This window comes from Pelagibacterium nitratireducens (assembly GCF_037044555.1).
Taxonomy (GTDB): Bacteria; Pseudomonadota; Alphaproteobacteria; order Rhizobiales; family Devosiaceae; genus Pelagibacterium; species Pelagibacterium nitratireducens.
In genome coordinates, this window is the sequence record NZ_CP146275.1 from 2861659 (window position 1) to 2918362 (window position 56704).

Here is a 56704-nt window from a genome sequence, read left to right on the forward strand (position 1 = left end):
AGATCAGGGGCAGATTGCGGGCCTTCCAGATGGCCATGCGGTCCGCATAATCGGCGGGGGTGTCGTCATCGGTATCGAGATCGGTGACGGCGACGGCGGTCGCTTCCTCATCGGAGCCGAAGGTGAGATCGAGGCCTTCGAACAAGACATCATCGACGGCCGGGCCGACCCGGGCGACGGTGCGGCCGCGCCAGTTCTCCAGCAATGTGCGGGTGGCATCGCCAGAAGAGACGAGCGCGTCATAGGCATCGCGCGGGATATTCATGGCGTCGAGCTGGGCGATGATCGAGGCGCCGGGCCGGGGCGCATTGGTGATGAGCACGACGCGGCCACCGCCGGCGCGGAATTGGCTGAGCGCCTCGACGGCACCCCAGTGCGGGGTGACGCCATTGTGCAGCACGCCCCAGACGTCGGACAGCACAGCGCCATAGCGTGTGGCGAGGCTGGAAAGACCGGGAGTGGGGCCGGTGAGAGCGGGCATGGGTTTCCTTGGCTCAAGTCTTTTGTTCGGTCGCGCTTCCGAACCGAATAAGTGGTGCCCACTTATCCTGGAAGCGCTCGGGTGTTCGGTCGCGCTTCCGAACCGGATAAGTGGTGCCCACTTATCCTGGAAGCGCTGTGTTATCGCGCCGCAGCCTGGCGCAGATCGTCATCGCCATCGTCGCGCAGATCGGGCCGCAGGGGTCCGGTTTCGCCCATCACGGGGCCTTGCGCAAGCTTTATGCCATCATCGAGCAGGGCAAGGATCTCGCTCTCGCTCTCAAGGTCGGTGACGACGAGATTGATGCCGAAGCGCTTTATATAGTCATTGATGTCGGATGAATGGAAATCGGTGAGCGCGGCGGGTGTCTTGAGGAAGGTGTGGGCGCTGGTTTCGATGTAGCGCACCCCTTTTTCGGCAAGGCCGCCAAAATCGAGGCGCAGCGTCGTCGCATTGCGCAGGGCGACGAACACCCCCTGCTGCACGAGGGTTGCCAGACCATCCGACTGGGGCCGCGACAGGCCGGTCCATTCCTCGTAATCGAGGGCAAAGACGATATCGGAATTGACGGCGCGGTTGGCGGCAAGAAGGCTCAAGGTCTGATCGAGCGCCGGCTTGTCGCCCAGGCTTGCGGGGGAAACATCGACGAGCAGGCGGACCGGATCGCCGCTCAAACGCGCCCGGCGGACGATGCGGATGGCCTCCTCGGCGCAGAGCCGGTCGATGCGGCGGAGAACCACGGTGCCCTCGCCGGTGGGGACGGGCATGTATTGGGGCGGATCGACAAGCTGGCGGCCATCGATCTGCAGGCGCGGCACCATGTCGAAAGCGTGAATTTTGCGCTGGGGGAGCGTGAGGATGGGGCGGGCGTGGTGGATCAGGCGGCCCTCGTCGAGGGCGCGCTTGACGTCATCGAGGGCAATGGTGGGCACGCGGCGGGGTTCGGGGCCCGAGCCTGTAGCACGGTCGTCTTTGAGGGCCGGTGCGGAGGCGGCCTGAGCGGTTTCGAGATCGGATACCGCTTCGGCCACCTGACGGACCACGGTGCCCAGAACGCTCATGTCGGCTTCGATCACGTCGAGGCGCGAGCCGAGCTCGAGATCGACAAGGGCGTTGACGCGCTGGCTGAGAACCTGGCCGGCCTTGGCGTCGGTGGCGAGAAGGCGCCCCATTTCCTCAACGCCCTGTTCGAGGCGACGGAAGGCGCGGCGGCGGGCATTGCGCTCCTCGAGCATGGCGCCGCCCAGCATGATGACAAGCGCCAGCAGCCCGGCTTCAATGGGGGTGAGGCCGAGGGCAAAATAGGCCGCTGCGCCAATGGCGACGCCGCAAACCCCGATAAAGATCAGCACCAGATTTTGCACCCGGCTCCATGCCCCCTGCGGGAATCAAATTCGGCTTTCATTTAAAGGTTTACCACTCCCTCTGGCGACTAAAAAGCGGGGGTGCCAACCCTTTGTTTACCCTAATGGATTGATAATGGCTCATCGAGTTCAGCCTTCATCTGGCAAGGAGTAGCCGCCTGATGCGTGATGGAACCCCGTCGGACGCAGATGTGAATCTGTTGCTGATCGAACGCTCGCCCGAGAGAGCGCGTGCGACCATGTCCGCCATTTTTGGCCAATGGGGCCACGGGATCACGCTCGTCCACTGTTCGAGCGGCCCGCAGGCGCTGCGCAGCCTCAAGACGGAACGTTTCGATGTCATTTTGGCGGAAACCGAGAGCCTGGACGGGTTTGCGGGCGATGAGGAAGCCGCGTTCGGTGCGCTGGCAAATGCGTCCGATGGGGCGCTCATCATCGCGCTGTCCGATGGCGGATCGGTTTCGCTTGCGGTGGCGGCCATGCGGGCGGGAGCCCATGACTATCTGCCATTGCCGGTCTCGGGGCCGGTTCTGGCCTCCCGGCTGGGCGAGTTGGGCCAGCGCCACGGCAAGGCGCGGGCCATGGTGTGCGACACACTGGCCGAACAGCGCCCCGACTTTGAAGGATTTGTGGGGACAACGCCGCAGATGCAGGCGATTTACGACCAGATCCAACGGATTGCGCCCTCGGCGGCCCCGGTGTTCATCACCGGAGAAAGCGGGACGGGCAAGGAAGTGACGGCCGAAGCGCTGCACAAGCGCAGCCCGCGCGCCAAAAAACGGTTCATTGCCATCAATGCCGGCGCGATTCCGCGCGAATTGATGGAGTCCGAGGTGTTCGGGGCGGTCAAGGGCTCGTATACGGGCGCCCATGAGGACCGCAAGGGCGCCATCGAGATGGCCGATGGCGGCACGCTGTTTCTCGACGAAGTCGGGGAAATGGACCTCGCCCTGCAGTCCAAGCTCCTGCGGTTCTTGCAGACCGGGACAATTACGCGGGTGGGAGAATCGGTGTCCCGGCCGGTCGATGTGCGGGTGATCTGCGCGACCAACCGCAATCCGATGCAACTGGTCAGCGAAAAGAAATTCCGCGAAGATCTGTTCTATCGCCTGCATGTGCTGCCCATCCACCTGCCGCCCCTGCGGCAAAGGCCGGGCGATATCATGCCGCTGGCGCAGAGCTTTCTTGCGACATTCTCCAAGGAAGAAGGCAAGGGTTTTGCCGGATTTGCTCCCGATGTCGCCAATCTGTTCGTGGCGCGCGAATGGCCGGGCAATGTGCGCCAGCTGCAAAATCTGGTGCGCCGGATCGTCGTGATGTTCGATGGCGGCATGGTGACGGCTCAGATGGCGCTGGCGGCCGATATCGAATCGCGTGATGCCTTTGAGGTTGCCGTGCTCTCGAATGGATCGGTGCCCGATATCCTGCCCATGTGGCAGCAGGAGCAAAAGATCATCGAGGACGCGCTTGGCGCATTCGGCGGCAACATCGCCCGCGCCGCCGCGGCGCTGGAGATCAGCCCCTCGACGATCTACCGCAAGCGGCTGGGCTGGGAGCGGGCGGGAGCGGCGTAGCAGCTTACAACGCGAGCGGCGGTCTTTCTTACCGGGGTCTGTACCCCTGAGCGTAATAGAGCTGGATATTGCCCAACTCTATTACACCATTGCGCTCAATGGATATGGTTCCGAGATGTTCGATGCTCTCAAAGCTGTCCGAATGGACGTTGGGCACACGATCGGCGTTGGGGGTCTGGGCAACGATATAGGCGTTCCAGCCGGTGTGGGCCTGCCTGTCGAAATTGAATTCGAGATTGCGGGGATCGCTGCCGAAACAGGCCAATGGCAAGCGGCCCGAGACCTGCGTGTCGATGTAGCCGCAATCGATCCAGTTGGTGCCGGCGACGAACAGTTCGCCCTGCCCGAAGGCGCCAAGTTCATCGAGCGCCTCGCCCAGTTCGGTCCATGGCAGTTGCAGTGCCGTCGGGTCTTCCCAATCGCCCGGGAACACGGCGCGAGCCCATCCGGTTGCGGCGTGGGACACGAGCAGCGAAAGAATGACCAGCGTGGCGATGGCCGAGCCGAACAGCCAGGCGCGGACGGCCTTGCCGTCCCGATCGGCTGCCCAGGCGCCCATGAGCATGAACAGCATCAGATAGCCCGGTGCCTGCCAATGGAAATGGAACTGGGTGTCTGACCACAGCGCAACGATTGTGAAAAAGATGACGACCGGCCAGCCGATATAGGCAAAGAGCGCCGCCGCCCCCGGTTCGGCGCCCGAGGGAAACTGTCCGCGAGCCCCCGCGCCCAGGGCACGAACGCCAACATAAAGCGCGGGCAGCGCCAGCCAGGGAACCATGTAAAGGAGCTGCCCCCAGATCATGCGGATCAATCCGTCCCAGCGCAAACCGGATTCGGCCAGCGCCCTGCCCCCCTGGAAGCCGAAGGATACCCAATCGTTCTGCGCGTTCCAGACCAGGACGGGCGAGAAGATGGCCAGAGCGATCAGCAGAGCCAGCCATGGCGCACGATGGGTGAGCCAGCGGCGCTGGGTGGAATTGGCGAGAATGAACAGGCCGGTGCCGGCCACGAGGAAGACCGCGTGATATTTCGAAAGGAATGTCAGCCCGAGAAATAGCCCGGCAAGGCTCCAATAGAGAAACGGCCGCTGGGCGCCCTTGCCGAAGAATATCTCGATCAGAACGCGGATCGTTGCGAGCCAGAACAAGACCATGGGGGCATCGGGCTGTGTCCATGAGCCGACAGAGAGTGAAAACAGCACGCAGGCATTGACGATCAGTGCTGCAAAAAAGCCGCCGAGCGGGGAATGGATGCGCCGGACAATGTCAAAGACCAGCCAGGTCGAGACAGCGAACATCACGATGAAAGGCAGCCGGATGATCAGCAGGTTGTCCGATCCGGTCAATTGCAGCGTTGCCCAGATGGTCCAGAGCGAGACAGGCGGCTGGTCGAAATAGCTCAGGTGAAACTGGCGGGCCGAGGCAAGATAATAGGCCTCTCCCGTGCCCCAGCCGACCACCGCGCCACCGATCATGCGCAGGACCAGAGTGACGGCGATGAGGATCAGAGTGGCCTGAGCGGGCGAGAAGGGGCCGATGCGATCACGCAAGGTCATGGGTTCACCGCCAGGTAAAAATGCGGGTGACCGCGTAGTTGAAGACCACGCTCATCACCGCCCCGGCCACCCCGGCGACGATGAAGTTGGCCATGTGGGTTTCAAACAGCACGCTGGCCACCGAGACATTGGCGAGCGTGCCGAAGCTGCAGACCAGATAGAAACTGAGCAGCCCGGTCCAGAAGCGAGAGCCCGTCAGTTTCTTGTCGGCGTAGGTCAATTCGTTGTTGAGCAGGTAGTTGGTGGTCATGGCCACCAACGTTGCCGCCAACTGGCTGTTGGCGAAGTTGAAGTCGAGAACTTCGAAGACAAATGTCAGCACCGAAAGATGCACCACAACGCCCGACGCCCCGACCAGCGAAAACAGAAGAAAGCTGGTGGGCAGGATGCCACGGGAAATCTGCGACACGATGAGCCCGAGAAACTGGGCGACGACCAGGGCGCTCATCTTGCTTTCGCCGGCAAAACGCGGGCGGAAGGTGTAGGGCACCTCGGTGATCGTCAGCTTGCGCCCCAGTTGGCGGTTGCCCGTGGCGATGATGTCGAGCAGGATCTTGAAGCCTTCGCGCGACAGGCGCGGGACGATTTCATTGAACAGCGACCGGCGCAGCAGGAAAAAGCCGCTCATCGGATCGGACAGGGCCTTGCCGGTGAGAATGCCCGAAAGCCGGGTTGCCAGTTCGGACCCCTTCTGACGGCTGGCGGAAAAACCATCCTGGGAACTGCCCTCCCCCGTGTAGCGTGAGCCAACGACAATGTCGGCCCCGGCGCGGGCCTGGTCGAGCATCTGGGTCAGAATCGTTTCGTCGTGCTGATGGTCGGCATCGATCACGGCCACAAATTCTGCCGCCGAGGATGCCATGCCTTCGATGCAGGCCGATGACAGGCCGCGCCGACCGATACGGTGAATACATCTGACATGGGGCTTTTGCGCTGCGATCTGCTTGGCCAGATCGGCGGTGCCGTCCGGGCTGTTGTCATCGACGATGATGACTTCAAAGCTGATGCCTGCCAGCGCCGCCTCGAGCTTTTCGATGAGCGGGGCAATGTTGTCGCGTTCATTGAAGGTGGGGACGATGACCGACAGGGTCGGCGGAATCCAATCTCGTGCGGACATATTTTCCAATTCTGTCATCGTCTCGTCTTTTTATGTCCGCATGAACGGCTGGCATGCAAATCGCGCAACGGCATAACAAGCCCCTGTCCGCGATGCAAAATTTTTTGCGTGCGGCATTCTTGACTCCCGCACCCCCCTCTCCTATCTGCACCATATGCTGCTAGCACTCCCGACGTTAGAGTGCTAATAGCGGAGGAAATTGCATCTCAACTTCACGTTCCAAAGGAGCGACTATGAGCTTCCGTCCCCTGCATGACCGCGTTGTGGTCCGCCGCGTCGACAGCGAATCCAAGACCGCTGGCGGCATCATCATTCCAGACACCGCCAAGGAAAAACCCTCCGAGGGCGTTATCGTTTCCGTCGGCGCCGGAGCCCGCGACGACAATGGCAAGGTCGTTCCGCTCGACGTCAAGGAAGGCGACCGCGTCTTGTTTGGCAAGTGGAGCGGCACCGAAGTCAAGGTTGGCGGCGAAGACCTGCTGATCATGAAAGAGTCCGACATCATGGGCGTGATCGAAGGTTAATCCGGACGCGCTTCCGGTTGGAAGCGCCCCCAAAACCTTCGGATGCCCTTTTTCATTTTTTGCAAGGAGCAGAATTAAATGGCTGCCAAAGAAGTCAAATTCTCGACCGAAGCCCGCGACAAGATGCTGCGCGGCGTCAACATTCTGGCCAATGCGGTCAAGGTGACGCTCGGTCCCAAGGGCCGCAACGTGGTCATCGAAAAGTCGTTCGGCGCACCGCGCATCACCAAGGACGGCGTGACCGTTGCCAAGGAAATCGAACTCGAAGACAAGTTCGAAAACATGGGCGCCCAGATGTTGCGCACCGTGGCCTCCAAGACCAATGACATCGCCGGCGACGGCACCACGACTTCGACCGTTCTGGCTCAGTCGATCGTCAACGAAGGCGTCAAGGCCGTCGCTGCCGGCATGAACCCGATGGATCTCAAGCGCGGCATCGACCTGGCCGTGACCGAAGTGATCTCGAACCTGGCCTCGAAAGCCGTCAAGATCTCCAACACCAGCGAAGTCGCCCAGGTCGGCACGATTTCGGCCAATGGCGAAAAGGCCATCGGCGACATGATCGCCAACGCCATGCAGAAGGTCGGCAACGAGGGTGTCATCACCGTCGAGGAAGCCAAGACCGCAGAAACCGAACTCGATGTCGTCGAAGGCATGCAGTTCGACCGCGGTTACCTTTCGCCCTATTTCGTGACCAACACCGAAAAGATGGTCGCTCAGCTCGACGATCCGCTCATCCTGCTGCACGAAAAGAAGCTTTCGAACCTGCAGGCTCTGCTGCCCGTTCTCGAAAGCGTGGTTCAGTCCAACCGTCCGCTGCTCATCATTGCAGAAGACGTTGAAGGCGAAGCGCTTGCCACTCTCGTGGTCAACCGTCTGCGTGGCGGTCTCAAGGTCGCTGCCGTCAAGGCACCGGGCTTCGGCGATCGCCGCAAGGCCATGCTCGAAGACATCGCCATCCTGACCGGTGGCCAGGTGATTTCCGAAGACCTCGGCATCAAGCTCGAGAATGTGACCACCGACATGCTGGGCACCGCCAAGCGCGTCGAGATCACCAAGGAAAACACCACCATCGTCGATGGTTCGGGCTCCAAGGACGACATCGAAGGCCGTGTCAACCAGATCAAGGCGCAGATCGAAGAAACCTCGTCCGATTACGACAAGGAAAAGCTTCAGGAACGTCTGGCCAAGCTGGCCGGTGGCGTTGCCGTGATCAAGGTCGGCGGTTCGACCGAAGTTGAAGTGAAAGAACGCAAGGACCGCGTCGACGACGCGCTCAATGCAACCCGTGCTGCGGTTGAAGAAGGCATCGTTGCCGGTGGTGGCGTTGCGCTGCTGCGGGCCTCGAACGCGCTCACCGTCAAGGGTGCCAATGCCGACCAGCAGGCCGGTATCGCCATCGTCAAGCGCGCGCTGCAGGAACCGATCCGTCAGATCGCCAACAATGCGGGCAGTGAAGGTTCGGTCGTTGTGGGCAAGATCCTCGACAATGCGTCCGACACCTTCGGCTATGACGCCCAGACGGGTGAATATGGCGACATGATCCAGATGGGCATCATCGATCCCGTCAAGGTCGTGCGCACCGCTGTCGAAGACGCTGCCTCGGTTGCCGGCCTTCTGGTCACCACCGAAGCGATGATCGCCGAGCTTCCCAAGGACGACGCACCCGCCATGCCCGGCGGCGGTGGCGGCATGGGCGGCATGGGCGGTATGGATTTCTAAGGAATCCATTTCGCTCACGGGTCGTACCACATTCGGCCCGACGCGCTAAAACCGCGCTGGGCCGAATGCTGGCCCTGCGCGGGCGCGGCCAACGATGGCCGGGCGCTCTTTACGCCTTAAAGAAAAAGAATTGGGACCTCTCCAGGGTCTCGAACGGGAAGGGCAGTGCTTCGGCGCTGCCCTTTTCGTTTGGAACTTCCCGTTCGCTTTTGCCTGGCACGGCTTTGTCGGCGCCTGCAAAGGCAGGCTTGCACGCCGTGCGCGGGAAGGGCAGTGCTCCGGTGCTGCCCTTTTCGTTTGGAACTTCCCGTTCGCTTTTGCCTGGCATGGCTTTGTCGGCGCCTGCAAAGCAGGCTTGCACGCCGTGCGCGGGAAGGGCAGTGCTTGGACGCTGCCCTTTTCGTTTGGGACTCAGGGGAAAAAGAGCAGCTTTATTGCGAGGATGATCGAGACGACGATCACCAGGGGGCGGATGATTTTGGCGCCGTAGCGGATGCCGGTGACGGCGCCGAGGTAGCCGCCGAGGATCTGGCCTGTGGCCATGACGATCGCCACTGGCCAGACGACGTCTCCGGCGATGATGAAAAAGATCAAGGCAGCGAGGTTGGAGACGACGTTGAGAATCTTGGTGTGGGCCGAGGCGCGGGCTGCCGAGAGGCCGAACAGGGCGACGAAGGCCAGCATGAAGAACGAGCCGGTGCCGGGGCCGAAAAGGCCATCGTAAAAGCCGATCACGAAGGCGAAGGCGGGAACGAAGGTTGCAAATTTGAGGCGGGCGGCGCCATCGATGTCCCTGATCGAGGGCGAGAAGGTGAAATAGAGCGCGACGGCGATCACGGCGACCGGGACAAGGATCTCAAGAGCGGAGGTATCGACCTGCTTGACGACGATGGCGCCGAAAAGCGAACCGGCGAAGGCCGCGCCGATGGCGGGGACCAGCGACAGGATCGAGACGTGGCCCTGGCGCCAATAGGTCCAGGCGGCCATCGTGGTGCCGACGATCGATTGGGCCTTGTTGGTGGCGATGGCGCCCAATGGCGGCAGGCCGGCCCAGAGCAGCGCAGGGATGGTGATCAGGCCGCCGCCGCCGGCAACGGCATCGACAAAGCCGGCGATGACGCTGACGCCGCCCAGCGCCACAAGGACCCAGATATCGTACACGGAAAGGACTCGTCGTTGCGTGGTGGCGCTTGCTGGCACGAAGCGGGGCGGTTTGCAACCGGATCGATGCTGGGGGCGCCGCTACTGTATATTGATTGGCGAACAATCTGTCGGTGACAGGTGGATTTTTCAAACGGTGGTCATGCGGCAGTGTCCGGTCATCGCAAATCGGATACTGGACGCAAAGACCATGAACGCGCTTCAAACCTATCTACCGACTGTGGGCCGCATCTTTCTGGCCCTCATCTTCATTCTCGCCGGCCTGAGCAAGATCCCGGCCATCGAGGGCAATGTGGGCTATATGGAAATGTTCGGCGTGCCGGGCCTCCTGATCTGGCCGACCATCCTTGTGGAAGTCGTTGGCGGCATCATGCTGGCGATCGGGTTCAAGGCCCGCTGGGCGGCGGCGGCACTGGGTGCCTTCTCGCTGGTTGCGGCATTGATCTTCCACACCGACTTTTCCAACCAGATGGAAATAACCAATTTTCTCAAGAACGTCGCCATCGTGGGCGGCATGCTTTACGTCATCGCCTTCGGGCCGGGCGCGCTGGCGGTCGATACCCGCAAGTAGGCGCAATTGCCAAAAACGAAAAAGGGCCGCGAAAGCGGCCCTTTTTTTACGGCTGGAAGCGGGTGGCGTCGATGGCGTCGGTCAGCCGGTTGAGGACAGCCAGCCTGCCCTCGTGCCACTCGGCGTTGCTGGCGACGAGCAGCAGGGATTCGCTCTTGAGCATCACGCCATCTTCAAGGATGCGCAGGCCGTTGGCCTTGAGCGTTGCGCCGGTCGAGGTGATGTCGACGATGAGATCGGCGGCGCCGGAGGCCGGGGCGGCTTCGGTGGCGCCGAGGCTTTCGACAATCCGGTATTCGGCAATGCCGTGGGCGGCGAAGTGACGGCGGGTGAGATTGACGAATTTGGTGGCGATCCTGAGCCAGCGGCCGTGGCGGGCGCGGAAATCGGCGGCGACGTCGGAGAGGTCGTCCATTGTGGTGACGTCGATCCAGGAATCGGGAACGGCCACCACCGCATCGGCGCGGCCGAAGCCGAGGCGCTTGACGATTTCGACCTGCTGGGGACCGGTTTCGGCTGTTTCGTGGATCAGGTCCTCGCCGGTGATGCCGATATCGATGGTGCCGCGGATCAACTCGCGGGCGATTTCCGACGCCGAGAGAAAGCGCACGATCACATCGGGCATGGCGGCCATTTCGCCCAGATAGGAGCGTGCGCCACCGGGGCGCTCGATGGTCAGGCCGGCTTTTTCAAAGACCGCTACAGCTTCTTCCTGAATACGACCCTTGGAGGGCAGCGCGAGCATGATCGAGCTCATGGCCGAACCTCCGCTGAACCTTCCTCGTCGCGGAATTGCTGCGAAAAACCGGCATCCACTTTTTCGCATTCCGCTTCCAGTCGATCCACCCAGACGGCGCAACCGACGGCGGGGATATCCTGGGACGCTCCGAGGCGTTTGAGCAGGCGGTCATATTGTCCGCCCGAGACGAGCACCAGCCCCCCTGCCCCGGTCACCTCGAAGGTGATGCCGGTGTAATAATCGAGACGCGGGGAAAAGCCGGCATCGAAAAGGATCGATTTTGCTTTCAGGCCATCGCGCAATTGGTCGACGCGACGGCTTGCGCCTTGCAGTGCGGACGTCAGATAAATCCCTGCGGTCTGGCCAAGAGCACCGATTGCCGCGAGCGATTTGTCGGCGGGGCCGGAGATGGCGAGATAATTGCGCAGCAGGTCGATTGTCGGGCCCGGAACGCGCTGGGCTTCGAGCGCCTGTTTTTCGAGATAGCGGGCGGCGATTTCCTGGGGCGTGCGGCTTTCGGTGAGGCTCAATCCGTTGGTGAGCATGAGTTCACCGACCCAATCGGCGATATCGCCGGCCGGCAGACCGGCCGGGCCGGGCATGGGGGGCCTTGGATCGGCCAGGCGGTCGAGCAGCGCCGTCATGGCCTCGGGGTGACCGAAGCGGGCGCGGACGCGGGGGCGCCAGACATCGGGCATGTCGCAGGCGGCGAGCAGGGTTTCAAAAAGATCGATATCGCCGACGCGGATATGGGGCGCTGTGACGCCATAGATGTCGGTGACGGCGCGGGCAAAGCCGATCACCTGGTCGAGCGCGGCATCGGCGTCGGGGAGCGCCAAAAGCTCGATGCCGCCCTGATCGAACTGGGCGGGGCCATCGGTGCGCTGGCGAAAGACCGGACCGAGATAGCCATAGGCCGCTGGCGTGGCGGCCCCATTGGCGATGTGGTCGATGGCGATGGGCAGGGTGAAATCGGGCCGCAGGCAGAATTCCGAGCCATCCATGCCCTGGGTAAGGATCATGCGCGCGCCCAGTTCTTCGCCAGCCAGATCAAAATAGGCGGCTGGGGAGACGAGGATCGGTGGCGCGGCAAGGGTGACGCCGGGAGCCGAAACCAGCGCTTCGAGGGCGGCGCGGCGGGCGATGGCGGTCATCACCCGTTCGCCTTCATCCATGCGGCGACGGCCGGGATCTGTTTGACGAATTCGACCATTTCAGAAAGCGGGACCGAATACTGGCCGGGGCGTTCGGTTTTCCAGGCGGCGTTATCGGTGATCGAGGCGGCCGCTTCGGCGCCTTCAGCGAGATCCTTGATCTGGACGACGCCCTGCTCGCGCTCATCGGAGCCCTGGATGATGACGGCGGGGGCGTTGCGTTTGTCGGCGTATTTCATCTGCTTGCCCATGTTCTTGGACGAACCCAGGAACAACTCGGCGCGGATGCCGGCGGCGCGCAGATCGGCGACCATTTTCTGGTAGTCGGCGATGCGGTCCTTTTCCATGACGGTGACGACGACGGGGCCGGTGACCGGGGTGGCATCGAGATTGCCGGTGAGTTTGAGGGCCGAAGCGAGGCGCGAGACGCCGATGGAAAAGCCAGTGGCGGGGGTGTGCTCGTTGCGGAAGCGCGAGACGAGGCCATCGTAACGGCCACCGCCGCCGACCGAGCCGAATACAACGTCCTGGCCCTTTTCGTTCTGGACGGTGAAGGTCAGTTCGATCTCGAAGACCGGGCCGGTGTAATATTCGAGGCCGCGGACGACGGAGGGGTCGATCTTGATGCGGTCGGGACCGTAGCCAGCAGAGGCAAATAGCTGAGCCATTTGATACAGCTCATCATAACCTGCATAAGCCGTCGGGTTTGTGTCTAAGTTCTTGCCAAGCATCAAGAACACCGCCTTGATGAAACCAAGCCTCAGAGCCGCCTGTTCACCAACCCGATCAGCAAGTTTCTGGTAGTGGGACGGAATTCCTTCTGAATCAATTTCGTCCCTTGAGCGTTCCTGCAATGAAAAGCTGCTGAGATCGTTGCCCTGTGTGATGACCATCTCGGAATTGTCGTCGGAGCTACCAAACAAGAGCAACAATGCGTTGATTTGGTCGCCTCCAAGTCCCGCGCCCTCTGTGAAATCGCCGCTCTCGTCCTTCCGCCCCTTGCCAAGCAGGAGGCGGACACCTTCGGGACCGAATTTGTCGAGCTTGTCTATGGCGCGCAAGATAGTCAACTTCTGCGCTTCATCGACAACGCCGATGGCCTGCATTACCCCGTCGAGCACTTTGCGGTTGTTGACGCGGACGACGTATTTGCCGGCCAGACCCAGCGCGTCCATGGTGTCGGCCATCATCATGCACATTTCGGCGTCCGATTCCGGGCCACCGGCGCCGACCGTATCGGCGTCGAACTGCATGAACTGGCGGAAGCGGCCGGGGCCGGGCTTTTCGTTGCGGAACACCCAGCCCTGCCGGTAGGAGCGGAAGGGTTTGGGCAGGTCCTGATAGTTCTGGGCGAAATAGCGGGCGAGCGGGGCTGTGAGATCGTAGCGCAGGCTCATCCACTGTTCGTCATCGTCCTGCACGGAAAACACCCCGGCATTGGGGCGGTCGGTGTCGGGCAGGAATTTGCCCAGGGCTTCGGTGTATTCGAAGAACGGGGTCTGGATGGGATCGAAGCCGTAGCGCTCGTACACATGGCGGATTTTGGCGACCATCTGTTCGATGGCGGCGAGGTCCGCGGGTTCGGAGTCGATAAAACCGCGCGGCAGGCGCGGCTCGATGAGCGCTGAATTCTTGGCCATGAGTTTGGTCCCTGAAGTCCCTACAATACGGGGCTTTTAGATGTATGGCCCGTTCCCTAAACGATAAGGCTTTTCGAGACAAGGCAACGGAGCACTGTTGCCGTTTCGCCACAGGCAAATAGCAAGTGCGACAACCCGCCACATCAGGGCTTGGCGATCACGGATTCGTTAGCTATCAATTCGGCGTCTTCAACACAAACCTCTCAAGGGAGGCGTTCCTATGACAGCATTCGCAAACGTCCTCACCCGTGGTGTTGAAGCCTTCGGCTGGGCCCTGTCCCGCCGCCTCAATCGCACCGGCGTCAAAGCCTGACAGCCTTTGCGATAATCAGGTCGCTCTAACCGACCAGATTTTCAAAAACACCCCCAAAAGCCAACCCATCCTGACGACAGCACATTTGCGTCCTGCCGCCCGGATTCCAACCAGACTCAACCCTTGGACACGTTTCCGGGCCGGATGAACCGACTCTCGAAAACGTCTCCAGCAACATGGAGCCAGTGCGCCTTTGCGCGCCTGGGTGACGACGATGTCGCACGTAAACATGCAAGTGGAAGGCGCGATCCTGCGCATTTCGCTCGATACACTGATGGCCGAGCACGGCAAATGGCGCGTGGTCATGGCCGCGATAAAAGCGATGGTGCGCGGCCGGCGCCGGGTGCAGACGATCCGTCCGCAAGATCTGCCCAATTCGATCCGCGCCGACATAGGGCTGCCCACAATCGTGGACCCGCCTAGAATGCCGACGGTGATGATGGTCTTTGCACGGCCATAACCGTCGGCGCATTAACGGGACGCTTGCCCTGGGCCTTTCCGCATGAAACGCGGGGAGGCCCAAGGTCTTTCAGGGCCGCACGAACCGGGCGCGTTGCGCCTCGATGGGCGCGCGGCAATGGCAGCCCTCGACATGGTCGTTGACCAAGCCCATGGCCTGCATGAACGCATAGCAGGTGGTGGGGCCAACGAAGGAAAAGCCGCGCTTTTTGAGGTCTTTCGAGAGCCTTATCGACTCGGGCGATGTGGCCTGCTGACGCAGACTGTCCCACGAATAATCGGTGGGGCGATCCTCGGGGCGGGGTTCGAAACTCCAGAAATAGGTGGCGAGCGAGCCGAACTCGTCGCGCAGCGCCTGAGCGCGGCGGGCATTGTTGATGGTCGAAACGATCTTGCCGCGATGGCGCACGATGCCGGCATCGGCAAGCAGGCGATCGATATCGGGTTCATCGAAGGCGGCGACCGTGTCGATATCGAATCGCGCGAAAGCGGCGCGGAAATTCTCGCGCTTTTTGAGGATGGTCAGCCAGGATAGGCCCGACTGAAAGCCTTCAAGGCAAAGCTTTTCAAACAGGCGCGTATCGCTTTCGACCGGATAGCCCCATTCGGTATCGTGATAGGACTGGTACAGCGGATCGGCGCCTGCCCAGGGGCAGCGCACGGGTTCGGCATCGGTCATGGAATCGTCTCGCCTAGCATTTTGATAACCATAGCGGTGGAGCAAGATTTAACCATCCCATTTGACTCAATCTTTGCCGGATGCGGGCAGGATCGGCTTTCCTTTTGAAGCCCGAGACGAGATGCAGATGATCCGTATCGCCCCTGCCCTTTTGATCCTCCTGATTCTGGCCGCGCCCGCGCAGGCTGCATCCGGCTATCGCGGCTATCTCAATGCCATGTTCGGCCCGCCGCCGGGCATGGTGCTGACACCCGACGAGCCCCAGACCATGCTCGAATATCAGACGGAGTATGTCAGCCACCCCATGTGGCTGCGCCAGGTGGTCAGCTACCGGACCAACGAAGCGCCGGGCACGCTGATTGTCGATACGCGCCGGCACTTCCTGTTTCTCGTGCTGGAAAACGGGCACGCCATGCGCTACGGCATCGGAGTGGCGCGGATGGGGTTCGAGTGGAGCGGAACCCATCGGGTGAGCGCCAAGCGCGAATGGCCGAGCTGGACACCGCCGGCCGAAATGCACGCCCGCCAGCCGGGCCTGCCCAAATTCATGCCCGGAGGGCCGAACAATCCGATGGGGGCGCGGGCGCTCTATCTGGGGTCGACCCTCTATCGCATCCACGGCACGAACGAGCCGTGGAGCATCGGGCGGTCGGTCTCTTCGGGGTGTATCCGGATGACCAATGAAGATGTGATCGATCTTTACGGGCGGGTGCCCGTCGGGGCCAAGGTCATCGTGGTGTAGGCGCCGGCAACCTGTGAGCCGCCGGGCCAAGAGCGTGATGGTTATAAATCCGAAGCGATTGCCACGCTTTCGGTTTTACGCCGCATGGGGAATATTGAACCCCTTATCGGCATAGTCCTTGAGCTTGTTGCGAACCGTACGGATCGAGAGCCCGAGGATCTGGGCGGCGCGGGTGCGATTACCATTGGTCTGTCGCAGGGTGGCGAGAATCAGCGTTCTCTCCACTTCGGCAACCGGCAAACCCACCATAGCCTCCGCCAGTTCGGCGTTTGGAGCAAAGTCGTACACTGCACGTCCTTTCTGAGCCCCCATACGCTTTGTCTAACGCCTCTAAGGGTCATCCCTTATGGTTAACAAAGCCCTAACAGCGGAGCTTACGAGAACGGCTTTTGCCTAACCCATGATAGGCATGGCGCGTTACGGTGCCATCCTGGTGCAAAAAGGGGGTGGTACCGTCGCCCCGAATTGAACGGGGGACCTCTAGATCCACAATCTAGCGCTCTAACCAACTGAGCTACGACGGCATGGTGACGCGGACACTTTGACGCTATGGCAGCGTCGTCCCGAAACGGGGCGGAACATAGGTCGAGATGACGGCAAAGACAAGGGCGGTTTTGGCAAGACCTGCAGGTTTTTTCGTGTCGGGCGCGGCGCGGTGCCTTAACCATTTCCAACCTTTGAAGGGTCAAGAATGGCGCTAGACATGGACCGGGCCGCGGAGTCCCTATATTTAAGGTTTCGTCAACCATCGGCCCGGACCGGGTCGAGGACGGACATACGGACATGACATGACGCTCGACTGGACAAGCGCAGAACAGGCCCAAACCGTAACGCGGCTCGAGGACGATCCGCGCCCGGCATGGCTATGGCCGGTCGACGGGACGCAGCCGGTCTGGACCAACCGGGCGGCCGGGCTGTTTGGCGCCAGGACCAAGGGCGGGGAAATCAAGACCCAGGAGCCGGCCGTACCCATCAAGGGCCAGATCGCACGGATCGTGCGGCTGGGACTGACGGGGCGGCCGACGCTGTCACGGATGCAGTTTCTGGCCGGCCGCAAGCCGCTTTCGGCGACCTGCCATTGCACACCGCTGCGTTTGGGCGACGACGGGCTGTATCTGCTGGTGGTCGGGGTCGATCCGATCAGCGATGACGTGCTGGCGGCGGCCGGGCAGCAGCCGGATGAGATTGCACCCGCCGAGCCCGAAGCCCTGCCGGTGGCCAATGAGCAGACCGAGGATGGGCCGGAGGAAGACGATAGCGAGAGCGAAGGGTTGGCGGTGCTTGTCGACAGACTGGCCGGACACGAGCACCTTTTCGAGCCTCTCGATGCCGACGACGATGCGCCGTTCGCCGGCGCTGTCCCGAGCCGCGATTTTGCCGACATCGCCTTTGACGAAAACGTCGAAGCGGTTTCGGGCGAAGGTCAATCCGATTGGGGCATGGACGATCTGGCCAATGAGGAAGAGGCGTTCACCGCCGACGGCAATGACGACGAAGCTCCGGTGCGCGCGGGATTGTGGCAGGTCACCGGGCGGGGGCTGACCGTTTCGCGCATCAGCTACGATGAAAGCGAGCCCGATTTGCCTGCCGCAGACGCGGCAAACCAGGCTGACGAGGATCACGCGGCCCCCGACGCCGGCGAGCAAACGACGCGGTACAATTTCGAAGAGCTTTCGCGCATTCTGACCGACCGGATCAATCGCGAGGACCCGCCCGAGCCGGCGTCTGCCCCCCTGCCCCGGACGCCGGAGCGAACGGGGGGCGAGCTGGTAGCGCTGAGCGAAGAAGCGCTGGTGCTCAACCGGCTGCCGATCGGCATTCTGATCTTTCGCGACCAGGATATTCTGTTTGCCAACCGTGCACTGGTCGACCTGACGGGCTATGAGAACGCAACGACCCTGCGTGGATTGGGGCTTTCGGCGATTTTCCCAACCGTTGATGGTGGTGAGCCGGCGGGGCCGGTCAGCCATTTGCTGCGCCGGGATGGCGAGAAAATCGCGGTCAATGCCCGGCTTAACGCCATCACCTGGCAGGGTCGGCCCGGCTTCATGCTTTCGGCCAGGGCCAACGACATCGAGCCGCTGCGCGAAGCGGAAGTCGGCCAGTTTGCAGCGCTTTGGGCCAAGGTCGCCAATTTCGATTTCGTCACGGCGGACCGGACCGGGCTCATCGCCAGCTTCACGAATGGCCGGGACGACAGTTCGGCCGCCGAAATCGGAACGCCGATCACCAATCTGATCGCCCAGAGCGATCATTCCGCGTTGCGGCAGTTTCTGAGCCTGCCGGCGCGCTATGCGGGCGGCGTGCGGCCCGCGATTTCGCTCAAGGGAAAGCGGGCCGGACACACGCTGACGCTTTTCGCCGAGGGACGCGCCGGCATCGTTTCGGGCTATTTCGGCCTGCTTGGTCCCGCCGATACCCAGGCCGTCGCGCCGGGTCCGCGGGCGGGGCTGCCGACCGCCACGCTGAGCCGGATCACGCGCGGGCTGCGCCGTCCGCTCAACACCATTGCGGGGTTTTCCGAGTTGATCGTATCGGAATCCTTCGGGCCATTGGCCAATGCGCGCTATCTCGAATACGCACGCGACATCCGCTCGGCGAGCGGCGAGATCGGCGATTTGGCCGATGAACTCGACGATTATGTGCGGCTCGCCGAGGGCGAGTTGGCGCTCTCTCCGGCCGATGTGGATATCGCAACGCTTCTGGCCGAGAGTCTGGTGCGGGTGCGCGCTCAGGCCGGACGGGCCCGGGTGTTGCTGCGCAGCGCGATCAGCGAACGGCTGCCCTATGTCCGGGTCGATGCCGCAACGCTCAAGCAGGCCGTGCTCAACATGCTGGCCAGCGCGATCAGCGAAGGTGGCGAGGGATCCAAGGTCGTGCTCTCGGGACAGGTCGAGGACGATGGCTCGGTTTCCATCCATGTTCGCGACACGGCCAAGGCACCCAATGCCCTGGCCGAGCGTTTCATGGTGTTTCGTGACGGGGTGGCGGCGGATGGCAGCGAGCGCAAACCGAGCCAGTCGAGCATCGGGCTGACGCTGACCCGGTCGCTGGTGGCGGTCAATGCCTGTTCACTGAGCCTTGCGCCGGCCAGCGAGAGCGGCACGCTGATGACGCTGACCATTCCGGCTAGCCTGGTGGTGCGGGGCTGAAAGCGCCGCTTGACAAGCACCGGCATGGTCAGCCTTAACTCGTCCCATGAGCAAGTTCGAGCCGATCCTGCGGATTGAAAACGTGTCGCGCCATTTCGGCAGCGTGGCGGCTCTCGATGGCGTTTCCTTCGAGATCGCGCCGGGTGAGATCGTGTGCCTGGTCGGCCATTCGGGATGTGGGAAATCGACCCTGTTGCGGACAATTTCAGGGGTCGAGCAGATCGACGGCGGGTCTGTGATGCTGGCCGGCACGGTCGTCAGCGGCGCAGAGGGGTTCGTTGAGCCAGAGGACCGCAACATCGGCTTCATGTTTCAGGACTATGCGCTGTTTCCCCATCTGACAGCACGCCAGAATATCGGCTTCGGGCTCCGGGGCATGAGCCGCAAGGACGCAGCGACCCGTGTTGGCGACGTCATTGCACGGCTCGAAATCGAGGCGCTGGCCGAGCGCTATCCCCACATGCTTTCGGGCGGCGAGCAACAGCGCGTCGCACTGGCCCGCGCCCTGGCACCTCAGCCGCGTATCCTATTGATGGACGAGCCTTTTTCCAATCTCGACCGAGGCCTGCGCGACACGATCCGGCGCGAAACCGTGGCGCTGCTGCGCCAGTTGGGAACGACGGCGATCGTGGTGACGCATGATCCGGAAGAAGCTCTGGCGATCGGGGACAAGGTCGTCCTGATGCACAAGGGCAAGGTGATCGAAAGCGGGACCGGCGACGCCATTTACAGCTTTCCCCAGACCGCTTATGCGGCTGCGTTTTTTTCGCAGGTCAACCGCATTCCGGCCCGGCGCTCGGGCGACTGGCTGGACAGTGCGCTTGGCCGGTTTCCGGCGCCGTGCGGGAGTTCCGGGCCGGTACAGCTTTTCATTCGCCCCCAGGCGCTGACCCTGAACGAGGGCGGAACCACGGCAACGGTGAAGGCGCGGGTACTGCTTGGCGAGATCGAGGAGTTGACGCTCGATGTTGCCGGCCTCGACGATCCACTGGTCATGCGCACCAGCGCCCGGCGGGGGGTTGAAGTCGGCCAACGGGTGAGCGTAGGTGTCGCCCCCAACGACGTGCTGGTGTTTGCAGCGGACGAGGCGGCGCGGTCCACCCTGCCGCACGGCCCGGTGGCCGCAGAATAAATTCCGTTACGGATCAACTGTTTAGAATGGCTCTAAACTGGGTTTGAAATTTCTTGACTCATACTATCACCTATGGGGTAGTGCCGTTCTGGGCGCGCTTTGGCCTTCGGCGCCCTTGATGCAACAACACCAAGGGAATACCCAAATGACACGACTTTTGAAGACGTTTTCGGCCGCCAGTCTTCTGGCGCTGGGCGCAGCCGTGCCTGCCCTGGCCCAAGAGGTCAATATCTACACCACCCGCGAGCCGGGCTTGATCCAGCCGATCCTTGATGCGTTTACCGCTGAGACCGGAATTGCCGTCAACACCGTCTTTTTGCAGGACGGGCTGATCGAGCGTGTTTCGGCAGAGGGCGAGAGCTCCCCCGCCGACATCCTGATGACTGTCGATTTCGGGGCACTGATCGATCTGGTCGATACCGGCCTGACCCAGCCGGTGGATTCGGACGTGCTCGAAGCCGCCGTTCCCGAGGCGCTCCGCGACCCCGAGGGCAACTGGTTCGCCTTGTCGGGCCGCGCGCGCGTGCTCTATGCCGCCAAGGATCTCGATCTCGACAGCTTCACCTATGAGCAGCTCGACGATGAAGAATGGCGCGGGCGGCTGTGCATCCGGTCGGGCCAGCATCCCTACAACACGGCAATGTTTGCGGCCTATATGGCCAAATATGGCGAAGAGGAAACCCGGACCTGGCTCGAGGGCATCAAGGCCAATCAGGCTCGCGTTGCCGCTGGTGGTGACCGCGACGGCGCGCGCGACATTGCCGCGGGCATTTGCGACATCGCCATCGGCAACTCCTATTACGTCGGGCTGATGACTTCGGGGGCCGGCGGTGAAGAGCAGCAGGCATGGTCCGAGGAAATCAAGGTCATCCTGCCGACTTTCGAGAATGGCGGTACGCTGGTCAATATATCGGGCGCCGGGCTGGCCGCACATGCGCCCAACCATGACGAGGCCGTGCAATTGCTCGAGTATCTGGTCTCTGACGAGGCGCAGAAGCTCTATGCTGAAGCCAATTTCGAATATCCGGTTTCCGCATCGGCAGAGGTGCATCCGATCATCGCCGCTTTCGGCGAGCTCGAAGCTGACGAGCTCTCGCTGACCGAAGTGCTGCCGTTCCGCACGCGGGCCAGCGAACTTGTCGACGAAGTCAACTTCGACACGTTCGAAAACTAGGAAACGCGCGGCGGGGATGACCCGCCGCGCCATCCTCGATGGCAGATTTGACTCGGAGCCGGCCCGCAGCGCGGCACCACATCAGACTTTCGCTCTGGGCCGCGATGGCATTTGCCGCCGCGGCTCTCGCGCTGTTGCCGGTGGCAACGATCGGCGTGACGGCGATTGCCGATACGGGCACGCTGTGGTCGCATGTCCTCGCCAATATCCTGCCGCAGGCGGCCTGGAACACCGCCATTTTGCTGCTCGGTACCGGGATCATTGCGACCTGTGTGGGAACGGGGGCGGCGTGGCTGGTTTCGGCCTATGATTTCCGCGGGCGGGGCGTGCTCGAGTGGGCGTTGCTGCTGCCGCTGGCCGTGCCGACCTATATCATGGCCTATGCCTATCTCGATGTCTTGAGCCCGCTTGGGCCCATTCAAGGCGCCCTCCGCTGGGTGCTGGGCTATTCGAGCCCGCGCGAATTCCGGCTTCCCGATATTCGCGCCATGTGGGGAGCAATCGGTGTTTTCGGATTTGTGCTCTACCCTTACGTGTATCTGACCACGCGGGCGATGTTTCTGACGCAGGCGGCCAATCTGGTGGAAATTTCCCGGACACTGGGGGTGACCCGCAGCGGCGTATTCTGGCGGGTCGGGCTGCCCCTTGCGCGTCCGGCGATTGCCGTTGGCGTATCGCTGGCGCTCATGGAAGCGCTTAACGATGTGGGGGCGGCACAGTTTCTGGGCATCCGCACGCTGACGGCATCGGTCTATACCACCTGGATCGTGCGCACGGATCTGGCCGGGGCCGCGCAGATCGCCATTGCCATGCTGGTGGTGGTGATCGCGCTGATCGTTTTCGAGCGCTGGGCACGGCGCAACCAGCGTTTCGCCGCCAGCGCGCAAAGGGCACGGCCCATGCCGCCGCGCCGGCTGAACGGGGTCAAGGGATTGGGTGCCTTTGCCCTGGGGTTTCTGCCCATTCTTATCGGATTTGCGGGGCCGGCGATCTATCTGGTTGTAGCGGCGATCAGGCGGATCGAATTTGCCGGCATTTCTCCAGCGCTGGTGCGGGCGACACTCAACACGATTTCGGTTTCGGCCATCGCCACTGCCGTGGTGCTGGTGCTTGGCTTTACCATTGCCTATGCGGCGCGGATCGAGCCGGGGCGGAAAACCTCGATTGCAGCGCGGATTGCGACACTGGGCTATGCCGTGCCCGGAACGGTGCTGGCCATCGGCATCCTGATCCCTGTTGCTGCGTTCGACCGTACGCTGGACGGGCTGATGCGCAACTGGTTCGGGGTTTCGAGTGGCCTGTTGCTGCTCGGCTCGGGGGCGGCGCTCATCTATGCCTATACGGCGCGGTTTCTGGCGATTTCGGCGGGCGGAATCGAGGCCGGGCTGAGCCGCATCCCGGCATCGTATGATCATGCATCACGCACGCTGGGACAGGGCGCCACGGGGACCTTGTTTCGGGTTCACCTGCCACTGTCGCGGACGGCGCTGACCGCGGCGGGCCTTCTGGTTTTCGTCGATTGCATGAAGGAATTGCCGGCAACACTTTTGCTGCGGCCCCTCAATTTCGAGAGCCTTGCGACGCTGCTTTATGGCGAGGCGGCACGCGGAACCTATGAAGACGCGGCGCTGGCGGCGCTGATCATCGTGGTTATCGGGATTTTGCCGGTGGTGCTTCTGGCGCGAATGGGCCGGACCGATCGGTAGGATCGGCCCGGCCCCGGAGCCTTATCGCACTCCAGCAATTTCAACCTAGAGCCGTGGACTTGATTCAATCGAAGCCCCGGCTCTAATCCCTTGTTTTGTCGCGTGTCCGAACCGCAAAACCGTTTCCACTTTTGCTGGACACGCTCTACACCTTCGGTTTGGCCGGGGCCTTGCGGACAGGAGCCTTTTTGGCCGCGGCGGTCTTGACCGCACCAGCCTTGGGGGTGGCTGTCTTTGCTTTTGCGGCGGGCTTGCGCGCCGGCTTGGCGGGCATGGCGACCGCGCCGGCGCCGCCGACAACGCCCTCATCGGGCGTGCCCTGGGTCGTCGGGTTTGCCGGCTTTGCCGATTTGGCGGCGGGAGTGGCTCTGGCCGGTGCGCTGGCACCGGTCGTCATCGGTTTTCCTGCCTTATCGAACAGGTGATAGAGATCGCCCTTTGGGGCAAAGCTGATCTGGGCGCCGGACTTGTAGGGCGTCTTGCCTTCCTGGCGGATGATGATCGCGTCTTCCTCACCAATATCGACATAGATGAAGCTGTCCGAGCCAAGGTCTTCGGAGTAGATGACCTTACCCGACCAAACACCCTTGCCGGCGGGCACGATTTCCATGTGCTCGGGACGCACGCCAACAGTGGTTGCCTTGTAGGACTCGGCATTCTTGCCGGTCAGGAAATTCATCTTCGGCGAGCCGATGAAGCCCGCGACGAAAAGCGATTGGGGATGATCGTAGAGCTCCATGGGGGTGCCCACCTGCATCACCACGCCATCCTTGAGCACCACGATGCGGTCGGCGAGCGTCATGGCCTCGACCTGGTCGTGAGTGACGTAAACCATGGTGGTGCCGGGCAGCGATTCCTTGAGCTTGGCGATTTCCATACGGGTCGCAACGCGCAGGGCGGCGTCGAGGTTGGAAAGCGGTTCGTCGAACAGGAAGACCTGCGGATTGCGAACGATGGCGCGGCCGATGGCGACGCGTTGACGCTGACCACCGGAAAGCGCCTTGGGGAGCCGTTCGAGATAGGGGCCGAGCTGGAGCATTTCGGCAGCGGCCTCGACCTTTTTCCTGATCTCGTCTTTGGGCGTGCGTGTCAGCTTGAGCGAATAGGCCATGTTGTCGAACACTGTCATATGCGGATAAAGCGCATAGGACTGGAAGACCATGGCGATGCCGCGCTTGGAGGGCGCTACGTCGTTGACGACGCGGCCACCGATTTCAAGCTGACCGGCCGAAATCGTCTCGAGCCCCGATATGGTGCGCAGCAGCGTTGACTTGCCGCAGCCCGAGGGGCCGACAAAAACGATGAACTCACCCGACTTGATGTCGAGATTGATATCCTTGAGCACTTCGACATTGCCGTAGCGCTTGTAGAGATTGGTAATCTGCAGGTCAGACATCGTTACTCCCCTGGACTGTTTTGTCCTTAATTCATACGCCCAATATAGGCCCCGAACGGACCGAAACTCAACCGATTGGCTTCCAGCTGGGCATCGGCGCCGGGCGCGCCCGCATCTTCGAGGACCAGGCCGTCCGGCACATCGACGATGATGGGCTCAGGGGCCATGTTGAAGGCGCAGAACAGTTTATCTTCGCCCACCGTGCGCGTGAATGCCAGGACCGTTTCCGGCACACCTTCGACCAGCTCGAGATCACCCTTGATCAGGACCGGATGCTCGCGCCGGAAGCGCAAAATGGCGCGGTAAAGCGAGAGGATCGAATTGGCAACATTGTCCTGCTGATCGACAGCGTAAGGCAGATGCTGGGCCGGTACGGGCAACCATGTGCGATTGGCCGTAGAGAACCCGCCATTGCGGACATGGGACTGCCAGACCATCGGTGTGCGGCAGCCGTCGCGGCCCTTGAACTCGGGCCAGAATTCGATGCCGTAGGGATCGACAAGGTCGTCATAGGCGATCTCGGCCTCGGTCAGACCGAGCTCTTCGCCCTGGTAAAGGCAGACCGAACCGCGCATGGTCATAAGCAGCAGCGCGGTCTGACGGGTCAGACGATCCTCGAACCCGTGCGGCGCCCAGCGGCTGACGTGACGGACGACGTCATGGTTGGAAAAGGCAAGGCATATCCAGCCATCCGGGGCCTTTTCCTGCGTCAGGCGCAGCGCGTCGCGGAAATGAGGGGCGGTGTATTCGCCGCCGAGATAATCGAACGTGTAGCACATGTGCAGCTTGTCATTGCCCGAAGTGTACTGGGCCATGATCTCGAGCTGATGCTGGGCATCGCCGATTTCGCCGACGGCGGTTGTGCCGGGATACTCGTTGAGCAGTGCGCGCATGCGCTGAAGGAAGGCAATGTTTTCAGGACGGCTCTTGTCGTAGAGGTGTTCCTGAAGATTGTAGGGATTGACCGCGGGCGCAGTCGAGGCGTTGAACTCTTCGGGCCTGACCGGGGGATTGTTTTCAAGTCCCTGGGAATGGAAATAGAAATTGACCGTATCGAGCCGGAAGCCATCGACGCCGCGTTCGAGCCAGAAACGCATTTCACCCAGCAGGGCGTCCTGAACTGCGAGGTTGTGGAAGTTCAGATCGGGCTGGGAGACAAGGAAATTGTGCAGGTAGTACTGCATGCGCCGCCCGTCCCAGTGCCAGGCCGAGCCGCCAAAGATCGAGAGCCAGTTGTTGGGCGGGCTGCCATCGGGCTTGGGATCGGCCCAGACGTACCAGTCGGCCCTTTCATTGGTGCGAGACAGGCGGCTTTCGGCAAACCAGGGATGGCGGTCCGAGGAGTGCGAAATCACCTGGTCGATGATGACTTTGAGGCCCAGCGAGTGGGCCTTTTCAAGCAGCCGGTCGAAATCTTCGAGCGATCCGAAGGTGGGGTCGATATCGCGATAGTTCGAGACGTCGTAGCCGAAATCCTTCATGGGCGAGGTGAATACCGGGGAGAGCCAGATCGCATCGACCCCCAGATCGGCGACGTATTCGAGGCGCGAGGTGATGCCCACCAGATCGCCAACGCCGTCGGTGTTGTTGTCCTGGAACGATCGCGGATAGATCTGATAGATCACCGCACCGCGCCACCAGTCGCTGGCGGCAGACGAGGTGTCTTCGGGATGCACGAACTGGCGTGACTCGGTCGCAAAATAACTCATGGCCGAGCGAACTCCCCCTAAGCGTGTACGCGGCAGGGTTGCTCCCTTGCCCGCAAATATAAAACCCTGATTTGTCGGCGCCCTCGGGCACCCGCCAAACGCCTTTATTGCTTGTATCCAAAACGTTTTGGCTTAGAATCCTTACGCTGACGGTCCGACTGGCGTCAACCGGGACTTGCATTGTCTCGCGCAATATTGTGCAAGAGGCAACAAGGCCGATGCCCACCGAGAAACAAAGGGATCGGCAGTGGTGAGGCGTGCGGGTGGAGGAGCCCTGAACAGACGATGACCACAGGCCCGGACCGGTCGCGCAAGCAGACCGGGGCGCAGAACCGAAACGTCACGATCAAGGATCTGGCGGCCGAACTCGACGTTTCGATCACCACCATATCGCGGGCGCTCAACGGCTATGCCGATGTGGGCGAAAAGACCCGCAAGAAGGTGATCGATGCGGCGCGCCGGCTTGGCTATACGCCCAACCGCAATGCGCAACGCCTCGTGACACGGCGCAGCCATTCGATCGCCTGGGTTCAGGCCGATGACGACAACAAGTTCGTCGATCCCCATTTTGTCGAGGTGATGGCCGGGGTTTTGCGCGAGGCGCGGATCGACCACTACGATATCGTGATGACCAGCGAGACGCCCGAGCGGCAATTGGCGACCTATGAGCGCTATGTGCGTGATGGGAGCGTCGACGGATTCATCGTCGACCTGCCCCGCCCCAACGATCCGCGCATCAATTTTCTGCTCGAGGCCGAGGTGCCGTTCGTGGTGCATGGGCGCGAAGAGCGGCAGGACCGGTATGGCTGGGTGGACGTCGATAATTACGGCAATTTCTATAATCTCACCAAGCTGATCCTGGCCAATGGGCACAGGCGCATCGCCTTCATCAACGGTGATGAGCGCTTCCTTTATGCGACGACGCGACGGCAGGCAGTGTATGATGCACTGCGCGATCTCGGCCATGCGCCTGAGACCGTGATGTATCTCGAAGGCACGCACCCGATGGTGGAAGCTGGATTTCAGCTCACCGAACTGGCGCTGACCGACCCCTCGATCACGGCATTTCTCTATTCGTCGATCCTTCTGGCAACCGAGGGGCTGACGGCGGTATCACGGGCCGGGCGCGTGCCGGGGGAGGATGTCATGATCGCCTCGATGAATGACGAGTTGCAATATCTCAATCTCGCGCCGGTCGATGGTCAAATCACCTATGTACGTTCATCCCTGCGGGCCGCGGGCCGGGCGCTGGTGGCCGAAGTGATCCGGCAATGCGAACGCAAGAAGACAAGCGGCATATTGATTCCGTCCCTATTCGATCTGGGGGATGGGGTTTCGGGCGAAGCCATCGCCGGCAGCGTGCATTTTGCATAAAAAAAGGGCCGCCCTTTCGAGCGACCCTTCGTAACGATCGAATGTACCCTCAACCGCCCTTGACCGAACCGGCAAGAAGGCCGCGCACGAAGTAGCGTTGTAGCGAGAAGAACACGATCAACGGAACGATGATCGAGATGAACGCGCCGGCGGTCAGGATTTCCCAATTATCGCCACGCGATCCGAGCAGGGCCCGCAACTGTCCGGTGAGCACCAGTTCGTCCGAACTTTGTCCAAGAAAGACGATGGCGACCAGAAGATCGTTCCAGACCCAGAGGAACTGAAAGATCGCAAACGATGCCAGGGCCGGAAACGAGAGCGGGAGAACCATGGTCGCGAAAATCTGGAAGTGCGAAGCACCATCCATACGCGCGCTTTCCATGATCTCGCGCGGCAGGCCCGCCATATAGTTGCGCAGCAGGTAGATGGCGAGCGGCAGACCGAAGGCGGTGTGGGCGAGCCATATCCCCAGATAGGTTTTCGAGTTGCCGCCGAACGTCGTTGCGATGCCGTTATACATCCGTAACAGCGGAATAAGCGACATCTGCAATGGCACAACGAGCAAACCGACCATCAGCGCAACCAGCAGCGTTCGGCCCGGAAACCGCATCCACGCCAGCGCATAGGCGGCAAAAGCGGCGATGAGGATGGGGATGATGGTGGCTGGCACGGTTACGGTGAACGAGTTGACGAAGGCCCGCCCGATACCCGCCGAGGTCAGCACTTCGGTGTAGTTTTCCAGCGTGAACCGGGGCGGGACCGCCGAGGTGTAGAACAGCCTTACCCGGTCATGCTCGAAGGCGGTCGGCGAGGTCCAGACGTAGGAGCCGTCTTCGGAGACGATGATTTCGCCGCCAACGCGCATTTGGGCCGGTGACCCCACAGAAAACTCGGTCGGGTTGTTGATCGAGGTGCCGAAGCTGACGATGGTTTCGTTGGAGCCTTCGGCCAGAACATTGCCGCGGATGACGTATTGTCCACCCTCCTCGACCTGATCCTCGGCGGTGCCGAGAACGCCGGCACTGCTGCGCTCGACAGTGGTCAGCGAGGTCCACCAGCCGGAAACGGCGAGTTGATCCTTATCCCGGACCGAGGAAATCAACAGACCGAACGTGGGCACAGTCCAGATCACGACAAGGAGCAACAGGGCAAGATGAGCCACTGCGCGTCCCGGTGTAACGCGGACCTTGCTCAGCCAGTTGCTCCTGGCCCCAGCGCTTGTCGTCTGCACGTCTGCAATCGTAGCCATCAGTGCGTCCCCTGCTCAGAACTGGCCTGGCGGATGTTCCAGATCATCACCGGCAGAACCGCAATCATGATGACCAGTGCAACGACCGATCCGTGGCCGAAATGGTTGGCGCGGAACATCTGGTCGTACATGAGGTTGGCCAGAACCTGGGTGTCCCACTGCCCGCCGGTCATGGCGAGCACGATGTCGAAAATCTTGAGCACGACGATGGTGATGGTGGTCCAGACCACGAGGATTGTGGGCAGGATCTGCGGGATCATGATATCGAAAAATATCCTGATATCGCTCGCGCCATCGATGCGTGCAGCCTCGATTGTTTCCTCGGGGATGCCGCGAAGCGCCGCCGAGAGGATGACCATGGCAAAGCCGGTCTGAATCCAGACCAGGATCACCATCAAAAAGAAGTTGTTCCAGAAGGGCAGCGTGATCCAGGCCTGAGGCTCACCGCCGAAGGCCATGACAGCGGCGTTGAGCAAACCGATCTGCTCACCGGTGCCGCGATAGTCGTAGATGAACTTCCAGATCACCGATGCGCCGACGAAGGATATGGCCATCGGCATGAAAACGAGTGATTTGGCGATATTGCCCCACCAGAGCCGGTCGGCAAGGACCGCTACCAGCAGGCCAAACGCGGTTGCTGCGGAAGGCACCACGATCAACCAGAGCGCATTGTTGATGAGCGACTGAACGAAAGCGGGGCTGTTGAGCGCCCAGAACCAGTTGGAAGCGCCGACAAAATTGCGCCCGCCGCCATCATAGAAGGTCAGTCTTATGGTCTCGAAAACCGGATAGACCAGATAGACCGTAAGAAAGAAAAGTGCTGGAAAAAGGAAAAGCCAGGGACGTATGCGCGTGCGCAGGGTGTCACGCCGGATCGAGGCCGCACCATCGACATTGTCCGTCGACAGGGCCTTGTCGAGAAGCCAGTTGCTTCCCCAGAAATAGATGAACGCGAAGCCAACGCCGACAACGATGGTTATGGCCGCATAGAGAACCTGATTGACCATTTGCTCCCCCACACTCTTTTTGTGAGTGTCTTGTTGGAAAACGCCGGAGCGGCAAACGCTCCGGCGTCAGTTTGTCAGATCAGAGATTGTTCCAGGCAGCTTCGATCTCGGAAGCCACCTCTTCAGCCGAGTCGCCTCCGACGAAATCGACCATGCCGGTCCAGAATGCACCGGCGCCGATGGCACCTGGCATAAGGTCCGAACCGTCGAACCGGAAGGTATCGGCGGCGAGCAGGATCTCACCCTGAGCGCGCAGGGTATCGTCGGCATAGGCTGCCAGATCGACACCGGTGTGCGGTGTCAGGAAGCCGGCGGTCGCCATCCAGATTTCGTGCGCTTCGGGATCCTTGAGAAAGTCCATGAAGGCGCGTGCACCCGGGGTGTCGTTGGTGATGGCAGCGAGCGTGCCGGCACCGAGGACCGGGTTGCCAAGATCTTTTTCGGCATAGCCGGGGAAGTAGAAGAAGTCGGCGTCCACACCGAGTTCGGTGCCTTCAGGGAAGAAGGCCGAGATGAAGGAAGCCTGGCGGTGCATGTAGCACTGGGGCGGAACCTGGAAGAGACCGGCAGGGCTATCGCGGAAGTCGGTCGTGCCAACTGCCTGAGCACCACCAGCAGCCCAGCCGTCGGACTTGACGAACGTGCCGAAAGTATCGATCGCCTCGACCACACGCGGGTCGTCGAACGCAATTTCGTGGGCAACCCACTGGTCATAGACGCTGGGCTCCTGGGTGCGGAGCATCAGATCTTCCACCCAGTCGGTGGCCGGCCAGCCGGTTGCTGCGTCCGATCCGATGCCAATGCACCAGGGCGTGCCGCCATCGGCCACGATCTGCTCGGAAAGTGCAAGCAGGTCTTCCATGGTCTCGGGCACTTCATAACCGGCATCGGCGAAGTTGTCAGGGACGTACCAGACCAGCGATTTCAGGTTCACGTTGTAGAAGAAGCCGTAAAGCTCTTCCTCACCGTTTTCGTTGGCGTAGGTGCCCAGATCGACCCAGGACTCGCCGGCAGCATAATTGTCGCGAATCCAGTCACCCGAACCTTCGGGGAGCGGCGTCAGGAAACCCTGGGACGCCATGGTGGCGGCGAGGCCGGGCTGCGGGAAGAAAGTGACCTCCGGCGCGGAACCGGCCTGGGCGTCAATCACGATCTGCTGTTCAAGGCTGTCGGAGCCGACATATTCAGCGTTCGCACCCGTGCGTTCGTTGAAGGCATCGACAACGGCCTCGAAGGACTCGATTTCAACACCACCGACCCAGGGGCCGAAAATGGTAAATTCTTCGCCGTTCAAATCAGGCAGGTCGACGGCCTGCGCGGCGGCAGGAGCCGCAAGGGCAAGGGAAAGCGCCAGAGCTGAAGCTCCAGCCAATAGGGTTTTGTGCATGTAGTCCTCCCATGGCACATGGAGACGCATATTATGGCGTCTGTCTGCCGAATACGACATTCCAAAACGTTTTGGCAACCAAAACGTTTTTGCCGCCCCTTTTAGCATTATGGGCTTTGTCGTGCGGCCCTTGGAGCGTTGCACAAAGCTTAAGGTTTGCCAAGCCGGTAACGCGGTGTTGCAGGGCGTTTGGCTGCCCCCATGCACCGGACCTATCGGCCTTGCGACCCTGCCGATCCGGCATCGTAGCTGGCCCGTGCCGCGTCGATGGTAGAAACGTTTTCCGCCGCCCAATTGCTCAGTACGGTGACCGGTGCCTGCAGCGAGCGTCCCAGATCGGTCAGTTCATATTCGACACGAGGGGGAAGCGTGGCAATGACGGTGCGGCGCACGAGGCCGTCGCGCTCGAGGCCGCGCAGGGTGCGGGTCAGCATGCGCTGGGAAATATCGTCAATGGAGCGCAGCAATTGCCCGAACCGCAGAGATCCCTCCCCCAACCGCGTCACGATCAACAGACTCCATTTGTCGCCGATACGCCCGAGAACCTGACTGACCTTGAGGCACGTTTCAGTGGGATGGGTTTCTTGCATCGTCGTTACAGTCATGTGCCTTACCTTACAGAAAAGTGCCGTCTTGCGGGCTGTTCGACTTACTCTCATATACGACAGGAACAAAAAGTAACAAGAGGAACCGGCAATGCCTGACTATGGCCACGAGCTAATGTTCGGGACATTTACGACACCATCCGCCAAGGATCCCCAGCACGCCGTTGCGATTGCCCAAGTGGCCGAAGCGGCGGGGCTGGATGCCGTGACGATCCAGGACCACCCCTATAATTCGGACTTTCTGGACACCTACACGCTGCTGACCTGGATCGCAGCCAAGACCAGCCGCATCAGGGTAGCCGCCAATGTCACCAATCTGCCGCTTCGCCCGCCAGTGGTGCTGGCCAAGGCGGCCGCAAGCATCGACCTGCTTTCGGGCGGGCGGTTTGAGATGGGGCTGGGGGCCGGCGGGTTTGGCGATGCGATCAAGGCGGCAGGCGGGCGGGATCTGACCGCCGGCCAGCGCGTCGATGCGCTCGAAGAGGCAATCGGGATCATGCGGTCGATCTGGGATACCAGCCGGGCCGGGCTCAAGCATGAGGGCGAGCACTATCAGATCAATGGTCTGCGGCGCGGACCACGTCCCGCGCACGAGATCGGGATCTGGCTGGGCGCCTACAAGCCCCGCATGCTTCGGATCACCGGAGCCAAAGCCGATGGATGGCTGCCAAGCTGGGATTATCTCAAGTCGCCCACGATGGTTGAATCGAACGCGATGATCGACGAGGCGGCGCGTGCAGCCGGACGGCAGCCTTCCGATATCAAACGGCTGCTCAATTTCGGACGTCCGGCCATTCTGTCGGCCAATGGCGGGTTCTTGCAGGGACCGGTACGCCAGTGGGTCGAGCAATTGTCCGAGTTGATCCTCGAACACGGGTTCAGCGGGTTCTTTTTCGGGGGCGACGACCCGGACCTGCTGCGGGCGATTGGCGAAGAGATCGCGCCGGAGGTCCGAAGCGTTGTGAGCAGGGCGCGGGCCGGTTCAGGTGTTGTGGCGCCGCGTCCGAGTGCGGTGCTATCCAAGCGGATGGAGGGGATCGATTATGACGGCTTGCCCCCTGCCCTTGCGGACCGCGCCATCGAACCGGGCGATTTTCGCTATGAGGGCGTGCGGCATTCCTACATCTGGTCAGGGCGGCCTGGGCTGGTGATCAAGCCGGAAACGGCCGAAGAGGTTTCGGCGGCGGTGCTTTATGCGCGCAAGCAAGACGTGCCGCTTTCGGTGCGCAGCGGCGGACATGGGATCAGCGGGCGTTCGACCAACAGAGGCGGGATCATCATCGATCTTGGGTCGATGAACGCCATTGAGGTGCTCGATGCGCAAAGCGGGCTGGTGCGGCTGGGCGCCGGTGCGCGCTGGAGTGAGGTTGCGGCAAAGCTCGGCGAGCATGGGCTGGCAATGAGTTCGGGCGATTATGGCGGCGTCGGGGTTGGCGGGCTCGCAACGGCGGGCGGGCTGGGTTATCTGGCGCGCAAGTTCGGGCTGACCATCGATCATGTGGCGGCCGCGGAGATTGTTTTGGCCGATGGGCGGATCGTGCGGGCGGACAAGGACAATGAGCCCGATTTATTGTGGGCCATTCGCGGTGCTGGCGGCAATTTCGGCATCGTTACGTCATTCGAACTTGAAGCCTATCCCCTGGGCAATGTGATCCAGGCCGTTCAGGTATTCGATGGCAGCGATATGGCGGGCGTTCTCGAGCGCTGGGGCGCGCTGGTCGAGGCATCGCCGCGCGAGTTGACCAGCTTTCTCATGGCGGTGCCCGGACGGGCCGACCAGGGGCCGCTGGCCCAGGCGATCAGCGTTTATGCAGGCGAGGATGCCGATGCGGCGGCCGAGGCGATCAATGCTTTGGGCGAAGCCGGGCCGATTCTCGATCAGCGGGCATATCTCACGCCCTATGCCGGCGTTGTGGCCCATCCGGGCGGTGAGCATCGCGGGGGGAGCGCTGTGATCAGGTCGGGGCTGGTTGACCACATCACGCCCGAAGTCGCGGCGCGGGCGAACGGGCTGCTGGCCGCGGGGGCGGCCAATCTGTTGCAGATCAGATCGGTGGGCGGAGCCGTCAACGATGTTGCGGCTGACGCCATGGCCTATCCGCACCGGACGCAGAATTTTTCGCTGACTGCCGCCGGCAGTCGCGGGCGGGCGGAACTGCTCGATGGGCAATGGGGCGACCTTCGGCCACTGCTCAAGGGCATGTATCTCAATTTCGAGACCGACACACATCCAGACAGGCTGGTCGAGGCGTTTCCCGAGCCCACATTGTCACGATTGCGAGCGCTGAAACGGCGCTACGACCCCGACAATGTGTTCAATCTGAACTTTGCAATTGAACCCCAGGAGAGCATTCGCGCCGCCTCATGAGGGTCAGGCGACGCGCGAGCGATTGGCTCCCGTGAGAAGAGACTGGAAGGCACGGTAGGACGATTTGGGCGTGCGTTTCTGGGTCTTGTAGTCGACGTGAACCAGCCCGAAGCGCTTGTCATAACCTTCGGCCCATTCGTAATTGTCGAGCAGGGACCAGCCGAAATAGCCCCGCACGTCAGCGCCGCGTCTTTGCGCGGCGAGGACGGCGCCCAGATGGCCGTCGTAATAAGCGATGCGACGCGGATCGTCGGTGCCCTCGATCTCGGCCATGCCGTTTTCAGTCACATAAAGCGGGATGTCGGTATAATCGGCAGCGATGCGGGTGAGGATTTCCTCGAGGCCCTCGGGGAAGATTTCCCAGCCGATGGCCGTCTTTTCGAGGGGGCCATCAACCTTGCGCAGCGGAAAGGCGCCGCGTTCGGGAGCGTGCTCGTAAAGGCCGCGGGTGTAGTAATTGACGCCGAACCAATCGAGAGGCGTTGAAACCACCGCCATATCGTCGGCGAAATCATCGGGCATGTGGGGCGCGAAATGAGCGAGGACGTCGGCGGGGTATTTGCCCTTGAACAATCCGTCGAGATACCAGCGGTTGAAGATGCCGTCCCAAAGGCGCGCGGCGCCCATATCCTCGGGCTTGCCGGTGGCGCCCTGGGCGACTTCGAAATTGCAAACGATACCGAGGTTCTTGCCGCCTTCGGCGCGCATGGCGTTGATGGCCATGCCGTGGGCCAGGAGCACATGATGAGAGGCACGGGCCGCGGCGCGGATGTCGCGATAGCCCGGTGCGTGGGCGCCGAGCATGTGGGACAGGAAGGCGACGCACCATGGCTCGTTGATGGTGGCCGTTGTTTCGAGCCGGTCGCCGAAATTTTTCTGGATCAACACGGCGTATTCGGCGAACCAGTTGGCGATATCGCGATTGAGCCAGCCGCCCCTGTCCTGCAGGGCACTGGGCAGATCCCAATGGTAGAGCGTTGCGAAGGGTTTAAGGCCCCGCTCGAGCATGCCGTCAATGAGCCGGTCGTAAAAATCGATACCCTTTTGATTGACCGCGCCTATGCCCTCGGGGATCAGGCGGGGCCAGGCGAAGGAAAAGCGATAAGCGTCGAACCCGCCATTGGCCAGCAGGTCGAGGTCTTCGGGCCAGCGATTGTAATGATCGCAGGCGATCTTGCCGGTTTCGCTGTTGTGAACATTGCCGGGCGTGGCTGAAAACGTATCCCAGATGGAAGACCCGCGGCCATCGGTCTGGCCGCCCTCGATCTGATAGGCGGCCGTGGCCGCGCCAAACAGGAAATTCTCGCCGAAATCGGCGCGTTTATGGCTGAACATTGTCGGCTCTCCGCCCAGAGTGCGATTTTTGTAATCGGTTACATTATGGTTATCAGCGTTTTTCGCCCTTGTCATCATCGAGAACCGAGACAATCGATGTCAGCCTATTTTTGCTCTCGATAAAGTCGCGGCAAGCCGCTCGGCAATGGCGAGGAACGCCTGCGCGTCGGGACCGTCTCCAGAGGACACGGCGGGTTTTCCGGCATCGGCGCCCTCGCGGATCGACATGACCAGGGGGATTTCACCGAGGAACGGGATGCCCATGTCCCCTGCTGCGGCTTTTGCACCGCCATGGCCGAAAATGTCGTAGCGGTTGCCGGTATCGGGCGCGATGAAATAGCTCATGTTTTCGACAATGCCGAGCACGGGGACGTTGGTCCTGGCGAGCATGTCGATGGCCTTTTTCGCATCGATCAGCGCCAGATCCTGTGGCGTTGAAATGATCACCGCGCCGGCCAGTTCGACCTGTTGAACGAGTGAAATCTGGATGTCGCCGGTTCCGGGAGGCAGATCGACGACAAGAACGTCGAGCTGGCCCCAATCGGTCTCACGTAGCAATTGGCGGAGCGCCGACGTTGCCATGGGGCCGCGCCAGACTACCGCTTGCGTACCGGTGAGCATGGGACCGATGGACATGGCTTTGAGGCCATAAACTTCAAACGGCTTGAAAATGCCGTCGTCGCGGACAGCGGGCTTGCCTTCGATACCGAGCAATTTTGGCAGGGACGGACCGTAAAGATCGGCGTCGAGAATACCCACCTTGAGGCCCTGCCGGACAAGGCCCAGAGCGATATTGACCGCACATGTGGACTTACCGACACCGCCCTTGCCCGAGCCAACGGCAACGATGTGTTTGATGCCGGGAACGGCGGATTTGGGGGGCGGGCCGGGGCGCGGTGCAGCGCCTTTTGGCGCGGCCTGGGCCGGAGCCTTGTCGCCGGTTAGCGAGACCATGACCTTGCGGCCCTCGGCAGCCTGGTGGGCGGCCTGTTCGGCTGCCGTGCGAGCCGGGGCAAAGGCCGTTTCCATGCCCGGCGACACGGAGATGGCAAACGCCACTGCGCCCTTGGTAACGATGATGTCGGACAGACCGGGGAATTCGGCAAGCGAAGACCCGCCGGGCACTTCTATGGTGCCCAGCGCGTCCTGGATTTTCTTGCGGACATCATCCTCGGTCAAGTCGGGCTCAAATGATCGACTGGCCCGTGGACTTCCAATCCTTGACGAAAGCGTCGAGGCCCTTGTCGGTCAAGGGATGATCGGCAAGCTTTTTGAGCACGCCCGGCGGAATGGTCGCCACATCGGAACCGGCCAGAGCGGCGTCGGAAACGTGGTTGGGCGAGCGGATCGAGGCGGCCAGGATCTGGGTGTCGAAACCGTAATTGTCGTAGATCACCCGGATATCGGCGATGAGCTGCATGCCATCGAGATTGATGTCATCGAGACGGCCCAGGAACGGCGAGATGTAGGTGGCGCCGACCTTGGCGGCCAGAAGGGCCTGATTGGCCGAAAAGCACAGCGTGACATTGGTCTTGATGCCGCGGTCGGACAGAGTCTTGCAGGCCTTCAGTCCGGCCAGAGTGAGCGGAACCTTGATGACGACGTTGTCGGCGATCTTGCTCAGCACATCGGCCTCGGCCATCATGCCGTCATAGTCCGTGGCGGCAACTTCTGCGGAAACCGGCAGGCCCGGCAACAGATCGCAGATTTCCTTGACCACTTCCTTGAAATCGCGGCCCGACTTGGCCACCAGCGACGGGTTGGTGGTGACGCCGTCGAGCAGGCCTGCATCATGCAGTTCCCGGATTTCGCTTATGTCGGCGGTGTCGACGAAAAACTTCATTTTCTCCCCCTTGGGATAATACTTTGGTCTAATGACCAAGGTGTAGCATGGAATGGCTGTGCCGCAATAATGGCGTCAGGTTTTATCGGGTTGCGCCAACGATGGCATCGGCCAGGCGCTGGATGCGTTCGTCAGCCAGGCCGGCGATGTTTATGCGGCTGTCATCCAACATATAGACAGCATTTTCGGCTTTTAAATGGTCGACGGTCTCAACTTTGAGCCCCAAAAGCGAAAACATGCCACGATGCTCGGCAACGAAATCGAAGTCCGAGCTGTTGGAGCGCGACCGGATCGCATCGGCCAGTGCCTGGCGGTTGGCGATCATGCGGTTGCGCATAGCCTCAAGCTCGGCCTTCCACTCGGCCCGCAATTCCGCATCGTCGAGAATGATACGCACGATCTCCGCGCCGTGATCGGGCGGCTGGGAATAGGCGCCGCGAATGACGTTGAGCATCTGTGAATTGGCAATGTCGGCCTGAGCCGCGTCCTTGCCCACCACGATAGCGCAGCCGACACGCTCGCGATAGATGCCGAAATTTTTCGAGCAGCTCGTTGCGCAGACAAATTCGTCGATTTCGGCCGCCAACGCGCGCAGACCGTACGCGTCTTCGTCCAATCCGTCGCCGAACCCCTGATAGGCCATGTCGACGAGCGGGAAGGCTCCGGTACGCTTGAGAGATGCAATGACCTTGTGCCACTGGTCGTGGTCGAGATTGGCGCCCGTGGGATTGTGGCAGCAGCCATGGAGCAGGACGATATCGTTCTTGCCCAGGCTATCGAGTTTGGAGAGCATATCGGCGAACCGGACCTTGCCGGTTTCCGGGTCGAAATAGGGGTAGGCCTCGACCTTGAAGCCAGCCTGTTCGGCCATGGGCTTGTGGTTGGGCCATGAGGGATCGGAAATCCAAACGGTCGCGTCGGGGTTGGCGCGCTTCAAAAGCGTCAGCAGCACCCAAAGGGCACCGGTGCCGCCCGGCGCCTGTGCGGCGCGAACACGGTCGTCGGGTACCGCGCCATCGAGCGCGAGATTGACCATGGCCCTGGCAAAACCCTTGTTGCCGGCCACCCCGATATAGGACTTGGTTTTCGAGGTGGAAACGATCCGCTGCTCGGCTTTTCTGACGGCGCTCATGATGGGCGTGTTGCCCTCGTCGTCCTTATAGACGCCGATGCCGAGGTCGATCTTGCCGGGCCGGTCGTCGGCGGCAATTTCGGCCATCAGTGCAAAAATCTTGTCCTGGGGTGCCTTGGAAAGGGTCTCGAACATTCTCGCTCTCGAGCTTGGATAGGGAAACGGCGCGCGGCCTTTATAGTTTCCCCCGGCGCTAATGCAATGGCCGGGGGTAACCAAGTGGGGGAATGGTTTTGCGAAATATGACCAGGGCCGGGATTGGCATTCGGTCAGAGCGGGGGAGAGGACGGAACCGTTACAAAGACATCGTAACGCGTGGTCTTGCCCGCTATCTGATGGCTGGGCTTGCGCAGACCCTCTATCGATGCGGCGCGTTGGGGCCATTTGAGGACGACGCGATGTGTTGTGGCAGCAAGCGCTGCTTCCATAAGTTCGCGCGCATCGGGATCGGCGCCGACAACGTCACGAAGATCGCGCATCTGCTTTTTGACCAGCGCTGATTTGGTACGCTCGGGGTGCATGGGATCGACCAACACAACTTCGGGCGCAAGCGTTTGCAGAAGGTCGCGGGAATCGCCGTAGAGCAGCGTCATGCGCGCAATGATGGCGGCGAGGTCTTCGCTGTGGTCGCAGGCGGCGTTCATGGCGCGATCGAGGGCGGCGTGGACCTGGGGGTTGCGCTCAATGAGGGTGACCTGGGCACCAAGCGAAGCGAGGAAAAACGCGTCGCGCCCCATGCCGGCGGTCGCGTCCACGATGGTTGGCAGCGCCCCTTTTGCCATGCCGCAGGCCCGCGGCAGGGGTTGCCCCCTGCCCTCGCCACTGCGCAGACGGAAACCGACGGCGCCGCCGACAAAGTCGATCACTATTGGCGATGAGGCAGGATCAACGTCTGGCATCTCGAGGTCCAATTCTGTAAAGGGGGATAGCCTCCTGCCCCGCCAGAGACAAGAGACGTTGACGCCGCGTGCCGCGGCGCAGACAGTAGACGCTTCACATATCGCCTCCAGGTTTTCCCATGCCCATCATCAATCGTGTTGCCGAGTTCCACGCCGATATTGCCGCGTGGCGCCAGCACATCCATGCCAACCCCGAGCTTCTCTACGATGTCCATGAGACGGCCGCTTTCGTGGTCGAGCAACTCAAGAGCTTCGGCGTGGATGAGGTGGTGACGGGAATCGGGCGGACCGGGGTGGTCGGCGTTATTCGCGGCAAGGGCGATTCGGATCGCGTCGTGGGGTTGCGGGCCGATATGGACGCCCTGCCGATCACCGAGCGGACCGGCAAGCCCTATGCCTCGGGCAACAGCGGCAAGATGCATGCCTGCGGCCATGACGGGCACACGGCCATGTTGCTGGGCGCGGCGCGGTATCTTGCCGAAACGCGCAATTTCGATGGCACCGTCATCGTCATCTTCCAGCCGGCCGAAGAAGGCGGCGGCGGCGGGCGCGTCATGGTGGAAGACGGGCTGATGGAGCGTTTCGGCATTTCCCAGGTCTTCGGCATGCACAATATGCCGGGCATTCCGCTGGGCGAATTTGCCATACGGACCGGCGGGATCATGGCTGGAACCGACCAGTTCGCGATCGATGTCGAAGGCCATGGCGGGCACGCGGCCATGCCGCACCTGGCCGTCGATCCGGTGATCGTTTCCGCTCACATCATTTCGGGACTGCAGACGCTGGTGTCACGCTCGATCGATCCGATCCGCTCAGCGGTTCTTTCGGTGACGACCGTCAACGCCGGCACGGCCTACAACGTCATTCCGCGCACCGCGCGGCTGACCGGCACCGTCCGGACGCTGGACGAGGATGTGCGCACGCAGATGGAAGAAGGCATCAAACGGCTGGCGCCCCAGCTTGCGCAGGCGTTCGGCGCGAACGCAACGGTGACCTGGATGCGGGGGTATCCGGTTACGGTCAATGCGCCCGAGCAGACGGATTTCGCCGCCGAAGTGGCACGGGAAATCGTCGGGGAAGATCGGGTGAACGATGCCGTCGATCCGACCATGGGGGGCGAGGATTTCGCTTATATGCTCAATGCGCGGCCGGGGTCTTATATCTTTCTCGGCAATGGCGACAGCGCGGATTTGCACACCGACACCTATGATTTCAACGATGAAGCCATTGATCTGGGCGTGAGCTATTGGGTGCGGCTGGCGGAGAGGGCGCTGGCGGCGCAGCAGTAGGAGCGCGCCGATGCACTGGGCGCTGCGAACCGGTCTTACCCTCATCATAGCCGCCATCGGCTCTTTTGCGATCAGTACGCTGGGAATTCCGGGCGGAATGCTGATGGGTGGGGCGCTGACGGTTTCCGTTGCCGCCCTGTCGGGCTTTCCGGCAACCATGCCCAACGGCCTGCGCAATGTGCTTTTCGTATGCGTCGGGCTGTCGATGGGGGCCAATGTGGCGCCCGACACGCTGCAACTGATCGGCCAATGGCCGATTACGCTCGGAGCGCTGGCGCTCGAACTGGTGGTTATCGTTCTGGTGTGCGGGATCGTATTGCGCAGGCTGTTCAAGTTCGACACGGGAACCGCCTATCTTTCCTCGTTTCCCGGCCATCTGTCTTTCATCATGGCGCTGGCTTCGACGGGTGTCGGCAACCCAAGGCAGATCGTTATCATCCAGGTGCAAAGGGTGATGTTCTTGACCCTTTTCGCGCCGATCGGAGCGCTGTTCCTGCCGGTTGGCCACTACTCGGGCGCGAGCACCGAGCTGATCGACATGACGACGCTGGCCATGGTTGCAGCGGGGTGCGCGTTCGTGGGCTGGGTATTCACGCGCCTCAAGATGCCTGCGGGCTATGTGCTGGGGTCGATGGCCTGTGCGACGGCCATGAAGCTGACCGGCTTTTTCGACGGCGCACTGCCGCCGATTCTTGTCGATTTGACGTTTGTGGGCATGGGTGCCTTGATCGGGTCGCGCTTTGCGGGGATGACCCGTGCCGAATTCATGCAGGCCGCGTTCGGCGGCACGGTGTCCACGGCGATCACCGTGGCAATAACGACCGCGTTCGCGCTTGGCGTCAGTTTTTTCGTTTCCATGCCCATCGGCCAAATCTGGCTCGGGCTGTCACCGGGAGGGCTGGAATCGATGGGCGCGCTGGGCATCGCGCTCGGGTATGACACGGCATTCATTGCCGCCCATCACGTGGCCCGGCTGCTGATGCTGACCATTGCCATTCCGCTGGTGGTCGTGCTGGTCAAAGGGCGAGAGGCATCGGCCCTTCGACCATAGGCATTCGGGCGTTCAGCCGCCTCCCCTTCAGGCTTTGGACAGAGTCAGCGAGATGGCGGCCGGATCGAAACCGGCCCCGCATTCGATAAAGGCGAAACCATTGCCCTCAAGCTTGAGCGTCTTTCCCTCGAACGTGGCACCGTTCGAGAGGCCGGCCATGGTGGCCAGATTGGGCAGTCCCTTGATCGACAGCGTGTGTGGCAGGGCCGAAAGATTGAAGACGCAGACCAGTGCATCCTGGCCGCTCTGTCGCGAAAAGCCGAGGATGGGGTCCTTGACGTCGTAAAAGGTGATCTCGCCGTCGATGAGCGCGGGGTTGTCCTTACGGTATTTCAGAATGGCGCGGTAATAGTGCAGCAGCGACGCCGGGTCGGCTTCGAGCGCGGCAACGTTGCGCTTGAAATGCGGGGCCTTGACCGGCAGCCAGGGTTTGACTTCGGAAAACCCGGCATTGGGTTCGTCGGTCCACGGCATGGGGGTCCGGCAGCCGTCACGGCCCTTGTTGTCCGGCCAGAAGCGCAGGCCCGGCGGATCGGTCAGCTCGGAATATTCCAGTTCGGCCTCGGGCAGCCCGAGTTCTTCGCCCTGATAGATACAGACCGAGCCCTTGAGCGACAGCAAAAGGGCGGCAGACAACCGCCCGAGTGAACCGGGGGTGACCGCATGGGCTTCCCAGCGGCTGATGTGCCGGTTCACGTCGTGGTTGGAAAAACTCCAGCACGGCCAGCCGTCAGGCGCGCCCTTGAAGAATTTTTCGACCCGTGAGCGGAAATGGCGCGGCGTGAACGTTGGGCCGAGCATGTCGAACGAGTAGCACATGTGCAAAAGGTCGTCGCCGGCGGTATAGGCCGCCATGATCTCGATAGCCCGGTGAGCCTCGCCCACCTCCCCGACCGTCGTCGTGCCGGGGAATTCGTCGAGCAAGGCCCGAACGCGCTTGAGAAAGCCTATATTTTCCGGCCGGTTCTTGGAGAATTTATGGAACTGCATGCCGTAGGGATCGGCTTCGAGCGGGGTTTCCTTTTCCCGGGGCGCAGGCGGGTTGGACCGCAGTTTCCTGTCGTGGAAATAGTAGTTCACCGTGTCGAAGCGGAAGCCGTCGACACCGCGCTCGAGCCAGAAGCGCATGGCGGCGAGCACCGCGTCCTGCACGTCGGGGTTGTGGAAATTGAGGTCGGGCTGGGCGATGAGGAAATTGTGCAGGTAGTACTGCTTGCGCGTGCCGTTCCATTCCCAGGCCGGTCCACCGAACACCGAGGGCCAGTTGTTGGGCGGGGTGCCGTCTTCATCGGGATCGACCCAGACGTACCAGTCCGAGCGCGGATTGGTGCGCGAGGATTTGGATTCGATGAACCATGGATGCTTGTCTGAAGTGTGGCTCATCACCTGATCGATCACCACCTTGAGGCCAAGTTCATGGGCCTTTTCGATCAGCGCGTCGAAATCGGCCAGAGAGCCGAAAAGCGGATCGATGTCGGTGTAGTTGGAAACGTCGTAACCCATATCGGCCATGGGCGATGTGAAGATCGGGGACAGCCAGATCGCATCCACGCCGAGCGAAGCGACATGCTCGAGCCTGTCGAGAATACCGCGAAGGTCGCCGACCCCATCGCCATTGCTGTCCTGAAAGGAGCGCGGGTAAATCTGGTAGATCACCCCGCCGCGCCACCACTCACTCATATGATATTCTCCGTATCAATCATTAAGGCCGTCGGTTTCCGGCAACGGGCGACGTCCTTGAAAAGTTGCACCGCGCGGCGGTGCACAAACAAGGAGAGTTTAAGCATGCCTCATATTCTCAGAGCGGCGGACCGTCCCGAGGGGGCGACCAGAACGATCAAGTTCGAGGGTGGCGATTATGGAACCGACATTTCGTTTTTTGCAGTGGTCGCGGAACCGGGCAAGCGGGTGGGACTGCATATTCACCCCTATTCCGAGACCTGGATGGTGCAGGAAGGCACCGTGCGCTTTGCTGCGGGAAACCAGACCGTTGAGGCCGGACCCGGCGACATCATGGTGGTCGAACCCGAGACACCGCACGGGTTCGAAAATATCGGCGATAGTGTGCTCAAGATGATGTGCATCCACGATGGAGCACGCATCACCCAGACTTTTCTCGATCCGGACGATGCCTGACCGGACCAGTTCAAGCGTGGTCAGGTCTGGTCGTCGAGACCGGCATCGGGGGCATTCTTGCGGATGGATTCAATGGCACTCTGGGCCGAGGCCTTTGCCTTGTATCCCTCGGATGCAAACATGACCTCCCCATTGGACGCACGAAAGCGGAACCTGAATTCCCCACCCTTGTCCTTGTAAACTTCGAACTTGTACATCTTGTGCTCCCTCGATGGCTGGCGGCGCGACATATAAAGACTTCGCCGCGTCTTTTGCCTACCAGCCTACAATTGCCCAAAACAATTAGACAGGCAAGACGTGGGACATCTGCCCCTACCCTCTATTATTGCCGCTTCTCACGGGAGCGCTGGACGACGCAAAATAAATATGCACCAATGGGATATGCGTCGGGAAGGCGCACACTGTCATCGCACAAAGAAGGCGTATGAGCGAAGCAAAGTATTTTGACGAAATGCTCAATGCGGATGGCTCGATCCGCGAACCTTACCGCATATTGGGTGAGTGGCTGGACGGCCAGCCCAAACAAGCGCTCAAGCAATTATCGCAGGATGCGGAGACCATTTTCCGCCGGCTGGGCATTACTTTTGCGGTCTATGGTTCAAACGAGTCGACCGAGCGGCTGATTCCGTTCGATGTGATTCCCAGGGTGATTGCAGCGCAGGAATGGCGCCGGCTGGAAAAGGGAATCGAGCAGCGCGTCAAGGCGCTGAACATGTTCCTGTGGGACCTCTATCACAACCAGGACATCATCCGGGCCGGGCGTGTTCCCGAAAAGCTGATCATCCAGAATGAGGCCTTCTGCCCGCAGATGATGGGCCTCAACCCGCCCAAGGGGATCTATTCCCATATCATCGGCGTCGACATCGTGCGGACCGGACCTGACGATTTTTATGTGCTCGAGGACAATCTGCGCACGCCTTCAGGGGTTTCCTACATGCTGGAAGACCGCGAGGCGATGATGCATCTGGTCCCCGATCTCTTCCATAAGCTCAAGGTCGCGCCGGTCGAGACCTATCCGGAAAACCTTCGCCGCACCATGGAAAGCGTTGCTCCGGACAATTGTTCGGGCAATCCCAACCTCGTGGTCCTGACGCCGGGAATCTACAATTCTGCCTATTTCGAACATTCGTTCCTGGCCGACCAGATGGGCGCCACCCTGTGCGAAGGGCAGGACCTGTTTGTCGACGGAGGCAAGGTCTATATGCGGACCACACTCGGACCGCAGCGGGTCGATGTGATCTACCGGCGTATCGATGACGATTATGTCGACCCCCTGACTTTCAGGGCCGATTCCATGCTCGGCGTGCCGGGGCTGTTCGATGCTTATAGAGCTGGCAATGTGACGCTGATCAATGCTCCGGGCACAGGCATTGCCGACGACAAGGCGGTCTATACCTACGTCCCCGAGATCATCGAATTCTATCTTGGCGAAAAGCCGATCCTCAAGAATGTGCCCACCTACAACTGCACCAATGATGGCGAGCGGGCCTATGTGCTTGAGAATCTCGAGCATCTAGTGGTCAAGGAAGTGCATGGCTCGGGCGGATACGGCATGCTTGTCGGCCCGGCATCGACGAAAAAGCAGCGGGCCGAATTTTCCGAAAAGATCAAGGCACGGCCGGACAATTACATCGTCCAGCCAACCCTGGCGCTTTCGACCTGCCCAACCTTTGTGAGCAAGGGCATTGCGCCCCGTCATGTCGATCTGCGCCCTTACGTGCTAGTGGGCGACAAGATCAGGATTACGCCCGGCGGGCTGACGCGCGTTGCTCTCAAGCAAGGGTCTCTGGTGGTCAACTCCTCGCAGGGGGGTGGCACCAAGGACACCTGGGTGCTCGAAGAATGATGCTGGGCCGTTCTGCTGCAAATCTGTTCTGGATGTCACGCTATGTGGAGCGGGCCGAAAACATGGCCCGGCTGCTTGAAGTCGGCTACCGCATGAGTCTGACCGAACGGAGTGAAGACGGCTCGAGCGAATATCTGCTCTCCATGCTTCAGGCCGCAGAGGCCGAAGAGGCCTTCAAGGAAAAGCACGAGACCGTCGATATAGCCAGCGTCGCCCATTTCATGCTGTTTGATACCGACAATCCCTCGTCGGTGAAATCGTGCCTGTTCAACGCGCGAACCAACGCCAAGTCGGTGCGCACCGAAATCACCACCGACATGTGGGAGAGCCTTAACGGCACCTGGCTGGAATTTTCGCAGGTCCAGCCCCGTTATGTGCTCGGCAACAAGCTTCCCAGTTTCCTGCAATCGGTCAAGCAGGGTTCAAACCAGTTTCGGGGCGCCCTTCTGGGCACCCTGATGCGCACCGACGGCTTTGCCTTTGCGCAGACGGGCGGTTTTATCGAGCGGGCCGACAACACGGCGCGAATTCTGGACGTCAAATATTACGTTCTGTTGCCACGCTCTTCGATGGTGGGTGGCGACGTTGATATCCAGCAATGGACGATGATCCTGCGCGCGGCTTCGGCCCATCGCGCTTATCGCCATATCTATCACGACCGCTACAAGGCCTGGAATATTTCCGATTTCCTAATTTTCCGGAAGGAGATGCCCCGGTCCCTTGCCTTTTGCTGCACCTCGGTGACGGCCATGCTGGGCATGCTCGAGCAGATTTACGGGGAGCCGTCGGGCTGTCACGACGAGGCGATCAAGATGGCGCAGTTCCTGACAGCGGGGGACATGAGCAAGGTTTTCGACCAGGGGTTGCACGAATATCTGACCGGCTTCATGGCGGCCAACAACCAGCTCACCAACGCGATTTCGGAGAGTTATAATTTCTACTGAGACGAGCGGACCCATGCGCATATCGATACGCCACGAATTTCGCTTTGCAACCAGCGAGGCTCTGCCGCACGCCGTTCAACATCTGCTTTTGACGCCCATCGAGACCGCCTCGCAATCGGTTGTCGAGTGGTCCATCAAAATGGACGGGATCGACGCATCCGCAAGCTTTACCGATGCGTTCGGCAACACTGCCCATCTTGTCAGCCAGCATCGCCCCGAAAAAGACCTCTTCATCTCGGTTTCCGGTGTTGTGGAGACCAGCGACACCCATGGGATGATCGGGCGGGTGGCCGGTGGCCCGAATTTGGCGCTGTTCAAGCGCTTCACGGCCCAGACACGACCCAATGGCAATTTGGTCAACCGGATGAAAGCGCATGCCAAGGCCGGCATGAGCCGGGTCGAACTGTTGCACTGGCTGATGAACCGGTTGCATGAAGCCCGCGAGACGGCGCCTGAGGACGATGAGGATGCGCCCGAGATCGTGGCCGAAGACCATGCGCATGTGTTCGTTGCCGCCGCACGCGGCATGGACATTCCCGCGCGGTTCGTGACCGGCTATGTTTTGGGCGAAGATGACGAGCCGGCGCGGCTGCACGCCTGGGCCGAAGCCTGGGATGACGGGCTGGGCTGGATCGGGTTCGACCCTTCGGTCGATTTGTGCCCGACCGCTGGATATGTGAGGATTGCCTGCGGGCTCGATGCGGAAACGACGGCGCCAGTCAGGCTGGCACCGGAGCTGGAGCGGCAGGCCGAGGATACGATCCGGGTGGCCCAGGTCATGATGAACCAGCAGCAGCAACAGCAGTCAGGCGCCCAGGAGCAATAGCCAGCCGGTGATTGTGAAGACCGAAAGGACGGTCGAGAGCAGGATCGTATTGGCGGCAACGTCCATGGCGCGATTGTAATAGGTCGCGAAGATATAGACGTTGATGCCGGCGGGCATGGCGGCGAGCAGAACCCCATAGCGGGCGATGTGCGGGTCAACACCGAGGATCGGCACCATGACGATCCACGCGATGGCCGGGTGAACCACCAGCTGCATCGAGGTGGTCATCAAGGCCTGGGTCCATGTTTCCCCGAGCTTATATTCATTGAGGGCGCCGCCGAGACCGAACAGGGCGACCGGCATGACCGTTCCGGCCAGCAAAAGCGTGACGTCATCGGCGACCCCGGACAATTGGAGCCCGAAAAGATTGGCTAGAAGCCCCAGCGCAATGCCGATCAAAATGGGGTTGGCCAATGACTTCCTGAGGCCCTGGAACAGTGCCGTGGAAACCTTGCCGCCGTCGCGGCGCGCCAGTTCCATGACGAACATGCCAATGGTCATCAGCATCGGCGCATGCAGCCCGATGATGGAATAGACGATCGGCATCGCCTCTTCGCCATAGGCACGCTGCATGATCGGAATGCCGACCAGAACGGTGTTGGTAAACATCGCCGAAAACCCAACGGCAACCGCTTCGCCGGGTCGGCGCCTGAACACTCTGGCCGCGCCGATAGCGCCCAGCGCGAGTACCGATATCGCCCCAATATAGAAGGGCCCGATGATCGCGGGATTGAACGCCGTGGAAAAATCGACGTCGATCATCGCCCTGAACAACAGACAAGGTGTGGCGAAATTGTTGACATAGGCGATGAGCCCGCCAACGCCGGCGCGCGGATAGAATTTAACCCTCACGGCGAGGTATCCGAGCCCGATCAGGATGAAGACCGGGGCGATGACGTTAAGAACGGAAAGCATGCGGAAGGCTTTGGCAAGGCTGGACAAAACTAAAAGACATGGAATGGTCCGGCGCGTCAATCTTTACGCCGTGGGCGGTTTAAGGCACGGTCTGGGCAATCGATGATGGGAGGAGACGCGATGGGGAGTCATATTCTGGCCATCGATCAGGGCACGACGTCCAGCCGGGCGCTGGTTTTCGACGCGGCCATGAACGTTGTCGGTCAGGGCCAAAAAGAGTTCGCACAGCATTTTCCCCAAAGCGGTTGGGTTGAGCATGATCCCGAGGACATCTGGGAATCGGTGGATTATGCCATCCGAACAGCGTTGAAGCGCGCCGGGCTGTCCGCTGACGATGTTGCCGCCATCGGGATTACCAACCAGCGGGAAACCACGCTGGTGTGGGACCGGAAATCCGGCAAGCCAATTTATCGCGCCATCGTCTGGCAGGATCGCCGGACCGCCAGCATCTGCAATCAACTCAAATCGGCGGGCAAGGAAGCGCTGGTCACTGAAAAGACGGGCTTACTGCTCGATCCTTATTTTTCGGCCACCAAGGTCAAGTGGTTGCTCGACAATGTCGAAGGCGCGCGGGCGAAAGCTCAGGCGGGGGATTTGGCGTTTGGCACCGTCGATACCTATTTGATCTGGCGCCTGACCGATGGCGCGGTGCACGCGACCGATGCGACCAATGCCGGGCGCACGCTTTTGTTCGACATCGAAAAGGGCGAATGGGACGATCAATTGCTCGCGCTTTTCGATATCCCCGCTTCCATGCTTCCTGACGTTCGCGATTGCGACGGCGATTTCGGGCAGACCGATGCATCCATTCTGGGCCGGGCGATCCCCATTCGGGGTGTTGCAGGAGACCAGCATGCCGCCGTGATCGGGCAGGCCTGTTTTGCGCCCGGCATGATCAAATCGACCTATGGGACGGGATGTTTTGCCGTACTCAACACCGGCGATACGCTGGTGCGGTCGCAGAACCGGCTGTTGACAACGATCGCCTATCGGATGGGCGGCAAGACAATTTATGCGTTGGAGGGCTCGATCTTTGTGGCCGGGGCCGCCGTGCAGTGGTTACGCGACGGACTTAAGATCATCGGCAAGGCATCGGACTCCGGGCGGCTGGCAATGGCGGCCGATCCGAAGCAGAACATCTATCTGGTGCCGGCCTTTGTCGGGTTGGGGGCCCCCTATTGGGATGCGGAGGCGCGCGGTGCCATGTTCGGGCTGACGCGCAATACCGGGCCTGAGGAATTTGCCCGCGCGGCGCTCGAAGCGGTCTGCTACCAGACCGCAGACCTACTCGATGCCATGCAAAAAGACTGGACCGGCCACGGCGCCGCAACAGTGCTCCGCGTGGATGGCGGTATGGTGCAGTCCGACTATACGATGCAGTTTCTCGCCGACATTCTCGATGCGCCGGTCGACAGGCCCCATATGCTCGAGACAACGGTGCTCGGTGCTGCCTGGCTCGCCGGCCAGGCCATCGGGTTATGGCCGGGACAAGACGAGTTTGCCCGAAGCTGGGCCCGCGAGCATCAGTTCGTGCCCGAAATGGACAGCGCGGTGCGCGAGGAAAAACTGGCCGGTTGGCGCGATGCCGTGAGCCGCACATTGTCCGGGCGATGAAGCCCAACCCACCTGCCTGAAAAAGAATACCGAATTGATTCTGACCGCTTTCCAACCAAGGGTGGCATCGAATAGAGTGCGCCGTGGACCGAGCGGAGGGTGCATTTGTTCGCTAGCCTGATTGAGCCCTATGGCGCGCTGATCGTCAGTGTCGTCATTGTCGGTCTCTTTATCGCGTTTGCCCGGGAGTGGCGCTCGCCGGAGGTGAGTGCGGCCATCGCGGTTTCCGTCCTTATCGTTCTCAACATCGTTTCGGTCGACGATCTGCTCGGGGTACTTTCCAACAGTGCTCCGGCGACAATTGCGGGAATGTTCGTGATCTCGGCGGCGCTCGTGCGCACCGGAGCGCTGGAAAGTTTCGCGACCTGGGCCACCGCCGGAGCCCAAAAGCACCCCTATCGCAGCCTGATTTCCTTCTTGCTGGCCATCGCAGTGATGTCGGCATTCATGAACAATACGCCGCTCGTGATGATGATGATCCCGGTGGCCGTTGCCATGGCCCGGCAGATGGAAACTCCGGCCTCCAAGCTGCTCATCCCGGTTTCGTTTTCCGCCATCCTGGGTGGAACGTGTACCCTGATCGGGACCTCAACCAACATTCTGGTCGACAGCGTCGCGCAAAGAAGCGGCATGGAGCCGTTCCACATCTTCGAAATGGCGCCGGTGGGTATCGCTATTGCCGTGGCCGGTATCGCGACGATGCTGCTTGCCCGCGGCCTGCTGCCCGACCGAACGACGGTCTCCTCGATTTCGCTTTCAGAAACGAGCAAGAAATTCGTGCTCGAAGCCGTGATCGAGGACAACTCCCCCCATGTGGGCAAAAAGGCCCGCGAGGTTGCGGCTTTCAATCGCTCGGACCGTCAACTCATCGACGTTCTGCGCGCCAGTTTTTCGCTGCGCCGGCACATTCATGACGTCGTTCTGCAGCCCGGCGACGTCGTGGTGCTGCGCACCTCGGTGGCCGAATTGCTATCGATGAAAGAAGAAGGCGACCTCAATGTGCCCGAATCCGAGCACATGCAATCGCTCGGCAGCCGGTCCTCTTCGATCGTCGAAGTTCTGATGGGACCGAGTTCGGGCATTCTGGGCAAGACCCTAAAACATCTGCGCCTGCGCCGGCGCTACGGTGTCTATCCGCTGGCGCTGCACCGCCGCGGCGCCAACCTGGCGGAGCGGTTCGAAACCGCGCCCATCGAAGTCGGCGATACTTTGCTGATCGAGGGGGCGCCAGAAGATTTGCGGCGCATGGTCGAAGACTATGATCTGGTCAATGTTTCCGAGCCTGCCGAACGCGGTTTCCGCCGGGCGAGAGCCCCCATTGCCATTGGCGTGCTGATCGCCGTGGTCGTGGGCGCGGCGTTGGGGCTGATGCCGATTGCAGGGCTTGCCGTGATCGGTGCGGCCACTGTCCTTGCCACACGCTGCGTGGAGCCCGACGAGGCCGTACAGGCGGTCGACTGGCGCATCCTGGGCCTCATCATCGCCATGCTGGGCGTCGGGGTCGGCATGGAGAATGTCGGGCTGGTCGAAGGTATGGTGACCTTTATCGCGCCCTATCTGGTGGCGCTTTCGCCACTGTTTGCGCTTGGTGTGGTTTATATCCTTTCCTCGATCCTCACCGAGGTCGTGACCAACAATGCGGTCGCGGTGATCGTTACGCCGGTCGCAATCGGTCTGGCTGCGGGCCTTGGGGTCGACCCACGTCCGTTTGTGGCGGCTGTCATGTTTGCCGCGAGCGCCAGTTTTCTTACCCCGATCGGGTACCAGACCAATACGCTTGTCTATAGTGCCGGGGGGTACAAGTTCTTCGATTTCGTGCGCATCGGCGCGCTCATCAATGTCGTGGTTTTCGTTGTCGCCATGATCATGATCCCCATCGTCTGGCCCTTCTGACATTCGGAACTCCCCGGCTCGCCGCGCGTTCCCATCGGGAATTTGTGGGGACCGAGAAATGGAAGATTTCCTCGCTCTGGGGGGCAATCCAACGCATGAAGCTTTTGGTGTGCTTGCCGTGCGTCTGGCAGTTGCGGCCGTTCTGGGTGCGCTGATCGGGTTTGAACGTGAAATCAAGAAGCACCCCGCCGGTTTGCGAACACATATGCTTGTATCGACGGCCGCGGCGGCATTCACCATCATGACGTTCGAAATCTATCATGAGATGGTTGATCTGGGCGCCGACACGATCGCACGTCTTGATCCGATCCGCGTCATAGAGGCGGTAACGGCCGGTGTTGCCTTTCTTGCTGCGGGCGCCATCATACGCTCTGGCACAGACATCAAGGGACTGACAACCGGCGCCGGTCTGTGGATGGCCGGGGCGATTGGCGTTGCGGCGGGGTCGGGCTTTTTTTCCGTGGCCGTGATGGCGACGGTTCTGGTGCTCATCATCACCATCGTGCTGGGCCAGTTCGAGAAGCGCTTCCTTGGTGACGAGGACGATCTCTAGCCAACACGATAACGTTTGCTGCCGGAACCGGGTATCGACAGCATCGTTTTGCCCTCTCTCGATCTCGATGGAGGATGAACATGCCAGCCAAATCCAAAGCTCAGCAAAAAGCGGCAGGCGCCGCGTTGGCCGCAAAGCGCGGCGAAATCGAAAAGAAAGACCTCAAAGGCGCTTCGCGCGAAATGGTCGATTCGATGACCGAAAAAGAACTCGAAGAGTTCGCTTCAACCGACCGCAAGGGGCTTCCCGACAAGAAGGACTGAGGGCCCCGCCCCTTCTGTTGGTTGCAGGAGACTTCTGTCGGCACGGTGCGCGCTGTCGGGTATGTCTGTCGAGCGGATTGGTTACAATAAATATCGAATTTGCGCCCATCGCTTCAATTGGATTTTACCATGGAGGTTTAGTGTTGTGGGTAGGTTGGGGGTATGCGCTGGTCCGACTCAAATGCACTCCGTATCGGTGTGTGTGTTGAAAGCCACGGAGACGCCCAATGCCGACTGCATATCTTCTGGCAAAGGATCGCATTGAACAGGCGAGAGCCATGCTGGCCAATGAAGTCTGGTACGATGCGGGGATGGATCATCTCCTCGAAGTCGCACTGGCACGGCTTGATGAACTCGATGCAAGACTGACCGAAGATCCTCCCCGGACGCCTCCAAGACAGCCGGAAGGCTCGCCGCGCGTACGGCTCATGCCATGGCTGGAAAAGCGCTAAACTGCTCCCTTTCCCCGGAACCAGACGGCGCGCCCGAAATTTGCTAGAAAGCGTGTGTATCGAACCAACAGTGATTCTTTCCCGGCGCGCGCCCAAACGCTTTCCACAGGGGGTTCCGATCGGCACCGCACCGCACGACACAGTCCTCAACAAGGCCGCCATCCGCTGGAGCCTTTCCAAGATTACCCAGGTGGCCGAGACATCCGTTGCCTGGACCTACAAGGTCCAGCGTGACGATAACAGCCACGCAGCCTTGCGTATCTACAAGCCCGGCACTGTCGACCCCGAAAGGGCAGGAAACCTGCTCGAATGGTATCGCGGGGATGGGGCGATACGCCATTTCGGCACGGCGGAGAACGCCGTTCTGACCGAGTGGGCGGAAGGCAGGATGCTGTCCGAGCCGGCGCTTGACGGCAAGGACGCGCAGGCAACGAGCGCCATCGCCAACCTTGTTGGCATGCTCCATGTCAGCCGTCCGGACGAACCGGACAATCTGGTGCCGTTGCGCGAATATCTGAGCGATTTTTTTGCCGCCGACGTGCGGATATGGCCCGACACCGCGCGCGATCTCTATGCCCGCTCGGTGGGCATTGCCTACGCGACGCTCGACAAACCCGCAGCTGAAATTCCGCTCCACGGCGCCGTTCATCACGATCGGATCGTTCTGGCCGAGCGGGGTTGGATCGCGCGTTCCCCCGTGGGGCTTTGGGGCGACCCCGCCTATGATCTGGCGGCCAGCTTTCTGCACCCCTGGGGAAAGGTCGAATTGGCGGCCGATCCTGTTCGGATCAATGCCATGGCCGATGCCTTTGCCACCAAGCTCGGCCACAAGCGCAAGCGCATCCTGGCCTTCGCGGCAATCTATGCGGCCAATTCAGCCTGTCAGGCGCTTGCCGCCGGCGAATCCATCAACTGGCATTTGGCCGTTCTGCCCAATCTTCTGGCGGTCTACGATCTGGCTTGATTGTGCGAAGCTGGATGCTGGGGCAAGTGGTGCCCAGGGACGGAATTGAACCGCCGACACGCGGATTTTCAATCCGCTGCTCTACCAACTGAGCTACCTGGGCATCGGGTCGGGGCTCTTGCGGGCCTCGTGTTGGTGGCCGGGTTATAGGCAGTCAGGTCCGGGCTGTCCAGCGTCCGGAGAAGAAATTTGTGGGCAGTCCATACTTTTTCCCAAACCGCTGTCCGGACATTCAAAAATCGACGAACCCGCCGGCGGGGCGCTGCGCATTTAGGGATGATCAGTCCTGGTCCTCATCGTCCGGCAAGAACGAGTCTGCATCGTACTCGTCAGCCGAAGAGGTGGCTCCGGGGATCACATAATTGCCCGTGAGCCAACGGTTGAGATCGACGTCGGCGCAGCGGGCCGAGCAGAAGGGATGGAACTGCTGCACCGAAGACTTGCCGCAGATCGGGCACGGTTTGGGTGGCCGTAGTCGCGTTACATTGGTGGGCATGGTTACACCCCTGGAAGGGCCGTCGCGTTGAGCCAGTTGAAATGGACGGGGTAGCCCTCGCCGGTCAACAGGCCGACAGTTTCAAACAGCGGCAGACCCACGACGGCGGAATAAGACCCGCTGAGCTTGACCGCAAAGGCTCCGGCAATGCCTTGAATGGCATAGCCGCCCGCCTTGCCGTTCCATTCGCCACTGGCCAGATAGGCCTCGATTTCCTTGTTGGAAAGGCGCTTGAAGCGGATGCGGGTATCGACCAGCCGTTCGCGGGCCTGCCCGGATGCGGAAATAACGCATACGCCGGTAAAGACCCGATGCGCACGGCCCGACAGCAGCCGCAGGCAGCTTGCCGCCTCGTCCATGGTTTCGGCCTTGGGCAGAATGCGTCGTCCCACGGCGACCACCGTATCGGCGGCAAGGATCACCGATTCGGTCGCCAATCCCGCCTGACGCGCCTTGTTGCGAACCTCGAAAGCCTTGGCGTGCGCGAGGCGCTGGGCCAGGCGGCGCGGCAACTCGCCCTTTTCGGGAGTCTCGTCAACATGGGCGGGAATCAGATGGTCGGGCTCGATGCCGATCTGGTTGAGGAGCGCGAGCCGACGCGGCGAGGCCGAAGCAAGAATGAATTCGGGGCGTCTGCTGGACACTATCGGCTCACTGAGGAGTTTACTTGAAACGGTAGGTGATGCGGCCCTTGGTCAGATCGTAGGGCGTCATCTCCACGAGCACCTTGTCGCCGGCCAGAACGCGGATGCGATTCTTGCGCATGCGCCCGGCTGTATGGGCGATGATCTCGTGTTCGTTCTCGAGCTTGACGCGAAATGTCGCGTTGGGAAGCAATTCGGTGACAACGCCCGGAAATTCGAGCACTTCTTCCTTTGCCATTCTTTCTCCTGATATTGCCCCATGACTGATCGCGAATGCGGACCGAGGCCTTCCTAAGGCCCGCACTCAACTGCGGGGCGCGATTTGGCGCGCAAACTAAACGCAAACGCAAATAATTGAAAGTCCCTGATTCAGGCGCTTTTTCCGGCCCTGGTCAGCATGGGCTCGAGCACACCACGCAGCTTGATATCCATGGTATCACGCAACTCGCGATAGGCGCCCAGGACCAGTTCCCGGCTGCCTTCGATTTCGGAAGGATCGGGCGTCGCCCAATGTTCCATGATGGCCGCTTCGAGCCCGCGTTCAGCAACGGCGATGTTGGCATCATCGGCCAGAGTGACGATGATGTCGAAGTTGGAGGCCACCAGTTCGTCCATGGTATGCGGTGTGTGAACCGACATGTCGATGCCCACCTCTTCCATGACCTGATGGACGAAATGGTCGACCTTGCCCGAGCGCACACCGGCCGAGCGGGCAACGAGGCGTCCGGGGAAATGCTTACGGGCCAGGGCCGCAGCGATGGGAGAGCGCACCGAATTCATCGAACACACGAACAGGATGGTGGGCAACTGGCTTTCCTGCTCGGTCACCCGAGCCGCGTAGGGCTGGACGGCACAAATAAGGGTGAACAGCCGACGCGCGGTTTCGAGATCCATGACCAGTTTATTGTCGAGCCGCTCGATCAAGAGTTCGGCTGCCTGGTTGTGCAGGCCGCGCCGGCCCATATCGACGGCCTCGATCTGAAACGTCGAGGCCGAACGGATCGCCTCGTAATAGCTTTCGCGGATGCGGAAATAGTCCCGAATCAGGCTCCTGAACGGGGTGAGCGAAAGATAATGCGCGGCAATGGGGCTGAACGTTTCGGGATGCCGGACGTCGAGCACGATATGGTTGTGAATGATCGACAGGTGCAGCGCGTAAGGGCCGTTGGCGGTGACCCGTGCGGGGTAAAAGCGGTTGGTGTCGATAAGGTCGTAGATGGCGACGCGCCATTCATGGACCTCGTCGGGATCGACCGAGGTGATCGTTGTGGGATCGAGCGTAACCGTGACGATCCTGTCGGTCTCGGGATCGAAGGGCCGCTTTTCCATCAGCGATTGAGCCTTATCGATACCGACTTTCCATGAGCCTGGAGACCTTCGGTTTCGGCCAGGGTCACGGTGGCATCTGCCAGTTCGGCCAAAGCCTGGGGCGTGCAGCCCAGGATCGATGTGCGCTTGACGAAATCGAGGACACCGAGCCCGGACGCAAACCGGGCCGAGCGGGCCGTGGGCAGCACGTGATTGGAGCCGCCCACATAATCGCCGATCGATT

The 56704-nt window shown here is 61.1% G+C and carries 53 protein-coding genes, 2 tRNA genes and 1 pseudogene (2 of these 56 running past the window's edge); 24 read left to right on the forward strand and 32 right to left on the reverse strand.

Annotated elements, in window-relative coordinates; translation table 11 throughout:
* Positions 1-481 carry the 5' portion of a TIGR01459 family HAD-type hydrolase gene (locus V6617_RS14145; protein ID WP_338607604.1) on the reverse strand. The gene continues 383 nt to the left of window position 1, outside the view, so the window shows 481 of its 864 coding nt (coding positions 1-481); its start codon is at positions 479-481; its stop codon lies beyond the left edge, outside the window.
* 140 nt (positions 482-621) lie between these two features.
* A complete protein-coding gene (locus tag V6617_RS14150; RefSeq protein ID WP_338607605.1) occupies positions 622-1845 on the reverse strand; it encodes an EAL domain-containing protein in 1224 nt (407 codons plus the stop codon).
* 161 nt (positions 1846-2006) lie between these two features.
* On the opposite strand from V6617_RS14150, the gene V6617_RS14155 reads away from it, so the two are divergent.
* Positions 2007-3419 carry a sigma-54 dependent transcriptional regulator gene (locus V6617_RS14155; protein WP_338607606.1) on the forward strand — a complete coding sequence of 471 codons (1413 nt, stop codon included), beginning with the start codon at positions 2007-2009 and terminating at the stop codon, positions 3417-3419.
* Between the two features lie 28 nt (positions 3420-3447).
* Here the strand turns inward: V6617_RS14155 and V6617_RS14160 are convergent, their stop codons facing one another.
* The gene (locus V6617_RS14160; RefSeq protein WP_338607607.1) at positions 3448-4977 is read right to left on the reverse strand and encodes a glycosyltransferase family 39 protein; all 1530 of its coding nucleotides are present in this window, start codon (positions 4975-4977) and stop codon (positions 3448-3450) included.
* 4 nt (positions 4978-4981) lie between these two features.
* On the reverse strand, positions 4982-6094 hold the full coding sequence (locus V6617_RS14165) for a glycosyltransferase family 2 protein (protein WP_338607608.1): 1113 nt from the start codon (positions 6092-6094) through the stop codon (positions 4982-4984).
* A gap of 233 nt (positions 6095-6327) precedes the next feature.
* Here V6617_RS14165 and groES point away from each other — a divergent pair, with 233 nt between their 5' ends.
* Both groES and groL read left to right on the forward strand, forming a co-directional pair.
* Positions 6328-6618, forward strand: coding sequence for a co-chaperone GroES (gene groES / locus V6617_RS14170; RefSeq protein WP_338607609.1), 291 nt, complete (start codon positions 6328-6330; stop codon positions 6616-6618).
* 78 nt (positions 6619-6696) lie between these two features.
* Positions 6697-8340, forward strand: a complete 1644-nt coding sequence (gene groL, locus V6617_RS14175) for a chaperonin GroEL (protein WP_338607610.1) — start codon at positions 6697-6699, stop codon at positions 8338-8340.
* Between the two features lie 109 nt (positions 8341-8449).
* Here groL and V6617_RS14180 read toward each other — a convergent pair whose 3' ends face one another.
* Together V6617_RS14180 and V6617_RS14185 are read right to left on the reverse strand one after the other, a co-directional pair.
* Complete coding sequence (locus V6617_RS14180) at positions 8450-8668, reverse strand: hypothetical protein (RefSeq protein WP_338607611.1); 219 nt, start codon at positions 8666-8668, stop codon at positions 8450-8452.
* 83 nt (positions 8669-8751) lie between these two features.
* Complete coding sequence (locus tag V6617_RS14185) at positions 8752-9501, reverse strand: TSUP family transporter (protein WP_338607612.1); 750 nt, start codon at positions 9499-9501, stop codon at positions 8752-8754.
* 190 nt (positions 9502-9691) lie between these two features.
* Between V6617_RS14185 and V6617_RS14190 the strand changes: the two genes are divergently transcribed.
* Positions 9692-10072 carry a DoxX family protein gene (locus V6617_RS14190; RefSeq protein WP_338607613.1) on the forward strand — a complete coding sequence of 127 codons (381 nt, stop codon included), beginning with the start codon at positions 9692-9694 and terminating at the stop codon, positions 10070-10072.
* Positions 10073-10118: 46 nt separating this feature from the next.
* Here the strand turns inward: V6617_RS14190 and hisG are convergent, their stop codons facing one another.
* From hisG to hisS, 3 genes are read right to left on the reverse strand one after another with little or no spacing between them, the layout of a single operon-like run.
* Positions 10119-10829 carry an ATP phosphoribosyltransferase gene (gene hisG / locus V6617_RS14195; protein ID WP_338607614.1) on the reverse strand — a complete coding sequence of 237 codons (711 nt, stop codon included), beginning with the start codon at positions 10827-10829 and terminating at the stop codon, positions 10119-10121.
* Positions 10826-11965 (reverse strand): ATP phosphoribosyltransferase regulatory subunit, encoded by a 1140-nt coding sequence (locus tag V6617_RS14200; protein ID WP_338607615.1) that lies wholly within the window; start codon positions 11963-11965, stop codon positions 10826-10828. The genes hisG and V6617_RS14200 overlap by 4 nt, the downstream gene beginning before the upstream one ends.
* Positions 11965-13605: a histidine--tRNA ligase gene (hisS, locus tag V6617_RS14205; protein ID WP_338607616.1), complete on the reverse strand. Its 1641-nt coding sequence runs from the start codon at positions 13603-13605 to the stop codon at positions 11965-11967. The genes V6617_RS14200 and hisS overlap by 1 nt, the downstream gene beginning before the upstream one ends.
* Before the next feature lie 527 nt (positions 13606-14132).
* Here hisS and V6617_RS14210 point away from each other — a divergent pair.
* A complete protein-coding gene (locus tag V6617_RS14210) occupies positions 14133-14378 on the forward strand; it encodes a hypothetical protein (protein ID WP_338607617.1) in 246 nt (81 codons plus the stop codon).
* Between the two features lie 69 nt (positions 14379-14447).
* Here V6617_RS14210 and V6617_RS14215 read toward each other — a convergent pair whose 3' ends face one another.
* Positions 14448-15056, reverse strand: a complete 609-nt coding sequence (locus V6617_RS14215; RefSeq protein ID WP_338607618.1) for a DNA-3-methyladenine glycosylase I — start codon at positions 15054-15056, stop codon at positions 14448-14450.
* Between the two features lie 127 nt (positions 15057-15183).
* On the opposite strand from V6617_RS14215, the gene V6617_RS14220 reads away from it, so the two are divergent.
* Positions 15184-15798, forward strand: coding sequence for a L,D-transpeptidase (locus tag V6617_RS14220; protein ID WP_338607619.1), 615 nt, complete (start codon positions 15184-15186; stop codon positions 15796-15798).
* Between the two features lie 75 nt (positions 15799-15873).
* On the opposite strand, the gene V6617_RS14225 is transcribed toward V6617_RS14220, so the two are convergent.
* Entirely contained in the window at positions 15874-16086 is a 213-nt protein-coding gene (locus V6617_RS14225; protein ID WP_338607620.1) for a helix-turn-helix domain-containing protein, read from the reverse strand.
* A gap of 159 nt (positions 16087-16245) precedes the next feature.
* Positions 16246-16322 (reverse strand) — tRNA-His (locus V6617_RS14230).
* Between the two features lie 264 nt (positions 16323-16586).
* Between V6617_RS14230 and V6617_RS14235 the strand changes: the two genes are divergently transcribed.
* The 4 genes from V6617_RS14235 to V6617_RS14250 all read left to right on the forward strand — a co-directional run bounded on the left by V6617_RS14235 (position 16587) and on the right by V6617_RS14250 (position 22962).
* A complete protein-coding gene (locus V6617_RS14235) occupies positions 16587-18950 on the forward strand; it encodes a PAS domain-containing sensor histidine kinase (RefSeq protein WP_338607621.1) in 2364 nt (787 codons plus the stop codon).
* 46 nt (positions 18951-18996) lie between these two features.
* The gene (locus tag V6617_RS14240) at positions 18997-20082 is read left to right on the forward strand and encodes an ABC transporter ATP-binding protein (RefSeq protein ID WP_338607622.1); all 1086 of its coding nucleotides are present in this window, start codon (positions 18997-18999) and stop codon (positions 20080-20082) included.
* A gap of 145 nt (positions 20083-20227) precedes the next feature.
* Complete coding sequence (locus tag V6617_RS14245; RefSeq protein WP_338607623.1) at positions 20228-21256, forward strand: extracellular solute-binding protein; 1029 nt, start codon at positions 20228-20230, stop codon at positions 21254-21256.
* Between the two features lie 38 nt (positions 21257-21294).
* Entirely contained in the window at positions 21295-22962 is a 1668-nt protein-coding gene (locus V6617_RS14250; protein WP_422394787.1) for an ABC transporter permease, read from the forward strand.
* 400 nt (positions 22963-23362) lie between these two features.
* Here the strand turns inward: V6617_RS14250 and V6617_RS14255 are convergent.
* Both V6617_RS14255 and V6617_RS14260 read right to left on the reverse strand, forming a co-directional pair.
* Positions 23363-24358: pseudogene (locus tag V6617_RS14255) on the reverse strand (ABC transporter ATP-binding protein); the annotation flags it as partial.
* Between the two features lie 26 nt (positions 24359-24384).
* Positions 24385-26067, reverse strand: a complete 1683-nt coding sequence (locus V6617_RS14260) for an alpha-glucosidase (protein ID WP_338607624.1) — start codon at positions 26065-26067, stop codon at positions 24385-24387.
* Positions 26068-26352: 285 nt separating this feature from the next.
* Between V6617_RS14260 and V6617_RS14265 the strand changes: the two genes are divergently transcribed.
* Positions 26353-27441, forward strand: coding sequence for a LacI family DNA-binding transcriptional regulator (locus V6617_RS14265; RefSeq protein ID WP_338607625.1), 1089 nt, complete (start codon positions 26353-26355; stop codon positions 27439-27441).
* Between the two features lie 49 nt (positions 27442-27490).
* Here the strand turns inward: V6617_RS14265 and V6617_RS14270 are convergent, their stop codons facing one another.
* From V6617_RS14270 to V6617_RS14285, 4 genes are all read right to left on the reverse strand, one after another.
* Positions 27491-28636, reverse strand: coding sequence for a carbohydrate ABC transporter permease (locus tag V6617_RS14270; RefSeq protein WP_422394836.1), 1146 nt, complete (start codon positions 28634-28636; stop codon positions 27491-27493).
* A 53-nt stretch (positions 28637-28689) separates the two neighbouring features.
* Positions 28690-29697, reverse strand: coding sequence for a sugar ABC transporter permease (locus tag V6617_RS14275; RefSeq protein ID WP_338607627.1), 1008 nt, complete (start codon positions 29695-29697; stop codon positions 28690-28692).
* A gap of 79 nt (positions 29698-29776) precedes the next feature.
* Complete coding sequence (locus V6617_RS14280) at positions 29777-31084, reverse strand: ABC transporter substrate-binding protein (protein WP_338607628.1); 1308 nt, start codon at positions 31082-31084, stop codon at positions 29777-29779.
* Between the two features lie 212 nt (positions 31085-31296).
* Complete coding sequence (locus tag V6617_RS14285) at positions 31297-31689, reverse strand: helix-turn-helix domain-containing protein (RefSeq protein ID WP_338607629.1); 393 nt, start codon at positions 31687-31689, stop codon at positions 31297-31299.
* Between the two features lie 91 nt (positions 31690-31780).
* Between V6617_RS14285 and V6617_RS14290 the strand changes: the two genes are divergently transcribed.
* Positions 31781-34057: an LLM class flavin-dependent oxidoreductase gene (locus V6617_RS14290; RefSeq protein WP_338607630.1), complete on the forward strand. Its 2277-nt coding sequence runs from the start codon at positions 31781-31783 to the stop codon at positions 34055-34057.
* 3 nt (positions 34058-34060) lie between these two features.
* On the opposite strand, the gene V6617_RS14295 is transcribed toward V6617_RS14290, so the two are convergent.
* The 5 genes from V6617_RS14295 to V6617_RS14315 all read right to left on the reverse strand — a co-directional run bounded on the left by V6617_RS14295 (position 34061) and on the right by V6617_RS14315 (position 39266).
* Positions 34061-35392: a GH1 family beta-glucosidase gene (locus tag V6617_RS14295; protein WP_338607631.1), complete on the reverse strand. Its 1332-nt coding sequence runs from the start codon at positions 35390-35392 to the stop codon at positions 34061-34063.
* A gap of 99 nt (positions 35393-35491) precedes the next feature.
* The gene (locus V6617_RS14300; RefSeq protein WP_338607632.1) at positions 35492-36571 is read right to left on the reverse strand and encodes an Mrp/NBP35 family ATP-binding protein; all 1080 of its coding nucleotides are present in this window, start codon (positions 36569-36571) and stop codon (positions 35492-35494) included.
* A gap of 7 nt (positions 36572-36578) precedes the next feature.
* Positions 36579-37235 (reverse strand): fructose-6-phosphate aldolase, encoded by a 657-nt coding sequence (gene fsa, locus V6617_RS14305; protein ID WP_338607633.1) that lies wholly within the window; start codon positions 37233-37235, stop codon positions 36579-36581.
* Positions 37236-37317: 82 nt separating this feature from the next.
* Positions 37318-38502, reverse strand: coding sequence for an amino acid aminotransferase (locus tag V6617_RS14310; RefSeq protein WP_338607634.1), 1185 nt, complete (start codon positions 38500-38502; stop codon positions 37318-37320).
* A gap of 134 nt (positions 38503-38636) precedes the next feature.
* Positions 38637-39266 (reverse strand): class I SAM-dependent methyltransferase, encoded by a 630-nt coding sequence (locus V6617_RS14315; RefSeq protein WP_338607635.1) that lies wholly within the window; start codon positions 39264-39266, stop codon positions 38637-38639.
* A gap of 119 nt (positions 39267-39385) precedes the next feature.
* On the opposite strand from V6617_RS14315, the gene V6617_RS14320 reads away from it, so the two are divergent.
* Positions 39386-40555, forward strand: coding sequence for a M20 aminoacylase family protein (locus V6617_RS14320; RefSeq protein WP_338607636.1), 1170 nt, complete (start codon positions 39386-39388; stop codon positions 40553-40555).
* A gap of 10 nt (positions 40556-40565) precedes the next feature.
* On the forward strand, positions 40566-41606 hold the full coding sequence (locus V6617_RS14325; protein ID WP_338607637.1) for an AbrB family transcriptional regulator: 1041 nt from the start codon (positions 40566-40568) through the stop codon (positions 41604-41606).
* Between the two features lie 27 nt (positions 41607-41633).
* Here V6617_RS14325 and V6617_RS14330 read toward each other — a convergent pair whose 3' ends face one another.
* Positions 41634-43286, reverse strand: coding sequence for an alpha-glucosidase (locus V6617_RS14330; RefSeq protein ID WP_338607638.1), 1653 nt, complete (start codon positions 43284-43286; stop codon positions 41634-41636).
* A 105-nt stretch (positions 43287-43391) separates the two neighbouring features.
* Between V6617_RS14330 and V6617_RS14335 the strand changes: the two genes are divergently transcribed.
* Positions 43392-43742 carry a cupin domain-containing protein gene (locus V6617_RS14335; protein ID WP_338607639.1) on the forward strand — a complete coding sequence of 117 codons (351 nt, stop codon included), beginning with the start codon at positions 43392-43394 and terminating at the stop codon, positions 43740-43742.
* Between the two features lie 20 nt (positions 43743-43762).
* On the opposite strand, the gene V6617_RS14340 is transcribed toward V6617_RS14335, so the two are convergent.
* Complete coding sequence (locus V6617_RS14340; protein WP_338607640.1) at positions 43763-43939, reverse strand: YegP family protein; 177 nt, start codon at positions 43937-43939, stop codon at positions 43763-43765.
* 227 nt (positions 43940-44166) lie between these two features.
* On the opposite strand from V6617_RS14340, the gene V6617_RS14345 reads away from it, so the two are divergent.
* From V6617_RS14345 to V6617_RS14355, 3 genes are read left to right on the forward strand one after another with little or no spacing between them, the layout of a single operon-like run.
* Positions 44167-45588: a circularly permuted type 2 ATP-grasp protein gene (locus V6617_RS14345; protein ID WP_338607641.1), complete on the forward strand. Its 1422-nt coding sequence runs from the start codon at positions 44167-44169 to the stop codon at positions 45586-45588.
* Complete coding sequence (locus V6617_RS14350) at positions 45585-46532, forward strand: alpha-E domain-containing protein (protein WP_338607642.1); 948 nt, start codon at positions 45585-45587, stop codon at positions 46530-46532. Before V6617_RS14345 ends, V6617_RS14350 begins: the two co-directional genes overlap by 4 nt.
* Positions 46533-46545: 13 nt before the next feature.
* Complete coding sequence (locus V6617_RS14355) at positions 46546-47358, forward strand: transglutaminase family protein (protein WP_338607643.1); 813 nt, start codon at positions 46546-46548, stop codon at positions 47356-47358.
* Here V6617_RS14355 and V6617_RS14360 read toward each other — a convergent pair.
* Complete coding sequence (locus V6617_RS14360) at positions 47338-48273, reverse strand: AEC family transporter (protein WP_338607644.1); 936 nt, start codon at positions 48271-48273, stop codon at positions 47338-47340. The genes V6617_RS14355 and V6617_RS14360 overlap by 21 nt on opposite strands.
* 120 nt (positions 48274-48393) lie before the next feature.
* Here V6617_RS14360 and glpK point away from each other — a divergent pair, with 120 nt between their 5' ends.
* The 6 genes from glpK (at position 48394) to V6617_RS14390 (ending at position 54012) form a co-directional block, all read left to right on the forward strand.
* On the forward strand, positions 48394-49887 hold the full coding sequence (glpK, locus tag V6617_RS14365) for a glycerol kinase GlpK (RefSeq protein ID WP_338607645.1): 1494 nt from the start codon (positions 48394-48396) through the stop codon (positions 49885-49887).
* 99 nt (positions 49888-49986) lie between these two features.
* Positions 49987-51780, forward strand: coding sequence for an SLC13 family permease (locus tag V6617_RS14370; RefSeq protein WP_338607646.1), 1794 nt, complete (start codon positions 49987-49989; stop codon positions 51778-51780).
* Between the two features lie 58 nt (positions 51781-51838).
* Entirely contained in the window at positions 51839-52333 is a 495-nt protein-coding gene (locus V6617_RS14375) for an MgtC/SapB family protein (protein ID WP_338607647.1), read from the forward strand.
* Between the two features lie 80 nt (positions 52334-52413).
* Positions 52414-52596, forward strand: coding sequence for a DUF3008 family protein (locus V6617_RS14380; RefSeq protein WP_338607648.1), 183 nt, complete (start codon positions 52414-52416; stop codon positions 52594-52596).
* A gap of 227 nt (positions 52597-52823) precedes the next feature.
* Positions 52824-53048 carry a hypothetical protein gene (locus V6617_RS14385; protein WP_338607649.1) on the forward strand — a complete coding sequence of 75 codons (225 nt, stop codon included), beginning with the start codon at positions 52824-52826 and terminating at the stop codon, positions 53046-53048.
* A gap of 70 nt (positions 53049-53118) precedes the next feature.
* Positions 53119-54012, forward strand: a complete 894-nt coding sequence (locus V6617_RS14390; RefSeq protein WP_338607650.1) for an aminoglycoside phosphotransferase family protein — start codon at positions 53119-53121, stop codon at positions 54010-54012.
* A 27-nt stretch (positions 54013-54039) separates the two neighbouring features.
* Here the strand turns inward: V6617_RS14390 and V6617_RS14395 are convergent.
* From V6617_RS14395 to hisD, 6 genes are all read right to left on the reverse strand, one after another.
* Positions 54040-54115: transfer RNA gene (locus tag V6617_RS14395), tRNA-Phe, on the reverse strand.
* Between the two features lie 177 nt (positions 54116-54292).
* Positions 54293-54508, reverse strand: coding sequence for a DNA gyrase inhibitor YacG (gene yacG, locus V6617_RS14400; RefSeq protein ID WP_338607651.1), 216 nt, complete (start codon positions 54506-54508; stop codon positions 54293-54295).
* A 2-nt stretch (positions 54509-54510) separates the two neighbouring features.
* The gene (locus V6617_RS14405; protein WP_338607652.1) at positions 54511-55152 is read right to left on the reverse strand and encodes a Maf-like protein; all 642 of its coding nucleotides are present in this window, start codon (positions 55150-55152) and stop codon (positions 54511-54513) included.
* Positions 55153-55171: 19 nt separating this feature from the next.
* Positions 55172-55390, reverse strand: a complete 219-nt coding sequence (gene infA / locus V6617_RS14410; RefSeq protein ID WP_004435948.1) for a translation initiation factor IF-1 — start codon at positions 55388-55390, stop codon at positions 55172-55174.
* A 131-nt stretch (positions 55391-55521) separates the two neighbouring features.
* Positions 55522-56481 carry a UPF0262 family protein gene (locus V6617_RS14415; RefSeq protein ID WP_338607653.1) on the reverse strand — a complete coding sequence of 320 codons (960 nt, stop codon included), beginning with the start codon at positions 56479-56481 and terminating at the stop codon, positions 55522-55524.
* Positions 56481-56704: the 3' end of a histidinol dehydrogenase gene (gene hisD / locus V6617_RS14420; protein ID WP_338607654.1), read on the reverse strand. The gene runs 1069 nt beyond the window's last position; 224 of the gene's 1293 nt are visible here — the last part of the coding sequence; its start codon lies off the right edge, out of view; the stop codon is at positions 56481-56483. Before hisD ends, V6617_RS14415 begins: the two co-directional genes overlap by 1 nt.

What these genes read in the sequence shown, in the direction of transcription:
- V6617_RS14155 (WP_338607606.1), top strand. Translation starts at nt 2,007, where the DNA reads ATGCGTGATGGAACCCCGTCGGACGCAGATGTGAATCTGTTGCTGATC.
- V6617_RS14160 (WP_338607607.1), bottom strand. Translation starts at nt 4,977, where the DNA reads ATGACCTTGCGTGATCGCATCGGCCCCTTCTCGCCCGCTCAGGCCACT.
- V6617_RS14165 (WP_338607608.1), bottom strand. Translation starts at nt 6,094, where the DNA reads ATGTCCGCACGAGATTGGATTCCGCCGACCCTGTCGGTCATCGTCCCC.
- groES (WP_338607609.1), top strand. Translation starts at nt 6,328, where the DNA reads ATGAGCTTCCGTCCCCTGCATGACCGCGTTGTGGTCCGCCGCGTCGAC.
- groL (WP_338607610.1), top strand. Translation starts at nt 6,697, where the DNA reads ATGGCTGCCAAAGAAGTCAAATTCTCGACCGAAGCCCGCGACAAGATG.
- V6617_RS14180 (WP_338607611.1), bottom strand. Translation starts at nt 8,668, where the DNA reads ATGCCAGGCAAAAGCGAACGGGAAGTTCCAAACGAAAAGGGCAGCACC.
- V6617_RS14190 (WP_338607613.1), top strand. Translation starts at nt 9,692, where the DNA reads ATGAACGCGCTTCAAACCTATCTACCGACTGTGGGCCGCATCTTTCTG.
- hisG (WP_338607614.1), bottom strand. Translation starts at nt 10,829, where the DNA reads ATGAGCTCGATCATGCTCGCGCTGCCCTCCAAGGGTCGTATTCAGGAA.
- V6617_RS14200 (WP_338607615.1), bottom strand. Translation starts at nt 11,965, where the DNA reads ATGACCGCCATCGCCCGCCGCGCCGCCCTCGAAGCGCTGGTTTCGGCT.
- hisS (WP_338607616.1), bottom strand. Translation starts at nt 13,605, where the DNA reads ATGGCCAAGAATTCAGCGCTCATCGAGCCGCGCCTGCCGCGCGGTTTT.
- V6617_RS14210 (WP_338607617.1), top strand. Translation starts at nt 14,133, where the DNA reads ATGTCGCACGTAAACATGCAAGTGGAAGGCGCGATCCTGCGCATTTCG.
- V6617_RS14215 (WP_338607618.1), bottom strand. Translation starts at nt 15,056, where the DNA reads ATGACCGATGCCGAACCCGTGCGCTGCCCCTGGGCAGGCGCCGATCCG.
- V6617_RS14220 (WP_338607619.1), top strand. Translation starts at nt 15,184, where the DNA reads ATGATCCGTATCGCCCCTGCCCTTTTGATCCTCCTGATTCTGGCCGCG.
- V6617_RS14235 (WP_338607621.1), top strand. Translation starts at nt 16,587, where the DNA reads ATGACGCTCGACTGGACAAGCGCAGAACAGGCCCAAACCGTAACGCGG.
- V6617_RS14240 (WP_338607622.1), top strand. Translation starts at nt 18,997, where the DNA reads ATGAGCAAGTTCGAGCCGATCCTGCGGATTGAAAACGTGTCGCGCCAT.
- V6617_RS14245 (WP_338607623.1), top strand. Translation starts at nt 20,228, where the DNA reads ATGACACGACTTTTGAAGACGTTTTCGGCCGCCAGTCTTCTGGCGCTG.
- V6617_RS14250 (WP_422394787.1), top strand. Translation starts at nt 21,295, where the DNA reads ATGGCAGATTTGACTCGGAGCCGGCCCGCAGCGCGGCACCACATCAGA.
- V6617_RS14260 (WP_338607624.1), bottom strand. Translation starts at nt 26,067, where the DNA reads ATGAGTTATTTTGCGACCGAGTCACGCCAGTTCGTGCATCCCGAAGAC.
- V6617_RS14265 (WP_338607625.1), top strand. Translation starts at nt 26,353, where the DNA reads ATGACCACAGGCCCGGACCGGTCGCGCAAGCAGACCGGGGCGCAGAAC.
- V6617_RS14275 (WP_338607627.1), bottom strand. Translation starts at nt 29,697, where the DNA reads ATGGTCAATCAGGTTCTCTATGCGGCCATAACCATCGTTGTCGGCGTT.
- V6617_RS14280 (WP_338607628.1), bottom strand. Translation starts at nt 31,084, where the DNA reads ATGCACAAAACCCTATTGGCTGGAGCTTCAGCTCTGGCGCTTTCCCTT.
- V6617_RS14285 (WP_338607629.1), bottom strand. Translation starts at nt 31,689, where the DNA reads ATGACTGTAACGACGATGCAAGAAACCCATCCCACTGAAACGTGCCTC.
- V6617_RS14290 (WP_338607630.1), top strand. Translation starts at nt 31,781, where the DNA reads ATGCCTGACTATGGCCACGAGCTAATGTTCGGGACATTTACGACACCA.
- V6617_RS14295 (WP_338607631.1), bottom strand. Translation starts at nt 35,392, where the DNA reads ATGTTCAGCCATAAACGCGCCGATTTCGGCGAGAATTTCCTGTTTGGC.
- fsa (WP_338607633.1), bottom strand. Translation starts at nt 37,235, where the DNA reads ATGAAGTTTTTCGTCGACACCGCCGACATAAGCGAAATCCGGGAACTG.
- V6617_RS14310 (WP_338607634.1), bottom strand. Translation starts at nt 38,502, where the DNA reads ATGTTCGAGACCCTTTCCAAGGCACCCCAGGACAAGATTTTTGCACTG.
- V6617_RS14315 (WP_338607635.1), bottom strand. Translation starts at nt 39,266, where the DNA reads ATGCCAGACGTTGATCCTGCCTCATCGCCAATAGTGATCGACTTTGTC.
- V6617_RS14320 (WP_338607636.1), top strand. Translation starts at nt 39,386, where the DNA reads ATGCCCATCATCAATCGTGTTGCCGAGTTCCACGCCGATATTGCCGCG.
- V6617_RS14325 (WP_338607637.1), top strand. Translation starts at nt 40,566, where the DNA reads ATGCACTGGGCGCTGCGAACCGGTCTTACCCTCATCATAGCCGCCATC.
- V6617_RS14330 (WP_338607638.1), bottom strand. Translation starts at nt 43,286, where the DNA reads ATGAGTGAGTGGTGGCGCGGCGGGGTGATCTACCAGATTTACCCGCGC.
- V6617_RS14335 (WP_338607639.1), top strand. Translation starts at nt 43,392, where the DNA reads ATGCCTCATATTCTCAGAGCGGCGGACCGTCCCGAGGGGGCGACCAGA.
- V6617_RS14340 (WP_338607640.1), bottom strand. Translation starts at nt 43,939, where the DNA reads ATGTACAAGTTCGAAGTTTACAAGGACAAGGGTGGGGAATTCAGGTTC.
- V6617_RS14345 (WP_338607641.1), top strand. Translation starts at nt 44,167, where the DNA reads ATGAGCGAAGCAAAGTATTTTGACGAAATGCTCAATGCGGATGGCTCG.
- V6617_RS14350 (WP_338607642.1), top strand. Translation starts at nt 45,585, where the DNA reads ATGATGCTGGGCCGTTCTGCTGCAAATCTGTTCTGGATGTCACGCTAT.
- V6617_RS14355 (WP_338607643.1), top strand. Translation starts at nt 46,546, where the DNA reads ATGCGCATATCGATACGCCACGAATTTCGCTTTGCAACCAGCGAGGCT.
- V6617_RS14360 (WP_338607644.1), bottom strand. Translation starts at nt 48,273, where the DNA reads ATGCTTTCCGTTCTTAACGTCATCGCCCCGGTCTTCATCCTGATCGGG.
- glpK (WP_338607645.1), top strand. Translation starts at nt 48,394, where the DNA reads ATGGGGAGTCATATTCTGGCCATCGATCAGGGCACGACGTCCAGCCGG.
- V6617_RS14375 (WP_338607647.1), top strand. Translation starts at nt 51,839, where the DNA reads ATGGAAGATTTCCTCGCTCTGGGGGGCAATCCAACGCATGAAGCTTTT.
- V6617_RS14380 (WP_338607648.1), top strand. Translation starts at nt 52,414, where the DNA reads ATGCCAGCCAAATCCAAAGCTCAGCAAAAAGCGGCAGGCGCCGCGTTG.
- V6617_RS14385 (WP_338607649.1), top strand. Translation starts at nt 52,824, where the DNA reads ATGCCGACTGCATATCTTCTGGCAAAGGATCGCATTGAACAGGCGAGA.
- yacG (WP_338607651.1), bottom strand. Translation starts at nt 54,508, where the DNA reads ATGCCCACCAATGTAACGCGACTACGGCCACCCAAACCGTGCCCGATC.
- infA (WP_004435948.1), bottom strand. Translation starts at nt 55,390, where the DNA reads ATGGCAAAGGAAGAAGTGCTCGAATTTCCGGGCGTTGTCACCGAATTG.
- V6617_RS14415 (WP_338607653.1), bottom strand. Translation starts at nt 56,481, where the DNA reads ATGGAAAAGCGGCCCTTCGATCCCGAGACCGACAGGATCGTCACGGTT.